This window comes from Nocardia noduli, assembly GCF_019038455.1.
Taxonomy (GTDB): Bacteria; Actinomycetota; Actinomycetes; order Mycobacteriales; family Mycobacteriaceae; genus Nocardia; species Nocardia noduli.
Map to the genome: position 1 here is coordinate 1 of NZ_JAFMPL010000065.1, position 44665 is coordinate 44665.

General features: G+C 68.1%; 44 protein-coding genes, 1 pseudogene and 1 riboswitch. Of the genes and pseudogenes, 16 read left to right on the forward strand and 29 right to left on the reverse strand.

What is annotated here, in order from left to right; all coding sequences use genetic code 11:
• The coding region (locus JZ792_RS27185) for a biotin/lipoyl-containing protein (RefSeq protein ID WP_308165480.1) at window positions 1-194 on the reverse strand (194 nt) is incomplete at its 3' end.
• Between JZ792_RS27185 and JZ792_RS27190 the strand changes: the two genes are divergently transcribed.
• A complete protein-coding gene (locus JZ792_RS27190) occupies window positions 168-632 on the forward strand; it encodes a thioredoxin family protein (RefSeq protein WP_216914742.1) in 465 nt (154 codons plus the stop codon). The two genes, JZ792_RS27185 and JZ792_RS27190, sit on opposite strands and share 27 nt — an antisense overlap.
• Window positions 633-648: 16 nt before the next feature.
• On the opposite strand, the gene JZ792_RS27195 is transcribed toward JZ792_RS27190, so the two are convergent.
• Window positions 649-1296, reverse strand: coding sequence for a hypothetical protein (locus JZ792_RS27195; protein WP_216914744.1), 648 nt, complete (start codon window positions 1294-1296; stop codon window positions 649-651).
• Between the two features lie 192 nt (window positions 1297-1488).
• Here JZ792_RS27195 and JZ792_RS27200 point away from each other — a divergent pair, with 192 nt between their 5' ends.
• The 3 genes from JZ792_RS27200 (at window position 1489) to JZ792_RS27210 (ending at window position 4175) form a co-directional block, all read left to right on the forward strand.
• A complete protein-coding gene (locus tag JZ792_RS27200; RefSeq protein ID WP_438804389.1) occupies window positions 1489-2541 on the forward strand; it encodes an NAD-dependent epimerase/dehydratase family protein in 1053 nt (350 codons plus the stop codon).
• A gap of 198 nt (window positions 2542-2739) precedes the next feature.
• Complete coding sequence (locus JZ792_RS27205) at window positions 2740-3147, forward strand: hypothetical protein (protein ID WP_216914746.1); 408 nt, start codon at window positions 2740-2742, stop codon at window positions 3145-3147.
• Between the two features lie 215 nt (window positions 3148-3362).
• On the forward strand, window positions 3363-4175 hold the full coding sequence (locus JZ792_RS27210; protein ID WP_308165481.1) for an ABC transporter ATP-binding protein: 813 nt from the start codon (window positions 3363-3365) through the stop codon (window positions 4173-4175).
• A 121-nt stretch (window positions 4176-4296) separates the two neighbouring features.
• On the opposite strand, the gene JZ792_RS27215 is transcribed toward JZ792_RS27210, so the two are convergent.
• Window positions 4297-4665, reverse strand: coding sequence for a hypothetical protein (locus JZ792_RS27215; RefSeq protein WP_216914749.1), 369 nt, complete (start codon window positions 4663-4665; stop codon window positions 4297-4299).
• 21 nt (window positions 4666-4686) lie between these two features.
• On the opposite strand from JZ792_RS27215, the gene JZ792_RS27220 reads away from it, so the two are divergent.
• Window positions 4687-5280 carry a TetR/AcrR family transcriptional regulator gene (locus JZ792_RS27220; RefSeq protein WP_216914751.1) on the forward strand — a complete coding sequence of 198 codons (594 nt, stop codon included), beginning with the start codon at window positions 4687-4689 and terminating at the stop codon, window positions 5278-5280.
• 7 nt (window positions 5281-5287) lie between these two features.
• On the opposite strand, the gene JZ792_RS27225 is transcribed toward JZ792_RS27220, so the two are convergent.
• Window positions 5288-5944 carry an HAD family hydrolase gene (locus tag JZ792_RS27225; RefSeq protein WP_216914753.1) on the reverse strand — a complete coding sequence of 219 codons (657 nt, stop codon included), beginning with the start codon at window positions 5942-5944 and terminating at the stop codon, window positions 5288-5290.
• A 267-nt stretch (window positions 5945-6211) separates the two neighbouring features.
• Here JZ792_RS27225 and JZ792_RS27230 point away from each other — a divergent pair, with 267 nt between their 5' ends.
• A complete protein-coding gene (locus tag JZ792_RS27230; protein WP_216914755.1) occupies window positions 6212-6877 on the forward strand; it encodes a PaaI family thioesterase in 666 nt (221 codons plus the stop codon).
• Window positions 6878-6928: 51 nt separating this feature from the next.
• On the opposite strand, the gene JZ792_RS27235 is transcribed toward JZ792_RS27230, so the two are convergent.
• From JZ792_RS27235 to JZ792_RS27245, 3 genes are read right to left on the reverse strand one after another with little or no spacing between them, the layout of a single operon-like run.
• Complete coding sequence (locus JZ792_RS27235; protein WP_216914757.1) at window positions 6929-8092, reverse strand: sulfotransferase family protein; 1164 nt, start codon at window positions 8090-8092, stop codon at window positions 6929-6931.
• Between the two features lie 14 nt (window positions 8093-8106).
• Window positions 8107-8883 carry an SDR family oxidoreductase gene (locus JZ792_RS27240; protein ID WP_216914759.1) on the reverse strand — a complete coding sequence of 259 codons (777 nt, stop codon included), beginning with the start codon at window positions 8881-8883 and terminating at the stop codon, window positions 8107-8109.
• Complete coding sequence (locus tag JZ792_RS27245) at window positions 8883-10046, reverse strand: hypothetical protein (protein WP_216914761.1); 1164 nt, start codon at window positions 10044-10046, stop codon at window positions 8883-8885. The genes JZ792_RS27240 and JZ792_RS27245 overlap by 1 nt, the downstream gene beginning before the upstream one ends.
• Window positions 10047-10130: 84 nt before the next feature.
• Between JZ792_RS27245 and JZ792_RS27250 the strand changes: the two genes are divergently transcribed.
• From JZ792_RS27250 to cysC, 3 genes are all read left to right on the forward strand, one after another.
• Window positions 10131-11048 (forward strand): helix-turn-helix domain-containing protein, encoded by a 918-nt coding sequence (locus tag JZ792_RS27250; RefSeq protein WP_216914763.1) that lies wholly within the window; start codon window positions 10131-10133, stop codon window positions 11046-11048.
• 71 nt (window positions 11049-11119) lie between these two features.
• Window positions 11120-12013, forward strand: a complete 894-nt coding sequence (gene cysD, locus JZ792_RS27255) for a sulfate adenylyltransferase subunit CysD (RefSeq protein ID WP_254190428.1) — start codon at window positions 11120-11122, stop codon at window positions 12011-12013.
• Window positions 12013-13848 (forward strand): adenylyl-sulfate kinase, encoded by a 1836-nt coding sequence (cysC, locus tag JZ792_RS27260; protein ID WP_216914767.1) that lies wholly within the window; start codon window positions 12013-12015, stop codon window positions 13846-13848. Before cysD ends, cysC begins: the two co-directional genes overlap by 1 nt.
• 68 nt (window positions 13849-13916) lie before the next feature.
• Here the strand turns inward: cysC and JZ792_RS27265 are convergent, their stop codons facing one another.
• A complete protein-coding gene (locus JZ792_RS27265; RefSeq protein ID WP_216914769.1) occupies window positions 13917-15065 on the reverse strand; it encodes an epoxide hydrolase family protein in 1149 nt (382 codons plus the stop codon).
• Between the two features lie 137 nt (window positions 15066-15202).
• Here JZ792_RS27265 and JZ792_RS27270 point away from each other — a divergent pair, with 137 nt between their 5' ends.
• Window positions 15203-18031 carry a helix-turn-helix transcriptional regulator gene (locus tag JZ792_RS27270; RefSeq protein ID WP_216914771.1) on the forward strand — a complete coding sequence of 943 codons (2829 nt, stop codon included), beginning with the start codon at window positions 15203-15205 and terminating at the stop codon, window positions 18029-18031.
• 10 nt (window positions 18032-18041) lie between these two features.
• Here JZ792_RS27270 and JZ792_RS27275 read toward each other — a convergent pair whose 3' ends face one another.
• Window positions 18042-18551, reverse strand: a complete 510-nt coding sequence (locus tag JZ792_RS27275; RefSeq protein WP_216914773.1) for a nucleotidyltransferase domain-containing protein — start codon at window positions 18549-18551, stop codon at window positions 18042-18044.
• Between the two features lie 165 nt (window positions 18552-18716).
• On the opposite strand from JZ792_RS27275, the gene JZ792_RS27280 reads away from it, so the two are divergent.
• Complete coding sequence (locus JZ792_RS27280; protein ID WP_216914775.1) at window positions 18717-19463, forward strand: SDR family NAD(P)-dependent oxidoreductase; 747 nt, start codon at window positions 18717-18719, stop codon at window positions 19461-19463.
• 80 nt (window positions 19464-19543) lie between these two features.
• On the opposite strand, the gene JZ792_RS27285 is transcribed toward JZ792_RS27280, so the two are convergent.
• From JZ792_RS27285 to JZ792_RS27365, 17 genes are all read right to left on the reverse strand, one after another.
• Window positions 19544-22231 carry a fumarate reductase/succinate dehydrogenase flavoprotein subunit gene (locus JZ792_RS27285; RefSeq protein WP_216914776.1) on the reverse strand — a complete coding sequence of 896 codons (2688 nt, stop codon included), beginning with the start codon at window positions 22229-22231 and terminating at the stop codon, window positions 19544-19546.
• The gene (locus JZ792_RS27290; RefSeq protein WP_216914778.1) at window positions 22228-22977 is read right to left on the reverse strand and encodes an ABC transporter ATP-binding protein; all 750 of its coding nucleotides are present in this window, start codon (window positions 22975-22977) and stop codon (window positions 22228-22230) included. Before JZ792_RS27290 ends, JZ792_RS27285 begins: the two co-directional genes overlap by 4 nt.
• Complete coding sequence (locus tag JZ792_RS27295; protein WP_109524231.1) at window positions 22974-23825, reverse strand: ABC transporter permease; 852 nt, start codon at window positions 23823-23825, stop codon at window positions 22974-22976. Before JZ792_RS27295 ends, JZ792_RS27290 begins: the two co-directional genes overlap by 4 nt.
• On the reverse strand, window positions 23822-25258 hold the full coding sequence (locus JZ792_RS27300) for an ABC transporter substrate-binding protein (protein WP_216914780.1): 1437 nt from the start codon (window positions 25256-25258) through the stop codon (window positions 23822-23824). The genes JZ792_RS27295 and JZ792_RS27300 overlap by 4 nt, the downstream gene beginning before the upstream one ends.
• A 17-nt stretch (window positions 25259-25275) precedes the next feature.
• Window positions 25276-25503 (reverse strand): 4Fe-4S dicluster domain-containing protein, encoded by a 228-nt coding sequence (locus tag JZ792_RS27305; RefSeq protein WP_216914782.1) that lies wholly within the window; start codon window positions 25501-25503, stop codon window positions 25276-25278.
• Window positions 25503-26258: a GntR family transcriptional regulator gene (locus JZ792_RS27310; RefSeq protein ID WP_254190425.1), complete on the reverse strand. Its 756-nt coding sequence runs from the start codon at window positions 26256-26258 to the stop codon at window positions 25503-25505. The genes JZ792_RS27305 and JZ792_RS27310 overlap by 1 nt, the downstream gene beginning before the upstream one ends.
• A gap of 230 nt (window positions 26259-26488) precedes the next feature.
• Window positions 26489-28285, reverse strand: coding sequence for an acyl-CoA dehydrogenase (locus JZ792_RS27315; protein WP_216914786.1), 1797 nt, complete (start codon window positions 28283-28285; stop codon window positions 26489-26491).
• Window positions 28286-28348: 63 nt separating this feature from the next.
• Entirely contained in the window at window positions 28349-29380 is a 1032-nt protein-coding gene (locus JZ792_RS27320) for a 1-aminocyclopropane-1-carboxylate deaminase/D-cysteine desulfhydrase (RefSeq protein ID WP_216914788.1), read from the reverse strand.
• A 17-nt stretch (window positions 29381-29397) separates the two neighbouring features.
• A complete protein-coding gene (locus JZ792_RS27325) occupies window positions 29398-29985 on the reverse strand; it encodes an NAD-dependent epimerase/dehydratase family protein (protein ID WP_216914790.1) in 588 nt (195 codons plus the stop codon).
• Between the two features lie 81 nt (window positions 29986-30066).
• The gene (locus JZ792_RS27330) at window positions 30067-30528 is read right to left on the reverse strand and encodes a hypothetical protein (protein ID WP_216914792.1); all 462 of its coding nucleotides are present in this window, start codon (window positions 30526-30528) and stop codon (window positions 30067-30069) included.
• A gap of 55 nt (window positions 30529-30583) precedes the next feature.
• Window positions 30584-31162: a MarR family winged helix-turn-helix transcriptional regulator gene (locus JZ792_RS27335; protein ID WP_109524226.1), complete on the reverse strand. Its 579-nt coding sequence runs from the start codon at window positions 31160-31162 to the stop codon at window positions 30584-30586.
• A gap of 58 nt (window positions 31163-31220) precedes the next feature.
• On the reverse strand, window positions 31221-33461 hold the full coding sequence (locus JZ792_RS27340) for an ABC transporter ATP-binding protein/permease (RefSeq protein ID WP_216914794.1): 2241 nt from the start codon (window positions 33459-33461) through the stop codon (window positions 31221-31223).
• A complete protein-coding gene (locus JZ792_RS27345) occupies window positions 33458-34432 on the reverse strand; it encodes an ABC transporter permease (protein WP_308165482.1) in 975 nt (324 codons plus the stop codon). The genes JZ792_RS27340 and JZ792_RS27345 overlap by 4 nt, the downstream gene beginning before the upstream one ends.
• A gap of 15 nt (window positions 34433-34447) precedes the next feature.
• Complete coding sequence (locus JZ792_RS27350) at window positions 34448-36037, reverse strand: ABC transporter substrate-binding protein (RefSeq protein ID WP_216914796.1); 1590 nt, start codon at window positions 36035-36037, stop codon at window positions 34448-34450.
• An 18-nt stretch (window positions 36038-36055) separates the two neighbouring features.
• Window positions 36056-36242, reverse strand: a riboswitch (cobalamin riboswitch).
• A 61-nt stretch (window positions 36243-36303) separates the two neighbouring features.
• A complete protein-coding gene (locus JZ792_RS27355) occupies window positions 36304-37179 on the reverse strand; it encodes a metal ABC transporter permease (RefSeq protein ID WP_216914798.1) in 876 nt (291 codons plus the stop codon).
• Between the two features lie 24 nt (window positions 37180-37203).
• Window positions 37204-37980: a metal ABC transporter ATP-binding protein gene (locus tag JZ792_RS27360; RefSeq protein WP_216914816.1), complete on the reverse strand. Its 777-nt coding sequence runs from the start codon at window positions 37978-37980 to the stop codon at window positions 37204-37206.
• Between the two features lie 37 nt (window positions 37981-38017).
• The gene (locus JZ792_RS27365; protein ID WP_216914800.1) at window positions 38018-38956 is read right to left on the reverse strand and encodes a metal ABC transporter substrate-binding protein; all 939 of its coding nucleotides are present in this window, start codon (window positions 38954-38956) and stop codon (window positions 38018-38020) included.
• A 263-nt stretch (window positions 38957-39219) separates the two neighbouring features.
• Here JZ792_RS27365 and JZ792_RS27370 point away from each other — a divergent pair, with 263 nt between their 5' ends.
• Window positions 39220-39417 (forward strand): hypothetical protein, encoded by a 198-nt coding sequence (locus tag JZ792_RS27370; RefSeq protein ID WP_157978363.1) that lies wholly within the window; start codon window positions 39220-39222, stop codon window positions 39415-39417.
• A gap of 69 nt (window positions 39418-39486) precedes the next feature.
• Here JZ792_RS27370 and JZ792_RS27375 read toward each other — a convergent pair whose 3' ends face one another.
• On the reverse strand, window positions 39487-39768 hold the full coding sequence (locus tag JZ792_RS27375) for a hypothetical protein (protein WP_109524220.1): 282 nt from the start codon (window positions 39766-39768) through the stop codon (window positions 39487-39489).
• Window positions 39769-40058: 290 nt separating this feature from the next.
• Between JZ792_RS27375 and JZ792_RS27380 the strand changes: the two genes are divergently transcribed.
• Window positions 40059-40208 (forward strand): hypothetical protein, encoded by a 150-nt coding sequence (locus JZ792_RS27380; protein WP_216914802.1) that lies wholly within the window; start codon window positions 40059-40061, stop codon window positions 40206-40208.
• A gap of 40 nt (window positions 40209-40248) precedes the next feature.
• Here JZ792_RS27380 and JZ792_RS27385 read toward each other — a convergent pair whose 3' ends face one another.
• Window positions 40249-40884, reverse strand: coding sequence for a TetR/AcrR family transcriptional regulator (locus JZ792_RS27385; RefSeq protein ID WP_216914804.1), 636 nt, complete (start codon window positions 40882-40884; stop codon window positions 40249-40251).
• Window positions 40885-41022: 138 nt separating this feature from the next.
• Here JZ792_RS27385 and JZ792_RS27390 point away from each other — a divergent pair, with 138 nt between their 5' ends.
• Together JZ792_RS27390 and JZ792_RS27395 are read left to right on the forward strand one after the other, a co-directional pair.
• Entirely contained in the window at window positions 41023-42039 is a 1017-nt protein-coding gene (locus JZ792_RS27390; protein ID WP_216914806.1) for a Rieske 2Fe-2S domain-containing protein, read from the forward strand.
• Window positions 42036-43133, forward strand: coding sequence for an NAD(P)H-dependent amine dehydrogenase family protein (locus JZ792_RS27395; RefSeq protein WP_216914808.1), 1098 nt, complete (start codon window positions 42036-42038; stop codon window positions 43131-43133). Before JZ792_RS27390 ends, JZ792_RS27395 begins: the two co-directional genes overlap by 4 nt.
• A 15-nt stretch (window positions 43134-43148) precedes the next feature.
• On the opposite strand, the gene curA is transcribed toward JZ792_RS27395, so the two are convergent.
• Window positions 43149-44165 carry an NADPH-dependent curcumin/dihydrocurcumin reductase gene (gene curA / locus JZ792_RS27400; protein ID WP_216914810.1) on the reverse strand — a complete coding sequence of 339 codons (1017 nt, stop codon included), beginning with the start codon at window positions 44163-44165 and terminating at the stop codon, window positions 43149-43151.
• Between the two features lie 275 nt (window positions 44166-44440).
• Here curA and JZ792_RS27405 point away from each other — a divergent pair.
• Window positions 44441-44665 (forward strand): annotated as a pseudogene (locus tag JZ792_RS27405) (hypothetical protein); the annotation flags it as partial.

Genomic DNA, 44665 nt, shown 5'->3' on the forward strand with positions numbered 1-44665 from the left:
TCGACGATCGCTTTGACGGTTTCGATTTCGAGCAAGGTCTGGTTGGTGTGCACCGGATCTCCCGGTGCGACCTTCCATTCGAGCACGACGGCATCGGCGATTCCCTCGCCGACATCGGCCAGTGCGAAAATCCGATGCGCGAATCGAATGCCAGGGAGGAAGACCCCGTGCCGACAGTGCCCCTGACTCAGCACAACTTCGAGGAGATCGTCACCGGCAACAGCATCGTGCTGGTCGACTGGTGGGCGGGCTGGTGCGGACCGTGCCGCCAGTTCGCGCCGGTGTTCGAGGCGTCGTCGAACGAACATCCGGAAATCGTGCACGGCAAAGTCGACACCGAGGCCGAAACCGAACTCACCGAGATGGCGCGGGTGGACCGTTTCCCCACGCTGATGGTGTTCCGCGAGGGCATGCTGGTCTTCTCCCAGCCGGGTTTCCTGGCCGCCGACGCGCTGGAGGAGGTCGTCCAGCAGGCACGGTGGCTGGATATGGACGCCTTGCGCGCCGAAGCGGCGTCGGCGGCGACTCCGGTTGTCCCGCACAGCCGTACCGAACAGCGCGCCGCCGTGCCCGCGCACGCGACGGCGGGCTTGGCCGCCGGTCCGGCGCGTTACGGCTGGCCCGGTATCTGAGCGTCGATCTCGGCGATCAGAGAGCGCCCGAATCGGTCTCGCCGAGGTCCGGCGGCGAGTACGGGCCGGGGTCGTCGAGGTCCATCGCGAGTAGTGCGTCGATCCGCGCGAACGGGTCGTCGGTATCGAACCCGTCGCCCGCGTCCAGCGGCACGGTCGCGGCGCCGATGTCCTCGCTGTCGAAGGACCGCGACGGATCGTCGGCACCGGCGAGCAGTTCGTCGGCGCGGGTGAGCGCGTCGTCCATGGCGCCGGTCAGAGCGTCGAGCGCGCCGAAACCGTCCAGCAGATCCGTCACTTCGGCGCGCACCGATTCCAGTTCCGCGATCACCGGATCGATACGCGACCACGCCACCCGGTCCGACCACCACGGATCGCGGTCGATCCAGGCGAACACGATGTCGCGCAGGAATATCGGGTCGCCGGTGTACAACTCGAATTCGTCGGTGGCCACGGCCGAGCGGTGGGCGATCCGATACATCCCGTCGGGCAACAGGTCGGCCCTGATCCGTTCGCCGCCCCGGGTGACCTCGAGGAACGGACGCTCGGTCTCGGCCGTGGCGTCCAGCAGCCCGGTCAGTACCGGATCGGTGAGCACGGGCAGCGTGGCACCGTCACCGGTCCGGATACGGATTCCGGATTCCTCGTCCGGGTCGTCGCTCATCGCGCCCAGTGTGCCCGATGCGGCCGGGCCGCGATGTGCGCACCGGCGAAATCGCGCACCGAACCGGCGGTGTGGCAAGCTCGGCGACGGGCGCCGTCGCGTCGCGCGGTGATCTTCGGCGTACCGCCGCCCGCTCCGCCGATCGGCATTACTGTATGTCTGACAGTAATGCCGGAGACCCAGGGAGTCGACGTGACATCGAACCAGACGGACGACAGCGAGCGCACCGTCCTCGTGATGGGTGCCAGCGGATTCCTCGGCTCGCACGTGACACGGCACCTCGTCGAGCGCGGCGACCGGGTGCGGGTACTGCTGCGACACAGCAGCCCCACCCGGCCGCTCGAGGGTCTGGACGTCGAGCGACACTACGGCGACATCTTCGACGAGCAGGCCGTGCGGACGGCGATGACCGGTTGCGACACCGTCTACTACTGCGTGGTCGACACCCGCGCCTGGCTGCGGGACCCGGCGCCGCTGTTCCGCACCAATGTCGACGGCCTGCGCCGGGTGCTCGACATCGCGATCGAACAGGACCTGCGCCGGTTCGTCTTCACCAGTACCATCGGCACGATCGCCGTCGGCGACGCGAGGTCTCCCGCCACCGAGGAAACGCCGTACAACTGGAACGGCCGGGGCGGTGCCTATATCGAATCCCGCTGCGCGGCAGAAGCGCTCGTACTCGACTACAGCCGCGAGCACGGATTGCCCGCGGTGGCGATGTGCGTCGCCAACACCTACGGACCCGACGACTGGCAACCGACACCGCACGGCTCGCTCGTGGCGATGGCCGCCCTGGGCAGAATGCCGGTGTATTTCCGCGGTATCGGTTCGGCCGTGGTCGACGTGGACGACGCCGCCGCCGCGATGCTGCTCGCCGCCGAACACGGGCGGGTCGGCGAACGCTACATCGTCTCGGAGAGTTTCCTGACCACCCGCGAGGTCTACACCGCAGCCGCGCAGGCGGTCGGAAGGAAGCCGCCCACTCTCGGGATCCCGCCGTTGTTCCTGGTCGCCGTGGGTCACGTGGGCGATATCGTGCGCAGGGTGCTGCGCCGCGACTCTCCGATCACCCCGACCTCGGTCCAACTGCTGCGGTGGACCTCGCCGCTCGATCACGGCAAGGCCGAGCGGGAACTGCACTGGCGACCACGCCCCACCGTCGACGCGATCCGGCGCGCGGCACAGTTCTATGTCGAACGCCGCACTCGGCGCATGGACCCATCGCTTGCGGGTACCGCCGAATAGAAGGCGGTTACGGTCGACCGTGATGCCACGAACGCCCTCCACCAGCGCGGACAGCAGCACGATGACGCCGCGGTCTGCGTGATTCGACCACGAGCGTGGCCGATGGGCTGGATCATGGGGTGTCGTTGCCGGATGAGGGCCGTACGCGCTTTCGTCGTGTCAGAGATCCGTCCCACCTCACAGGAGGAACGAAGATCCATGATGACCACTCGAAATCTCCGCACCCTCGCCCGCACTTCCGCCGCGTTCGTCGCCATCGGCGCGGCCTCGGTGGCACTCGCCGCTCCCGCGTCCGCCGCCAACGCCATCGATGTCATCAGCGCGAACACCGGCACCGTCGGCGTCGACTACAGCTGCGACGCCAACGCCGGCGTGACCAGCGTCAAGGCCATGGTCGGCGAACCGACCGCCGAACGCCCGGCGGCCCTCGGCGTCCAGAACGCCGTCGTCTGCGACGGCACACCCCAGACCGCCACCATCACCATCGTCCCCGCCGAGGGCGAAGCGCCCCTGGACACCGGCGGACTGATGCAGATACGCGCAGCCCTGGTCGACGCGAACAATATCGTCGTCTCGGGGCAGGCGAAGATCGTCGTCCTGCAATAGTCGCGGCGTTCGCGGGCCGTACCCGGATCGGCGGTCCGGCCCGCGCCGGTCGTGTCCGCGACGTGGAGCCCCGGGCCGACAGGTCGGCGGGCTCACCCCACGCGACGACGACTACCCTGGCACCGACCTTTCGCACACCCGACGACGTGCCGATGGTCGACCAGTCGCGCGGGCGTCCGCTCGCCGCGCGATCCGACGAGCCAGGAGCGCGACCCGTGACCGAGGACCGACCCGTGCTGAATCTGGCGGAGGTGACCTTCCGCCGCGACGGCAAACAGATCATCGACGGGATCTCGCTCACCGTGCGCGCGGGTGAACACTGGGCGCTGCTCGGACCGAACGGCGCGGGTAAGAGCACACTGCTGGGATTCTGTGCGGCCGTGACCTTTCCGACGACGGGCACCGTCGACATCCTCGGCCACCGGCTCGGCCGGGTCGATCTCGCCCAGTTGCGTCATTCCATCGGCCACGTGAATCCGCGCCACCCCCTGCGTTCTCCCCTCACGGTGCGCGAGGTCGTCCTGACCGGTATCACCGCCACCATCGACACCCCGATGCGATGGACCCCGACGGCGGATCAGTCCCGCCGCGCCGACGCGATGATCGAGACCGTCGGGCTGAAGGGGAAGTCCGAGGCCACCTGGACCACCCTGTCCCAGGGCGAACGCGGACGCAGCCTGATCGCGCGGGCGCTGATCTCCGAACCCCGTCTGCTGCTGTTCGACGAACCGACGACCGGTCTCGACGTCGCCGCCCGCGAACAACTCCTGGAGACCATCGACACCCTGGACGACACTCACCCGGAGGTGGCGTCGATCCTGGTCACCCACCATCTCGAAGAGCTGCCGAGCACCACCACCCACGCCCTGCTCATCGCCGACGGGCGCACGGTCGCGGCCGGTCCGGCACACGCGACGGTCACCACGGAGAACATCACCACCGCCTTCTCCCACCCGGTCGAGGTCGGACACGACCGGGGTCGATGGTCCGCGCGGGCCCGGGTGTCGCGGCTCGACGTCCCGCACTGAGCACGCGTCAGCCGGTCGTCGCTCGCGCTTCGCGTTCGGCGAACTCCTTCAGCGTCAGCAATTGCTTACGGCAGTGGAATCTCGCACTCGGCTCCGGTCGCGCCCCAGACCAGCCCCGGGATCATGCCGCGTCCGCGATTCGGCGCAACATCCGCCTGACCACCACGCGATGTCCGCCGGTGCCGATGACCAGCGCGCGGTAGATCCGGCCCGAGATCCCGGGGAATTCCGCCAGGGTCGTGGCCCGCAGCCGGGTGGTCGTCGGGCCTTCGTCGTCGAGTTCGAAGATCAGCGCGTACCGGGAGAACCAGTGTTCGCCGCTGAGCGCGAGTCTGCTCGGTTCCTCGGCCGAGTCGAGGACGAATCCGGTGGGCACCGTGCGCGGATCGCCCGGGTCATCGCAGACGACTTTCAGCAGCGCTTTCCAGGTCCGGTCGCGGTTCGCGTCGACGGTTCTGGCATGCTCATCGATATAGGACAATCGCTCCATATAGAAGGAACGTACTAGTACATGGCACCACCCCGCAAGCACTCCACCGATGTGATCCTCGACGCTGCCCGCACCCTGGTCCTGGACAGCGGGCCCCGGGCCGCGAGCGTCGCCGCCATCGCCGCGGCCAGCGGCGCGCCGGTGGGCACCCTCTATCACCGTTTCGGCAATCGCAACGGTGTGCTGACCGCCGCGTGGCTGCGGGCGCTCGAACGCTTCCAGTCGCGGGTTCTGGCCGCGTCCGAGGAACCGGACGCGGTCGAGGCCGGGGTCGCGATGGCACGCGCGAGTATCGAATTCGGTCGTGAACTACCCGACGACGCGCGACTGCTGCTGAACCTGCGGCCCAGCGACCTGCTCGACGGCGGACCCGACGACGAATTCCGGGCCCGCCTGACCGAGATGAACGCGCCGCTGATGGATCAGCTGCGCCGGATCGCCCACGACCTGTTCGGCCGGGCGACCGACCGCGAATTCGACGCCGTCAGCCGCGCGATCGTCGACCTGCCCTACGCCGCCCTGCGCAGGCACGCGCACGCCGACACCCTGCCCGACTGGCTCGACGCCGACCTCACCGCCGCCGCCCGCGCCCTGCTCGCGTCCTATCGGGCCTGAGACCGGCTCAGCTTCCCGAGGCCACCAGTGCGGGCGTCAGTTCGTCGAGTCCGTCGATGACGTGGGTGGCCAGCGCGCGGGCGTCGGGGTCGAGCGGATACTCGGGCCTCGGCGCGGCGATGACGCGCATGCCCGCGGCGTGCGCGGCCCGCAGGCCGTTACTCGAATCCTCCACCGCCGCACAGTCGGTCGACTTCTTGCGCAGGAATCCGGCCACCGCGACGTAGACGTCGGGCGCGGGTTTGCCCCGGTCGACCTCCTCGGTGGAGAAGGTGACGTCGAAGAACTCGATCAGCCCGGTACGCCCGAGCACCGTGTCGATCAAGGCGCGCGGCGAAGAACTCGCGACACCGAGCGGCCAGTTCTCGCTCAACCGCTGCACGGCCGCCACCGCGCCGGGCAGCAACGGCACCTTCCGGTCGTAATGCGCCGCCATCCGCTCGATGACATCCTCGGCGACGGTGGCGGGCTTGTCTCCGACACCGAGTTCGGTGCTGAGATATTCCGACCACTCCCCCGTGCTCATCCCCATCAGACGTTTCTGCGTATCGGGTAGCCAGCGCCCGCCCTTTTCGGCGACATATTCGCGGCGCACTCGTTCCCATACCGGTTCGGAATCGATGAGTACGCCGTCCATATCGAAGACGACCGCCGTAATACGCATCGGTACAACGCCTTTCGCCGGCCACGCGCCCGCATCGACCGACGCTCGAGCCGGACCGATTCGGGCATCGCGGGGGGTGTTCGCAAGTCCTGATGGATCAACGGGTACCCAGCGTAGGGCACGGCTTTCACCCGCGTGCGGGCCGCCTCGCCCCGATCCCGCCGAGGTCGGACCGGTGGAGCTGTCCTCGGCGGACGTACTCGACTGTGACGGGGTCGACGGGTGCCGAACGTGAGCATTCCACCGGCAACCGATAACTTGGTTCTCATGAGCGAACAGCAGGCCGGACCCGCCCTACCGAGCGCGGAACACCACGAAGGCGGTTTCCGGCCGATGATGGAGCTGATCGAGGAGCACTCCGCCGACATCACACGCGGCGGGCCGCACTTCGGCGCCCTGATCGAGCAGGTCCGCACGTTGATGGACCGCGCGCGGCTCGCCTGTCCCTCCGACGACGAGGCGTTGGAAGCCATCGCGATCCTGGAGAAGCTCAACGAGAAACTCGAGGCGTCGGTGACCGACGAATGGTCCTCGCCCACCTGGACCCGCCTCGATCTGCCCTCGCGCGGAAACATCACCCTGCCGCCGTTCACCATCGTCGAGGCGAGTCGCGACGGCGTCGACGCCCGCGTGACATTCCGCCCCTTCCACCTGGGCGGAAACGCCGCGGCACACGGCGGGCAGATCGCGATCGCATTGGACGAGCTGCTCGGTATGGCGGCGGCCGTGCATTCGGGCAACGTGACCAGGACCGGCTCGCTGACCATCGACTACCGCTCCATCACGCCGCTGGACACCGAGTTGCGGGTGCATACCTGGGCCGAGCGCATGGAGGGTCGCAAGGTCTACGTCCGCGGCACCGTCCACGCGGGTGAGCGGCTGTGCGCCGAGGCGAACGGATTGTTCATCGTGCTGAAACCCGGTCAGCAGTAGGCGGCGCCGCTCCGCGCGGATCCCGCCGGTCGACCGGCGGGATCCGATCTCTCACCGACCCGGGAAATGCGCTTCGCGGTACGCGCCGAAACGCGCGTCTACCTGTTCGGCCGTCAGTCCGAAATCATCGAGGGTGTACCGGTGCACCGGCCGGGCCGCCCCGGAGGTGCTCTCGGTGTGCAGCGCCGCCATCGCGGCCTCGGCCTCGGTGCCGAGAGCCAGCCCGAACTGTCCGTAGATCGATCCGACCGTGCCGATCGGGTCGGCGACGAAATCGTCGTAGTAGACATCGCAGAACTGCGCGGCGTCGTAGCGCCGACGATCCGCGAGGAACCGGTCCGCCCCGCGCGCCCACAGGTCCAGTTGCGTCGCCCCCACCGTCGCGCCGCGGAATTTGTCCGACCAGCCCGCCGAGGCCTGCTCGTTCAGGCTGCACACCGAGGCGATGATGGTGCTCGGATCCCGGTGCATCTGGATGATCAACGCGTCCGGGTACACCTCGAAGATCGCGTCGAGCGCGAACAGGTGGCTCGGATTCTTCAGCACCCAGCGCCGGTCCGCGTCGGGCAGGCCGATCAATTGCAGATTGCGCCGATGTCTGCGGTAGGCGTCGGTCCAGTCCTGTTCGCGCAGCCACTCCGAATAGCCGGGCAGGTAGCCGAGACATTCGTAGGACACCGACATGGCCGACTGGCGGAGCAACTGCCAGCACTCCTCGACCTGATCGGCCGAAATATGGTGCACGCCCATGAATTCCGGATGCTCCACGTGATGCTGCGCGAAGGCGGCCTCGATCCCCTGGTAGACCGGATCGTCGGCCCAGGTCTCACGCGGCGGCCTCGGCTGCGGCATCTCGGTCAGCCACATCTCCAGGCCCTGATGCGCCGGATCGGCGTTCAGCAGCCGATGCACCGCCGTCGTGCCCGAACGGGGCAGGCCGGTCACGAAGATCGGGCGATCGATCACCACCTCCGCGTGTTCGGGAAAGCGTTGCCACGCCGACTCGCTCAGCAATCGCGCGATGAGCGCGCCGCGCAGGAAAGCGCGATTGACCTTGTTGCCGAAGGGGGTCAGCTCGGCGTCCTTCGCGTAGGACTCGAGCAGCACCCGCAGTCCCTCGCGATAGCCCGGATCGCCGAAATCGTCCAGTCCGACCACCTTGGTGGCCGAGGCGTGCAGATCGTCGACGGTGCCGACATCGTCTCTGCCGATCATGTTCTGCCGTCTCCTCAGTGGTGGTATTCGCCGCAGTTGACATCGAGGCAGGCCCCGGTGATCGCGCGCGCCATCGAGGACGCGAAGAAGACCACCGCCTCGGCGATCTCGTCGGGTTCGGGCAGCCTGCGCAGGTCGATGGTCGACGCCGTCTCCGCGTAGACCTCCTCGGCGGTGATACCGCGTTGCTCGGCCAGGTAATTGAAGTACCACTTCAGATTGCCCGCCCAGATATAGCCGGGGGCAACGGTATTCACCCGGATACCGCGCGGTCCCAGTTCGGTCGCCAGACTCTGCGCGAGGGCGAGCAGACTCGATTTGGCCATCTTGTACGGACCGAAGGTCAGCCGCGAATGCCGGAGCACGGCGGAGTTGATCATCACCACCGACCCCTTCGATTCGGCCAGCGCGGGTACGAACGATCGGGTGAGCCGCAGTGCCGCCAGCACATTCGTCTCGAAACCGGCACGCACCTGCTCGAGATCGACATCGACCAGATCCGCGATCGGCGGGATGGCGAAGGCGTTGTTGACCACCGTGTCGACCCGGCCGAATGCGTCGCGCGCCGTCTCGACCAGATTCGCCACCGCCGCCTCGTCGTTGATATCGGTCGGCACGACCACCGCCCGCCTGCCGAGTTCGGTGACCTCCTTCGCCACCTCGGTCAGCCGCGATTCGGTGCGCGCGGCCAGCACCAGATCCGCGCCCGCCGACGCGCACTGTAGGGCGATCGACCGGCCGAGGCCGGGGCCGATTCCGGAGACGACGACGACCTTGTCCCGCAACAACATCAGCCGAGCATCCTCTCCGCGACGGCGACCTGGCGGGCCGCGATCCGCGCCTGCCATTCCTTGGGCGAGATCCGCGCCTGCTCGTAGAACGGGAGCCGTTGCGGCAGTTCGTCGACCGAGACCAGTTCGACGGTCGGGCCGTCCTCGGGGCCGAGGTCGCGGGAGAGCCGCTGCCAGCGGAATTGCAGGTATCCGCGCGCGTGGCCGGTGCGCTCGATCCAGTTCGCCACACCCGGATCGCGCTCGCTGACGACCAGGCGGATCAGCCCGTCCGGATCGACCTGGGCCTGATCGGCGGTGAGGCTGGTCTGGTGATTGATGTAGTCCAGCGAGATGTACCACATACTGCCGAGCTGGAAGCCCTGGTAGGGCGCGTCGGATTTCGGCACCGTGATGATCATCGCCTGCTCGTCGGTCAGGTCGTAGTGGCCGACCGAGGAGAACTGGGTGGCGAGCCCACCCGGGGTCGGACGCGGTTCGGTGAGCGTGTTCACCGGCAGGTTCAGGTAGAACCACTGCGGGAAGGCGAGAAAGGTGTTCAACCGCGAGGTCAGCATGCGCGCGGCGACCGCGTAACGCTTGCCCATCACCTCGAGGGTCGGGGCGGGCGGCGCGTCACCGATGCGGTCGACCCGCTGGATGCGGATCGTGCCCGCGGTCTCGCTGCTCCAGTCGCTGGAGACCTCGCGCACCACGAGCATGGCGGCGTCGGAGCCGAGTTGCACGTATCCGGGTTTGCTGGGGCCGGGTCCGAAGCGGATCTCGTAGGAGCCGTCCGCCGCGATCTGGAGATCGCGATCGTCGAACGCGGTGAGGCTGTCGGGCACGTCGACCGGCGAGTAGTTGCCGTTGAGCACCTGGAAGCTCAGGTCACGGGTGGTGCCGCGGGTGCCGGTGACGACATATTCCGCGTCGGGGCGCACGAACGAGTGGAAGTAGAGGGTGTCGGGATTGTCCAGGCCCATTTTCGTGTACGGGCCGGTGGACATCGCGAAGAAGGGAAAATCGCGATCGTAGGCCCACGCCAATTGCAGCGACGCGCGAATACTGCCCGCCAGATAGTCGTACCCCTCGATGAGATCCTGCTCGGTGTCGATGTGCGGGGCGGCTTTGATGATCTCTTCGGCGGCGGCGATCGACTCCGCGAACGGCTGGGTCAGCAAAAGACTTCTCCCGGTGTTCCATATATGTACCGCTCTGGTACATTCCGATACGAGAAAGATTAGAACGTGTTCTAGGAGTGGTCAATGACTTCCTCGGCTACCCCGGTCGCCCGGCGGTCCGCGCCGACGGCGCGCGTGGTGCAGATCCTGGATTTCCTGGTCGAACAGCGCGGGAATCGCTGCGGGTTGTCCGAAATGGCCCGCGCGCTCGATCTGGCCAAACCGACCTGCCTGGGCATACTCACCGAACTCACCGCGGGCGGCTACCTGGTGCGCGACCCGAAAACGCTGACCTACGGCCTCGGTCCGGCACTCATCGCCGCCGGACGGGTCGCGCAGCGGAGTTTCGCGATCTCGGCGGTGGCCCGCGCCGAACTGGAGAAACTGACCGCGCGCTACCGGACCACCTGCACCGCCTCGGCGGTGGTCGGCGAGCGCATCGCGGTACTGGAGGGCACCGGCCCCGGGATGGTCAAGGTGGGCGCCTCGTACGCGTTCGCCCCGCCCGTCGGGCTGATGTACGTGCTCTGGGATACCGACGCGGCGTTCGACGCGTGGCTGGCGACCCCGCCGACGGTGCCGGTGCGACAGGACGAGGCGCGCCTGCGCCGGGTCGTCGCCGAATGCCGCGAGCGCGGATATCTCATCGAGAGCCTGACCGCCCACGGCAGGCGTCTGTACGGCCTGCTCGCGGGCGTCGCCGCGCGCGATCTGCCCGACGAGCTGCGGGAACTGGTCGGCGAACTGGTGACGAGCCTCGGCGAGCGGGTCTATCTCGGCACCGATCTGCGGCCGAGGAAGGAACATCCGGTCAGCCTGCTCGCCGCGCCGACCTTCGACGCCGACGGCAGGCAGAACATGGTGCTGACGATGTACGTCGGCGCGTCGATCACCGGGGCCGAGATCGAACGTCGCGGCGGCGCCCTGGTCGAGGCGGCCCGCACCGTGACCGAGAATTCCGGCGGTCGCGCCCCGGACCGAATCATCGCGGCGACCCGTTGACCAAAGACCGAAACGTGTTCTAGTTTTGACACGTGAGCCAGTACGCGAAGTCGACGGTGAGCACCTACGAGATGCCGCACTTGGACGCGCTCGAGGCCGAGTCGGCACATATATTCCGAGAAGTGGCGGCGACATTCGAGCGGCCGGTGCTGTTGTTTTCCGGTGGCAAGGATTCGGTGGTGATGTTGCACCTCGCCGCCAAGGCCTTCTGGCCCGCGCCACTACCTTTCCCGGTGCTGCATATCGACACCGGACATAATTTCGACGAGGTGATCGACTATCGCGACGCGACCGTCGAGCGACTCGGTCTGCGATTGATGGTCGGCCGGGTACAGGAGGATATCGACGCGGGCCGCGTCGTCGAGGACACCGGACCGCGCGGCTCGCGCAACCGGCTCCAGACCACGACCCTGCTGCGCTCGATCCGCGAGGGCGGCTACGACGCCGTCTTCGGCGGCGCACGGCGCGACGAGGAGAAGGCACGCGCCAAGGAACGCGTCTTCAGCTTCCGCGACGAATACGGGCAGTGGGAGCCACGCAGCCAACGCCCCGAGCTGTGGAACATCTACAACGGCAAACACCGTCCCGGCGAACACATCCGGGTGTTCCCGCTGTCGAACTGGACCGAACTCGACATCTGGAGCTACATCGCCGCCGAGGGCATCGATCTGCCGCCGCTCTACTACGCGCATCGCCGACCGGTGGTGCAACGCGACGGAATGCTGCTGGCGCACACCCGATTCCTGCGACTGCTCGACGGTGAACAGCCCTACGAGGCGACCGTGCGCTTCCGCACCGTCGGCGACGCGACCTGCACCGGATGTGTGGAATCGAGCGCGTCGACCCCCGACGAGGTCGTCGTCGAGGTGGCCGCGGCCCGCGTGACCGAGCGCGGCGCGACCAGGGCCGACGACCGGATCTCGGAGGCGGGCATGGAAGATCGAAAACGAGAAGGGTACTTCTGATGGCCACCACCCTGCTGCGCCTCGCCACCGCGGGCAGCGTCGACGACGGCAAGTCGACGCTCATCGGCCGCCTGCTCTTCGACTCCAAGACGATCTTCACCGATCAACTCGCCGCGGTGGAACGCACCAGCCGCGATCGCGGCGACGAGTACACGAATCTGGCTCTGCTCACCGACGGACTGCGCGCCGAACGCGAACAGGGCATCACCATCGACGTCGCCCACCGCTATTTCGCCACGCCCCGACGCAAATTCATCATCGCCGACACCCCCGGCCACATCCAGTACACCCGCAATATGGTGACCGGGGCGTCCAACGCCGATGTCGCGCTGATCCTGGTCGACGCGCGCAAGGGCGTGGTCGAACAGACCCGGCGGCACGCGTTCCTCGCCGGGCTGCTCGGCATCCCGCACCTGGTGCTGTGCGTGAACAAGATGGACCTGGTCGACTGGTCGCAGGAGCGATTCGAGGAGATCCGCAGGGATTTCACCGGATTCGCCACCAAACTCGAGATCTCCGACCTCGCGTTCGTGCCGGTCTCCGCGCTACAGGGCGACAATATCGTGCACAGGGGCACGAGTATGCCCTGGTACGAGGGCACCCCGCTGCTGCACCACCTGGAGGAGGTGCATATCGCCTCCGATCGCAATCTGATCGACGCGCGCTTCCCGGTGCAGTACGTGACCCGCAGGCACGCGGCGGATTTCCGCGGTTACGCGGGCACGATCGCGGGCGGTGTCTTCAAACCGGGCGACGAGGTGACGGTGCTGCCGTCGGGGCTGACCAGTACCGTCTCCGCGATCTGGGGACCGGGCGGGGTGCCGATCGCCGAGGCGTTCCCGCCGCAGGCCGTCACCGTCCAACTCGCCGACGAACTCGATATCTCGCGCGGCGACATGATCTGCCGCCCGGCCAACCGCCCGCAGGTCGGCCGCGATATCGACGCGATGGTCTGCTGGTTCGCCGACGAGACCCAACTCACCCCCGGCGCCACCTACACCCTGCGCCACACCACCCGCACCGCCACCGCCGAGATCCGCAGCCTGGACTACCGACTCGACGTCAACACGCTGCATCGCGACGAAGCGGCAGAGAGCCTGTCGCTCAACGAGATCGGGCGCGTGCAGCTGCGGACCCGCACCCCGTTGCTCTTCGATCCCTATCGCCGCAATCGGCAAACCGGCAGTTTCATCCTGGTCGACGACACCACCAACAACACCGTCGCGGCGGGCATGATCACCGGCCCGACCCTGCCGTCGGCACGGGTGGTGTGGCATTCGACCGCCGTCGGCCGCGACGAACGCGCCACCCGTGGACTGACGGTGTGGCTCACCGGACTGTCGGGTTCCGGAAAGTCCTCCGTCGCCGTGGAATTGGAGCGTCGACTGGTCGCGAGCGGGCGTCCCGCGTTCCTGCTCGACGGCGACAATCTGCGGCACGGACTCAATTCCGACCTCGGATTCTCCGCCGAGGACCGGACCGAGAACATCAGGCGGGTCGGTGAGGTCGCCCGCCTGTTCGCCGAAGCCGGTGTGGTGGCGGTGGTTTCGCTGATCAGTCCGTACCGGGCCGATCGCGCGACGGTCCGCGCCGCCCATCTCGCCGCGGGTATCCCGTTCGTCGAGGTCTTCGTCGACACGCCGCTGGAGATCTGCGAAGCCCGCGATCCGAAGGGGATGTACGCGAAGGCCCGCGCGGGCGAGATCACGGGTTTCACCGGCATCGACGCCCCCTACGAGATTCCCGCCGAGCCGGATCTGATCCTGCGGCCCGAACACGGAGATCCGGTGTCGATGGCCGCGACGATATTGGGCAGGTTGGCCGACCTGACCTGATCGACATCTGCTCGGTGACCACCGACCGGCCGCGCGGGACACGACTCGCGCGGCCGGTCGGTCACCGCTCAGAGCGAGCCGAAGAATGCCCGGATGTCGTCGAGCAGCAGATCGGGGACTTCCAGTGCGGGGAAATGGCCGCCGGAGTAGAACTCCGACCAGTGCGTCACCGTGTGCGTGCGCTCGGCGAAGCGGCGGATCGCGTAATCGCCGTCCCGGAAAACCGCGACTCCGGTCGGCACCGTCGATTTCGGCCGCGGCGCGAACATCTCGGCGTCGTGGAATCGCTCGTAGTAGAAGTTGGCGACGCTGCGGGCCGTGGCGGTGAACCAGTGGATGCTCACCGTGGTGAGTATGCGGTCCAGGTCGATCGCCGATTCGGGAAGCTCATGGGAGCGATCCGTCCATTCCGCGTATTTCTCCACGATCCAGGCCAGCTGGCCCGCGGGTGAATCGGCCAGCGATTGCGCGATGGTGTTCGGCCGCGATCCTTGCAGGGCCATATACGCCGAGCCGTCGTCCTGGAATCTCTTCATGGCCTCGAGTCGTTGCCGCTCGGCGGCGGTCAGCGCCGCCATATCGGCGGGATCACCGGACGGAAAGGTGACCAACGCGTTGACGTGCACGCCGATCACCCGGTCCGGAGCGAGACGACCGAGTCGCGGGGCGATGAAGGCGCCGTGATCGCCGCCGTGCACCCCGTACCGGTCGTAGCCGAGCCGCGTCATCAGTTCGTCCAGCGCGCCGGCGACGCGGCCGTCGTTCCAGCCCGGTTCGGTGAGCGGGCCGGAGAACCCGTGTCCCGGCAATGAGGGAATGACCAGGTGGAACGCCTGCGCGTCCGCGTCGGGTTCGGTGAGCGGGCCGATGAGATCGAGGAAATCCGCCACCGAGCCGGGCCAGCCGTGCAGGAGCAGCAGCGGGGTCGCCGTCGGCGCCGAGGACCGCACGTGCAGGAAATGCAGGTACTGACCGTCGACGACGGTGCTGAACTGCGGGTGGGCTGCGATGGCGGACTCCTGGGCGCGCCAATCGAATTTCTCACCCCAGTACACCGCGATCTCCTTCAGGTAGGACGCGGGAACACCGCGTTCCCAGCCGGTGCCGGGGAGGTCGTCGATCCACCGGGTGCGCGACAAGCGCGCTTTCAGATCGGCGATATCGCTGTCGGGGATGTCGATGCGGTAGGGCTGGACGCTGTGCGCGCTCACTGTCATGGTTTCGATACTCCAGGTAAAGAGGGGGTCGGCGAATCACGAGAATTCGTTATTTCGACGGCCGCCGACGGAGTCACGCAGAGGACGCCGGGGCCCCGGGATGCGGCACCGGTATCGCGCGCGGGCATGATCGCCGGGTGGGAAATGTACCGGTCAGCAGCGCGCTCATCGGACGCGGCGGCGAATTGGCCGCGCTGCTCGAGGCCGCGGCGGCGCCGTCGGTCCGAGCCGTGCTGGTGACGGGCGAAGCGGGAATAGGCAAATCCCGGCTGATCGAGGAATTCACCGCCCGCCTCGCGCCCGCGATTCCCGTGCTGATCGGACGATGCCCGGAATTCGGCAGTGACGGTGTGCCTTTCGCGCCGTTCATCGCGATACTGCGCCGGTTGGTCCGCGTGCGCGGTGCCGAGGAACTGGCCGCGCTCCTGCCCGGCCCCACCCCGGCCATCGCCCGCTGGCTCCCGGAACTGCGCACGGACGCCACCCCTCCCGACACCGAGGACGATCACCTGCGCCTGTTCGGCGAATTGCTGATACTGCTCGAACATCTCGGATCGCGCGGCCCCGCGGTGCTGATCCTGGAGGATCTGCACTGGGCCGACGAATCCAGCCGCACCCTGCTCGCGTTCCTCGTCGCCAACCTGGCCGAACCGAATGTCCTGCTGGTGGCGACCTTTCGGCCGAACGGCCCGCCCGGACTGCGCGGACTCGTCGCCGAATTGCGGCGCCTGCGATCGGTCCTGTTCCTCGCACCGCCACCCCTGACCCGCTACGAGGTCGGCAGGCAGTTGGCCGCGCTGCTCGAACGGGAACCGGAGCCGGAGGCGATCGGGCGGGTGTTCACCCACAGCGGCGGCAATCCACTGTTCGTCGAGGCGTTGAGCCGATCATCCGGCCGGACTCCCGCCGAGTTGTCCGAACTGCTGCTGTCGGCGCACGCCGGACTCGACGCCGACGCGCTGACGGTGCTGCGGGTGACCGCCGTCGCCGGATCACCGACCGAACACGACCTGCTGGAAGCCGCGGCCGGACTGCCCGCACCTCGGCTCCGCGTCGCGTTGCGCGAACTCGTCGATCGGCATCTGCTCGTCGCGGCCGAGACCGGCTACGCGTTCCGGCACGTGCTGATCCGGGAGGCCGTCTACGACGATCTGCTGCCGATCGAACGAACCCGCCTGCACGCCGAACTGGCCCGCTTGCTGCGCGACTGCCCGGACCTGGTGCCGAGGGAACGCCTGTACGCGGATCTGGCGCATCACGCGTTCGCCGCCGGAGACGTCGCGGTGGCGCTGACGGCCTCGCTCGCCGCCGCGCGGATCGCGTGCCGAGCCGACGCCCAACCCGAACGGCTACGGCATCTGGAACGCGTCGTCGCGCTGTGGGATGCACCGGCATCGGGCGGAGCGGCCGTCGACCGGGTCGCGGTACTCGAGGAGATGGTCGACGCCTGTTTTCGCAGTGCCGACGTGCGCCGCGGCATCGAGGCGGCCGATCGAGCGCTCGCGGCCATCGACGAGTCACAGCCCGAGCGGGTCGCGCGCCTGCGCTATCAGCGGGCCCACCTGAGAAATCAGGGCGGCACCGGCGGATACGACGATCTCGTCCAGGCCCTCGCCCTGCTGCCCGAGTCGTCGCCCACGGCGTTGCGCGGCGAGGTACTCACCGAACTCGCCGCGGTCATGTCCTTCTCGGGTGACCCCGTGTCGGCCCGTCACCACGCCGAGCAGGCTCTCGCCGTCGCCGACCGGCTCGGGGCGACCACCGTGGCCGCCGAGGCGCATTCCTATCTCGCGCTCACCGCACCCGATTCCGCTACTACGCGAAAGCATTTCGCTCGCGCGCACGAGCTGGCGGCCACGGCGGGCGAGCCGGGGACCCTACTCACCGTGATCACCTGGGAGGTCGCCGCGCAGGTGGCCGACGGCGACTACCACGCCGCGATCGACACGATCCAGGACGGTCTGCGAATCGCGCATGACACCTTCCGATTCGCCGAACGCGGACCGATCCTGTTGGTGAAATGGGCGCAGGTGCTCACCGCGCTCGGGCGGTGGCCGGAGGCGACGCAACTGATCCGCGAAACCCTCGCGGAACCCCTGCCGCCGCTGAGCACGGCCGCGCTGCACCTGTGTCAGGCTCGAATCGCCGTCGCCCGAGGAGATTACGCGGAAGCGGCGCTCGACGCGGAACGTGCCCGGACCCACCTCGGACCGGGTACCCGGGTGGGGCAGTATCGCGTCGAACTCGGCGCGGTACTGGCGGGTTCGGCGCTGGCACAGCATGATCCGGTGATCGCGGCGGTCCACGTGCGGCAAGCCCTCGCCGAGGGCGCACCGGACCGGCACCCGAACGAAACCTGGCCGCTCCTCGTCCTCGCCGCCCGAATATCGGACCACCTACCGGATCTCGCGGAATCGGCGAAGACATTGCCGTGCACGTCTCCGATATCGTCGGCGCACCGTGCGGTCTACACCGCGACCATGTCCGCCGAGGTAGGCGATTGGCGTGCCGCGGTCGACGCGTGGCGAGTCATCCCCCAGCCCTACGAGCAAGCACACACGCTATTCGGTTGCGCCGCGGCGGAATTGCGGTCGGGCGATCGCGCGGCGGCCCGATCGGCACTGCGCTCGGCCGCCCAACTCACCGCCGAACTCGGCGCCACACCGCTGGCCGAGCGGATCCGCGACACCGCCGACCGCGCCGGTCTGGCCCTCGACACCCCACCTGACCGATCCGGCGTCACACCGAAATCGGATACCTACGGTCTCACCCCCCGTGAGCTCGAGGTGCTCCGACTGGTGGCCGATGGTTCGAGCAACCGCCAACTCGCCGCGCGACTCTTCATCAGCACCAACACCGTCGGGGTGCACGTCTCCCGCATCCTGGCCAAACTCGGTGTGGCGACCCGCACCGAAGCCGCGGCCTTCGCCCGTCGGCATCATCTGATCACCGACCCGGGCCGATGACTCGGGACGCTCAGCCCTTTTCACCGTCGCTCGGGCGGTAGTCGGCCGGTGGGTCGAATCCGAACCGTGCACTCAACGCCCGGACATCGAGCAGATCCTTCGCCGCGGGCGGGTAGGCGGTCTTTAACTGGAACATCCGCTCCGGGGTCATGCAGTGCACCCGTTCGCCCTCGATCGCACCCACGCCGGTGAACGAGTCGCTCGGGTAGGCGATCCCGTACACGTGATCACCGTCCTGGTCGAACTCGAAGACGTGGATATCGACCGACGCGCCGGAATCCCGCTTCATCACGAAATTCCACTCCGTCGAGCCCTCGCCGTCCTCGGTCGCGTAACCGAGCGCGGCGAGAACCCTGCACAGTCGACCGACGTCCGCGCGGCCGACCGCGATATCGAGATCGCCGTGCTCCCTGGTCTGCCGCCCCAGCAGCGCGTCGACACACCATCCACCGTCGATCCAGACCTCGACCCCCACGGCCCGAAGCTCCCGCCAGATCTCCAGCACGTCCGCCGCTTCCACCACGCCAACCTAGTTCACCGCCGCCTGAGAGGAGCCGAATATCGCCGCGCGTCCCCGGAGTCGACCGAGGACCCGATTCGGGGAGTGTCGGGCCGGTCGCCGCTTTCCGTCTGCCGTGGGTCGCAGACCTCGACCGGTGATCCGCGGTGGTCGTACCATGACCCGATGTCTTCGAGTGGAAAGGTCGCGCTGGTCACCGGGGCGACCAGCGGAATCGGTCACGCCACTGCGATATTGCTGGCCGAGCGGGGCGCACACGTGCTGGTGACCGGGCGCGACGGCGAGCGGGGGAACGCGGTCGTGGAGCGGATCCGCGCGGCGGGCGGCACCGCCGATTTCCTGCGCGCCGAACTCGGCGACGCGGACAGTGCGCGCGCACTGGTCGACGGAGCGCTCGGGGTCGCGGGCCGTATCGACATCCTCGTCAACAACGCCGCCATCGCGGTGTTCGGGCCCACCGCCGCGATCGCCGAATCCGATTTCGACGCCTGCTACGCGGTCAATGTGAAGGTGCCGTTCTTCCTGGTCGGCGCGATCGCCCCGGCGATGGCAGAGCGCGGATACGGCGTGATCGTCAATGTCAGCACCATGGTCGCCGGATTCGGCAGCCGGGGCTCGGCGGTCTACGCGTCCAGCAAGGCCGCGCTCGAACTGCTCACCAAATCCTGGGCGGCGGAATTCGGCCCGCACGGCGTGCGGGTCAACGCCGTCGCCCCCGGCCCGACCCTCACCGAGGGAACCACGGCGCAATACGGCAGCGAACGACTCGAAGCGCTGGCCGCGCAGGCACCCGCGCGTCGGGTCGCCCACCCGACCGAAATCGCCGAGACCATAGGCTTTCTGGTGAGCGACGCCGCCGGTTTCATCCACGGTGCGATACTGCCCGCCGATGGTGGCCGCACCGCTGTCTAGCAACCGGTGCGGTGCCCTGTCACGCCCCGCGTGGGCATCCCCTCATGCCATGCCCACGCGCACCGCACCCGCTTGCCCGACTACACCGCCGCGTGACTGAGCGCTCGGCGCGCGTAGGCACGCACGTCGGCGTCGCCGTCGTCGACCGCCGTCCTCAGGGCGTCCATGGCCGCGTTGTCGTCGCCATAGGTGGCCAGGGCGAGGACGGCGGCCTTGCGTACGTCCAGGTGCGGGTCCAGCAGTGCCGTCGTCAGCGGGGGGACGGCCGCGTCGACGGCGGCGCCGGACAGGCCCTTGGCCGCGCCGACGCGGACCTGCCAGGCCGAACTGCCGAGGGCCACACCGAGTTCCGAGACGTCCTCGGTGGTGGCGCCGAGTTGGGCGAAGGCCGCGTAGGCGGCGGCCCGCACCAAGGGGTCGGCGTCGGCGGCCAGGACGCGCACGGCGTCGACCCCGCCCGCGCCGATGGCGGCCAGACCGTGCGCGACGGCGATGCGCACCTCACGGTTCTCGTCGCCGACGGCGGACGCGACGCCGCGCCAGTCATCCAGTGAGACCGAGGCCCGCACGGCCTCGATGCGAACCCGGTGATCGGGATCGGTCAGACCCGCGGTGAACTGGGCGGCCGAACCCGCGTGCAATGCCCGCAGCAGGTCGATGACGGTCGCGCGGACCAGCGGATCCGGTGACCGCAGCCGCTGCGCCAATCCGTCGGCCGAGGGCAGAACCTCGACCAGTTCGCGCAGGCTCTCGGTCGCGGCGCGGCGCACCGAGGACGCCTCGTCGTCGAGCGCGCGCACCAGTTCGTCGGTGAACCGCTCCGGGGTGTGTTCGGTGAGGACCGAGAGCGCGGCCACGCGAACCACCGGATCGGGATCGCTCAGATAACTCGAAAGGTCTTCCACCGTCGGGGAATCCAGGGCGAGCAGGGTGACGATGCGCGGTGACGGCGGAGCGGGCGACACCCGCTCGGGCACCGCGGCGGCGACGTCCTGGGGCGCGCGTCCACCGACCAGTTCCGGCTGGGCGACGATCACCACGGATTCGTCCGCCGACGGCAGATCGTCCAGTCCGGGCACCGCGACGATGTAGGGCGCGACCGGACGTTTGAGGAATTCCATCTCACCGGAGCCGGTCTTGCGCAGATTCAGGTGATAGCGCCATGCCACGTCGTCGCGTTCGGGCAGGTCGGCCCGTTCGTGGTAGAGCCCCCAACGGGATTCGGTGCGGGTGAGCGAACTGCGCGAGGCCATTTCGGCGCAGTCGCGGATGAACGACACCTCCACCGCGCGCATCAGCTCGTGCGGGGTGCGCGCGCCCATGTCCGCGATATCGCCGCGCATCCGCTCGAAGGTCTCCACCGCGATCGACAGTTTGGCGGCGGTCTTGGGCGGGGCGACGTAGTCGTTGACGAAACGGCGCAATTTGTATTCGACCTGTGGCTGCGGCGGACCGTCCGGGTTGCGCAGCGGGTGGTAGACGAGTTCGTGCGCCGCCGCGAGCTGGTCTTCGGGGAGTTCGGTCGGAGCGTCGACCTCGGCGAGGGTGCCCGCGGCGTGTGCGCCGGCCAGATCGCCGTAGACGAACGCGCCGATCATGTAGTTGTGCGGCACGCAGGCGAGATCACCGGCGGCGTAGAGACCGGGTACGGTGGTGCGCGCGTTTTCGTCCACCCACACACCGGAGGCGGAATGTCCACTGCACAAACCGATCTCGGAGATGTGCATCTCGATGTCGTGGGTGCGATAGTCGTGGCCGCGGTTGCTGTGGAAGGTGCCGCGAGTGGGACGCTCGGTGGTGTGCAGGATGCCCTCGAGCGTGCTGAGCGTCTCGTCGGGCAGGTGCGACACCTTGAGGTAGATGGGGCCCCGCGCGGATTCGATCTCCTCCTTGACCTCGGCCATCATCTGGCCGGACCAGTAGTCGGAATCGACGAAACGTTCACCGTGCGCGTTGACCTGGTAACCCCCGAAGGGATTGGCGACGTACGCGCAGGCGGGCCCGTTGTAATCCTTGATGAGCGGGTTGATCTGGAAGCATTCGATACCGCTGAGCTCGGCGCCTGCGTGATAGGCCATCGAATAGCCGTCACCGGCATTGGTGGGGTTCTCGTAGGTGCCGTACAGGTAGCCCGACGCGGGCAGTCCCAGTCTCCCGCACGGACCGGTCGCCAGGATCACCGCTTTCGCGCCGACAGCGACGAATTCGCCGGTGCGCGTGTTCAATGCCGCCGCGCCGACCGCGCGCCCGCCGTCGGTGAGCACCCGCACCGGCATCAGCCGGTTCTCGATCTGGATCTTCTCGCGCATCTTGCGTTGCCGCAGCACGCGATACAGCGCCTTCTTCACATCCTTGCCCTCGGGCATGGGCAGGACGTAGGAACCGGAGCGGTGCACACGCCGCACCGCGTACTCGCCGTATTCGTCCTTCTCGAATTTCACCCCGTACTTCTCCAGCCGCTGCACCATGGCGAAGCCACGGGTGGCGGTCTGATACACGGTGCGCTGGTTGACGATTCCGTCGTTGGCCCGGGTGATCTCGGCGACGTAGTCCTCGGGTTCGGCCTTGCCCGGGATGACAGCGTTGTTGACACCGTCCATCCCCATCGCCAGCGCGCCGGAATGGCGGACGTGCGCCTTCTCCAGCAGCAGCACGTTCGCGCCCTGTTCGGCGGCGGTCAGCGCCGCCATGGTGCCCGCGGTGCCGCCGCCGATGACCAGCACGTCGCAATCGAGCCGGGTCCGGTCGTCGAGTTCCGGAATGTTCACAACTTCTCCAGTAGTTCGGCCTTCACCGACCGGCGATCCAGCGGGGTACGCGGTTCGGGGACGTCGACGAGGGCGCGCAGCGCGCCGCCGCCGAGTACCGCGATCCGGTCGCCCAACAGCAGGGCCTCGTCGAGATCGTGGGTGACGAAGACGATCGTGGTGGGGTGGGCGCGCCAGGTGTCGATCAGCAGGCGCTGCATGGTGGCTCTGGTCTGGGTGTCGAGGGCGCCGAACGGTTCGTCCATCAGCACCGCGCGCGGTGAGCCCGCGAGACTGCGCGCCAACTGGACACGCTGACGCATCCCGCCGGACAGGTCGCGCGGCAGGTAGTCGGCGTAATCGGTGAGACCGATCTCCTCCACCCAGTGCCGGGCGGTCTGTCTGCGCACCGACCGGGCGACACCGCGCAATTGCAGTGCCAGCTCGATGTTCTGGCGGGCCGTGCGCCACGGGAGCAACGCGTCGTCCTGGAAGACCAACGCCCGGTCGGCGGAGGGTCCGGTGACCGTCGCGCCGTCGGCCCCGATCCGCCCGGCCTGGGTCGGACGCAGACCGGCGATGGCGCGCAGCAGCGTGGATTTGCCGCAGCCGGATTTGCCGACGAGGACGAGGATCTCGCCCGGGGCGATGGTCAGGTTCAGACCGTCGATCACCGGCTCGCCACCGTAGGAGATGCGAATATCGTCGAGGCTCAGGCTCATTCCGGTATGCACCGGGGCCGAGGTCTGTGCGGTGGTCGTTGTCATCGCGATACCTCTCCCGGCAGCCAGCGGGTCACGCGGCGGCCGGTGTATTCGACCAGGGCCGAGGTTCCGAACCCGAGGATGCCGATGGTGATCATGCCGACGAAGACCGCCGGGTAGTCGACGATCGTGTACGCCTGCCAGGTGCGGTAGCCGACGCCGAGTCGTCCCGAGATCATCTCCGCGGAGATGAGGCAGATCCAGCCGACGCCGATGCCGACCGAGAGCCCGCTGAAGATGCCGGGCAGGATCCCCGGGAACACCACGCGCACGAGCACATCGGTGCGCGAGGCGCCGAGTGTGCGCAACGCGTCCTCCCAGATCGTCGGCAGCGCGCGCACCGCGTGCCTGGTGCTCACCAGCACCGGGAACAGCGAGGCGGTGAAGGTGATGAAGACGATGCCGGACTCATCGCTGGGGAACAGCAGGATCGCGACCGGCACCAGCGCGATGGCCGGAATCGGGCGGACCAGTTCGGTGAGCGGTCCGAACACCGCGGCGAGCAGATCCGAACGTCCGAGACCGATACCGGCGAGCACGCCGACCACCGCCGCCAGACCGAATCCGGTCAGGATGCGGATCAGCGACTGACCGATATCGAGGTAGTACTCGTCGCGGCCGAACTGCTCACCGAATTCGGCGACGATCTCGGTGACGGTGGGCAGTGTGTCGAAGCGCAGCCACGCTCGCACATTGTTCGCGGTCAGCAGCTGCCACAGCCCGACCGCCGTCGCCACCGACAGGATCTGGATCACCCTGGTACGCCAGCCGGAGACGCGGCGACCACGGGAACCCTTGACGGTTTCGCCGGTCCGATCGGCCGTAGGGCCCGCCACAGCCGCGGTGCTCATCCACGGACTTCCGTCACGGCCTGGTCGTAGGACACGACCACGGCGGCGGGATGGGCCTGGCGGTAGCGCTGGGCGGCGGCGGGTGTGGTGAAGGGCAGGTAGGTCTGCCCCTCGCGCAGCCAGCTCGCCTTGTCCGCGAACCAGCGGGTGCCGAGTTCGGCGTCGGGGATGTAGGCGGCGCGGATGACGGTGCCCTTCGCCTTCGCGGCGGCGACGGCGCGCAGCAGGCAGGTGGCGTCGGCCGCGGGCTCGGGCCGGTCGGCGCCTTCGAGCCACAGTTCGCCCGCGGTGGGCGCGCCGTCGACGGCGCGGCCGCAGACGCGGTCGGTGCCGGTCACCCGGCTCGGATTGACGGTGGAGGCCTTGGCCTGGTCGTAGTCGCCGTACCCCTGTGCGCCGTAGACGGTGCGCAGCGCCGTCTCGTCGACGAATCCGTCGATGTTCAGGTCGGCGAAGTCACCGATCGACTTCAGGTACGGCACATCACCTTCGAGCGCGTCGATCAGACTCGGTTTCACCGTGACGTCGAAGGAGGTGCCGCCCGGCCCGTTGTACAGGTAGACGACCTCCTGGGGCAGGCCCGATCCGTCGGCGACGATCTTCGCGGCCTCGAAAGGTTTGTCGTTGAGGAATTTCGTGGCGTCGAGCTGTGCGGCGAGGAACGCCTCCAGCACCTCGGGATGCTCGGCGGTGTAGGCGCGGCGGGCGACCACGCCGTGGAAGGTCGGCACATTCAGTTCCGCGCCGTCGTAGAGCAGTTTCGCCTTGTTCTGGAATACCAGCAGACCCGGCCACGCCACGAATTGCGACAGCGCGCCGACCTGGTGCGATTCCAGTGCCGTCGCGCCGACCTGCGGCTGCTGGTTGAGCACTTCCACGCCCTTGGCCGGATCGATGCCCGCCCGCGACAGCGCCTGCACCAGGGTGCCGTGACCGGCCGAGCCGACACTGGCCGAGACCTTCTGGCCGGATAATTCGTTCAGGCTGGTGGCCGCCGAATCCGTCGGCACCACAACCATATTCAGCGCGCCCTTGGGGTTGTATCCGGTCACCGAGACCAGGGCCGTCTTCGAGCGTTCGTTGGCCTGGGTCCTGGAGCCGTTGATCAGCAGCGGGTAATCGCCCATCGAGCCGATATCGATCTTCTCCGCCACCATCTGCGCGGTGATGGGCGCTCCGGTGTCGTAGTCCTGCCACTCCACCTGATATTTCGCGCCGCCGCGTTCGGTGATCTTCTGTAGCCGCTGCTCCAGATAACCCTGCGCGCGCAGCAGGGTTCCCGCGGTGACGGTGTTGATGGTCTTCGATTGGTAGCCGACCACGACTTCGACGGTGCCGGCCGGGGTGTCACCGGAACTGTCCAGCGAACAACCGGTCGCGGCGAGCGCGGCGGTGAGGACTGCTGCGAGAGCAAGGGGCGCAAGGCGTTTCATCGATTTTCCAGAATCTTTCAACGGAGCAGATAGGGCATATTGACGGTGACCGCGCCCGTGGGACAGCGAGCGGCGCACGGACCGCAGTACCAGCACTCGTCCACGTGCATGAAGGCCTTGCCGTTGTCGGGGTTGATCGCCAGGGAGTCGAGTGGGCAGATCTCGACACACAGCGTGCATCCCTGGATGCACAGCGATTCGTCGATGGTGACGGGGATATCGCCGCGCTGATTCGCCAGTGCCATCAGATGACCTTCCATTCCGGTGTGCTGCGGGTGAGACTGCCGCGCATGGTGATTCGGTCGCCGCGCATGCGGATGTACTCCAGATCGACGGGCCTGCCGTCGTCGAGTCGGGTGAGTCGCTCGAGCATGAGCAGTGGTGCGCTGTCGGGGATCTCCAGCGTCGAGGCGGTGTGCGGGTCGGCGGAGACGGCCTCGAGCGCCAGATCGGCCGAACCGAGCGACTGCCCGCTGATCTGTTCGAGGAGCACGAAGATGTCGGTGGTCTCCAGATCGTGGCCGAGCACCTCGGTGCCGATATCGGGCACGAGGTAGGTCAGGTCCAGACTCAGCGGGAGATCGGCGAGGTAGCGCAGTCGTTCCAAGTAGACGACCCGCTCCCCCGGCGCGACGCCGAGTCGCCGCGCCACGGCGGGCGGTGCGGTGACGTGCATGGCGGCGCGGACCTCGTTGCGCACGGTGCCGTGCCCCTTGAGGGTCTCCTGTAGACCGAGCAGCGCGTCGAGGCCGTGATCGTATTTGCGCTGCGCGACCCTGGTGCCGACCTTGGGCACCCGGTCGATGAGACCTTCGTCCTTGAGCAGGGCCAGCGCCTCGCGCACGGTGTTGCGCGAGGCCGAGTACTCGGCGGCGAGTTCCTGTTCGCCGGGCAGCACCTCGTCGAAGGCGCCCGCGTGGATCTGATGACGCAGAACGTCGGCGACACGGCGCGCCTGATCGGCGCGCAAGTGCCGTACGGGCGCTGGTTCCGCCGCCATCTCATCCCCTTGTCGGTCGCTGACCTGCATGGATAGCGACGATAGCGGGACGGGACGACCCCGCTGGGCCACGGCGGACCCCTGCCGATTCAGGGGATGTTATTGCGCCGGTAGGTGGCGGGCTCTACCTGCGGGAATGAATGGGTGAACGGCATTAACGCCACCCCCGTCACCGGCGGCGACTTAGGATCACGTCGATTCCAATTCGCCGCCGATGCGCGGGGACGCGGTCAGAACCAGCTGTCGCGCATCTCCAGGGTGGTGCGATCCAGCGATTCGAGCAGGTCGAGCTGCGGTGCCGTCCTCGGCAGTTCGTAGCGGTAGAAATACCTGGTCGCGGCACGCTTGCCGTCGTAGAAATCGCCGTCTCCGCTCTGCGCGGCGAGCGACTGCTCGAGCCAGATCCAGGCGAGCACGATATGCCCGAACGCCTCGAGGTACACACTCGAATTGGCCATCGCGGCGGCCGGATCGCCCGCGCCGAACATCGCGCCGGTCACGGCCACCAGCCGCTGCCAGACGGCGGCGAGTTCCGCGCCGAATTCGGCCGCGTCGCCGCCCTGCCCGGTCGCCGCGACCACGGTGTCGGCGATCCGGGCCGAGAGCACCCCGAGACTCGCGCCGTCGTACTGGACGACCTTGCGTCCGAGCAGATCCATGCCCTGGACGCCGTGGGTGCCCTCGTGGATCGGATTGAGGCGATTGTCGCGATAGTGCTGTTCGACATCGTATTCGCGGGTGTAGCCGTAGCCGCCGTGCACCTGGATGGCCAGATTGTTGGCCTCCAGACACCACTGCGACGGCCAGCTCTTGGCGACACCGGTGAGGATCTCGAGCAACAGCGTGTGTTCGCGCGCCACCTCGGCGTCGGTCTCGGTGCGCCGCAGATCGACGAGCCGGTTGCAGTACAGCAGCAGGCCGAGCGCGCCCTCGACATAGGATTTCTGGGCCAGCAGCATGCACCGCACGTCGGCGTGCTCGATGATCGGGATCTGTTGCGTCGCAGGATCTTTAGCGTTGGCCGCACGGCCCTGACGACGTTCGCGCGCGTAGTCGAGCGATTTCAGGTAGCCGGTGTAGCCGAGCGCCGTCGCGCCGAGCCCGACGCCGAGGCGCGCCTCGTTCATCATGTGGAACATGTAGGAAAGGCCGCGATGCGGTTCGCCGACCAGATAGCCGACCGCCCCCGCCGCGCCGTCCGGCGTGAAGGCGCCCTCACCGAAGTTCAGGACCGTATTGGTGGTCCCGCGATACCCCATCTTGTGGTTCAGCCCCGCCAGCACCACATCGTTGCGCGCCCCGAGGGAACCGTCCGCGTCGACGAGGAATTTGGGAACGACGAACAGCGAGATGCCCTTGACCCCGGCGGGCCCGCCGGGGATCTTGGCCAGCACCAGGTGCACGATGTTCTCGGTCAACTCGTGGTCGCCGCCCGATATCCACATCTTGGAGCCGGTCAGCCGATATGTGCCGTCGGACTGCGGCTCGGCGCGGGTGACGATGTCGGCGAGCGAGGAACCCGCCTGTGGTTCGGACAGGCACATGGTCCCGGTGAAACGCCCCTCGACCATCGGCCGGACGAACCGGTCGATCTGTTCGGCGGTGCCGTGCTCGGCGAGGAGATTGGCATTGCCGACGGTCAGGAACAGGTACGCGGCCGTGCCGACGTTCGCGGCCTGGAACCAGCTGAAACCGGCGGCCTCGACGGCCGAGGGCAATTGCAGCCCGCCGATCTCCTCGTCCATTCCCGCGCCGAGCAGATTCGCCTTGGTGAACGCCTCGATCGCGGCTTTCACCTCGGGGATGATGGTGACCCGCTCGCCGTCGAAGGTCGGCTCGTTGCTGTCGTTGCGTTTGTTGTGCGGGGCGAAATGGCGCGTCGCCAGATCCTCGCAGAGATCCAGGAAGCCGTCGAAGGTCTCCCGGGAATGCTCCTCGAACCGCGGCAGGGAGGTCAGTTCCTCGACCCGCAGCCATTCGTAGAGCAGAAAGTCCAGATCCCGTCGGGAGATCAACGTCGAGCGCACGGGGTACATCCTCTCGCGATAGTCCGATTCCGGACGAGAGCCCGGGAACTATTTGATACGTTACTATCCCTGTGTCGCGAATGGATCGGTGCCCGGCGGGTCCGCACGGGGGCCGTAGGTGTTGAGGAACAGCACCGGGCCGTCACCGAGCGCACCGCGCGCGATCAACTCCGGCACGGCGGCGAACGCCTTCGCCGTGTACACCGTTTCCAACCGCAATCCGACCGAGGCCGCGCGCTCGGCGGCGCGCACCGCCTGCGGTGTCGGGTGACCGTAGCCGGGACCGAGCCAGTCGCGCAGCATCGTCACCTCGTCGGCCCGCACGACCGGGGGCGCGACGCGCAGACCACGGGAGACCAGCACGGCCCCGGCCCGCTCGGCCAGCCCGACGATCCGTCGCGCGTCCAGCGGCAGGCTGTCGTTGACCACGACGCCGAGCACGCGGGTGCGCAGACCGGCCCACTTCAGCCCGAGCGCGAGCCCGGCCGCGGTTCCGCCCGACCCGACCGGTACCACCAGGTGGGCGGGCTCGGGCAACTCGCCCGCCGCGACCTGCTCGGCGAGTTCGAACGCCGCCTCCACGTAGCCGAGCGCGCCGATCGGCGAGGAACCGCCGACGGGCAGGTAGTACGGCAGTTTCGCGCCGCGCGCATGGCGCAGCATCAACCACGGCGCGGCCACCATCGTGCGCGCCTTGGTGCGCGTGAAACGCAGGACGGCGCCGGAGTTCTCCAGCCGGGCCAACTGTGCCCGGACATGGTCGTCGATCGGCTGATCCACCAGCGCCAGGACGGTGTCGATCCCGTATTCGCGACCGTATCGCGCCACCGCGAGACCCCAGTTGGTTCCGGTGCCGCCGACCGTCAGGATGGTGTGCGCGCCGCGCCGCAGCGCTTCGGGCAGCAGCCATTCCAATTTCCTGATCTTGTTCCCGCCCCAGCCGCCCGCCCCGTAGCCGCTCTCGTCCTTGCACCACACGGGCAGGCCCGCGTCCAGCGCCAACTCCCGCACCGGCGTCGGCCCCTCCCCCAGACTCAGATACGGCAGGTGGGCGGCGAGTTCGGGGAAACGCCGATGCAGGTGCGGATCGGTCACCGGATGCTCCGTCGCGGCTATCGGGGCTCGTCCACCACCACGACCACCCCGCTCGGCGCCTCCAGCAGCGCGACGGTGGCCGTGGCGGCGTGATCGATGTGCACGCGGGGCGGCGGGGGCGGAGTGGATTCGTAATACGTTCCCGGACCGTAGAACTGGCCGTATTTCAGCACGACGCCGCCCGCCTCCAGCACCGCCGACTCGTGCGTCGCGATCTCCGCGCCACGACCGGCGGGCGGTTCCCAGGCGATGCTCTGGGCCAGAAACCGTTTCGCGTCCGCGGCCGCTGCGGCGTCGAGCAGATTGCGGGTGCCCTCGGTGCGGATCCGGCTGTTGGCCGCACCGCTTTCCGGAAGCCGCGCGAGATCGTCGGGCAGATCGGTGAGCTGGTGCATGACCAGATCCGGCCGGAACTCGACGACCGCCGCGGTGAGCGCGGCCGGGTCGTACACGTCGCAGACCACGGGCGTCGCCCCGGCCGCGGATATCTCGTCCGCTTTCCGCGCGGACCTGGTCATTCCCGCCACCTCGTGTCCGGCCTCGATCAGCAGCGGCACCAGACGGACTCCGATCACGCCGGTCGCCCCGGCCAGAAAGATGCGCACCGAACCAACACTAGCGATCACCACCGGGCGGCGCCGGTACCGTCGCAACACGCGGCCCGTCGTCGCGTGACCGGCGCCGGGTCAATTCCACGGCAGGGCGCGGTACCCCGCCGAGAGCGCCGTGGACAGTTCGCCGTAGGCGATCTCCAGTTCCGCCAGGCGGGTCCATGCGGCGTGCATCTCGTCGCTGCCGGGGTCGATCGTCATCAGCAGGTGGAAGGCGAGATCCGAGGCCGCCGCCATCCGGTCGATCGTCACGCCGAGCGGTTCGGCGACGGTGCGCACACCGGGACGTGGGTCGGGCAGGGCCAGCCGCGCCCATTCGTCGATCTCGTCGATGAGTTCCCCGCGGTAGTAATCGATCTCGGCGGCCCGCTCCGGATGACCGCGGCGCTGCCTGTGCAATTCGGCGAGACCGAACGCCTGCGCGCACAGCGGTCCGAGCAGATAGTGCCCTCGCAGGGCCGCGAGCAGCTGATCCTTGGACGGCAACACTTCGCGCACCGCACCGCGATTGTCGCCCATCAGCGAAAGCCCTCCCATCGTCGGCGCCTGGTGTCTGTCACCGGGTTACCACCAGCGGCACGGGCTAACGCATCTATTTCGGACCAACGGCTGTGTTCGATCCCACGTCCGCCGTCTCCGCGGCGCTTCGCGCGCCGACGACGGCGTCCAGTCGCGCGCCGAGACCGTTCACCTGATCGCGCAACGCGATCACGGTTTCCAGTGGCCAGGCCACTTCGGTGAGTACCGATTCGATCATCTGCCGCGCCCGATCCTGTAGTGCGCGACCGGCATCGGTGGCCCGCAGCTGCACCGCGCGCCGATCATGCGGGCTGCGCACACTTTCCACCAGACCGTGTGCCTGGAGCCGCTGGATCAGCGGTGAGACCGTGCCGTAGTCCAGATGTAGTCGTTCTCCGAGTTCCCGCATGGTCATCCCCGGTTGTTCCCAGAGTGCCAGCAAGGCGAGGTACTGCGGATATGTCACCTCCATCGCGTCGAGGAAGGGCCGGTAGGCGGCGGTCATGGCACGTGAGGTCGAGTACAGGGCGAAGCACAGTTGGGCGGCGAGCGAGAGCAGGTCGGTGTCGGTTCCCCCCGCGATCGCGGTAGCACCGCCGGAGGTTTCGGCCGCTTCGACACGCACCACGGGTGTGGGATGCGTTTCGGGCATATCTGCACTGTACGCACCGACACGGGTTTCCCCCTGTCGACGTGGGGATACCCACTGTTCACCTCCGCGCCGAAACCGCCCGGACGGCACCGTCGACGGCGAGGGTCGCGTCCGCCAGCCGCTCGATCACCCGGGACTGGTGGCTGATCAGAACCAGTGCCAGACCCTGTTCGCGCAGTTCGTCGAGCAGATCGAGCACGACTGCGCGCGTACGCGCGTCGAGCGAGGCTGTGATCTCGTCGCAGATCAGCACGCGCGGGCCCGCCGCCAGTGCCCTGGCGATCGCCACCCGCTGCTGCTGACCGCCCGAGAGCGACCCGGGACGGCGCTGTGCCAGAACCGGATCCAGCCGCACCGCCTCGAGCAGACGTTCGGTCTCGCGCGCGGCGTCCCGTTCGTCCATACCGCGCAGCAGCCGCGCCGGTCTGGCGATCTGCGCGCCGACGCGATACGCCGGATTCAGCGAGGTCGCCGGATTCTGGAAGATCAGCTGTATCGCGCGACGCTGGTCGACGGTGCGCCGATCGACGTCGCGGGCCAGCCGGTGCCCGTCGAGTTCCACCTCGCCGCCCTCGGCCGGATGCAATCCGGCCAGTGCCCGTGCCACCGTGGTCTTGCCCGCGCCCGAAGGTCCGGTGAGGGCGAGACATTCCCCCGGCCGCACACCGAAGGCCAGTCCGTCGGCGACCGCGCCGAACCGGCTGCCGTGCCGATATCCGACCCGCAGCGCCGTCACGCGCAGCACCGGCGCGGCGTCCACGGCGATATACCGCGTGGTCGATGTGGTTGCCGCCATGAGCTTTTCGGCGCGGTAGGGCGCGAGCGAGACCACCGCACCCCGTTCGAGTTCGAGAACGTCGTCGATCAGCGGGGCCACGGTGGACAGGTCGTGGGTGATGACGAGCAGGGTGATCGCGGTGTCGCGGCGGATCTCGCGGACCGTGTCGACGAGTTCGGTCCTGGTCCCGGCGTCCAGGCCGGTGGTGGGTTCGTCGAGTACCAGCACCGCCGGTTCGCCGACCAGGGCCATCGCGAGCAGCACGCGCTGCTGCTGTCCGCCGGACAGTTGGTGCGGGAACCTGCGCCGGAACGCGCGATCCTCGGCCAGACCCACCCGCCGCAGCGCCCGGGCCACGGCGGCCCGACGGTCCGAACCGCCGTGCAGGCGGGCGATCTCGCCGATCGCGGTCCCGACGCGCAGGGCCGGATTGAGGCCCGACGCCGGATCCTGCGGCACGTACCCGACCGTCCTGCGGCCGCTCGCTCCCGCACCGACCGAAACGGTCCCCGATGCCGACAGTCCGGGCGACAGCGCACCGAGCACCGCCGACGCCAAGGTGGACTTGCCCGCGCCGGACGGGCCGATCACCGCGAGTCCGCGGCCGGGCCGCACCCGCACCGACACGTCGTCGAGTAGGGGGTCGCCGCCCGGCCCGAGCACGGTCAGCGCCTCGATCTCCAGCCCGATATCGTCGGCGCGCGTGCGCACCGGAGCCCATCGCGTCGGTGGCCGGTCGAGGCCGAGCGCCCGGTCGGTGACCATATTGACCGAGACCACCAGCGCCATGATCAGCACGGCCGGTGCGAGCACCGCCGACGGCTGGAGGGCGAATCCCGGACGGTTCTCGGTGATCATCAACGCCCAGTCGGCCGAGGGCGGGCGCAGGCCGAGTCCGAGGAATCCGCTCACCGCGACCATCGAGATCGTCATCGACACGCGCACTCCGGCGTCGGCGAGCACCACCGAGCGCACCGACGGCAGCACCTCCACCAGCGCCAGCCGCCACAACGGTTCGCCGCGCGCCCGCGCCGACTCGACGTACCCGGTGGGCACGACCTCGAGCACGGCCGTGCGCACGATCCGGATGATCCACGGCACCGAGGCGAGCGCGCAGGTCAGCACGATGGCGGCGGGCCCGGCCCCGATCGCGGTCGCGATGACGGCGAGCATCAGAAACCACGGCATCACCACGATCGCGTCGACCGGTCGCATGATCCAACGGTCGGCCGGGCGACGCAATCCGGCGAACAGCCCGAATGTCACACCGAGCGAATAGGCCACGGCCAGCGCGAGACTCGCGATCGAGAGCAGCGGCAGCCCGCCGTGCATGATCCTGGACAGCACATCGCGCCCGACCACGTCGGTGCCGAGCAGGTGGCGCGCGCTCGGCGCCTGGAAGGGCGGACCACCCGGCGCGGTCGGCGAATGCGGGGCGAGCGCCGGACCGAGCAGCGCCAGCAGCAGGACGCCCGCCGTGATCGCGGCCCATCCGGTCCGGAACCACCTGTGCCCCTTCACGACCGCCCCGCCACGATCAGATGCCTGGCGCGCGGTCCGACCAGCAACGCGAGCAGATCCGCGAGCAGGTAGATCCCGATCCCGAACGCGGCCATCAGCACGGCGGCGGACTGCACGAACGGGAAGTCGCGAGCCGAGATCGCGGCCAGGATCTCCTGGGAGAGCCCGGGATACACGAAAAGCGTTTCCACCACCGCGATTCCACCGAGCAGACCGACCACCGAACCGGCGAGCGGGTGGATCGAGGCCGATACCGCGTTGGGAGCGGCGTGGCGCAGGATCAGCCGCCATTGCCCGATCCCGTTGGCTCGCGCGGTCCTGATGTAGGCCGAGGCCATGACCTCGGCCGTCTGCGCCCGCACCATGCGGATCGGATGCGGGGCCAGCCCGGTCAGCAGGCATATCACCGGCATGACGAGGATCTCGGGTCGGGCGGTCACCGCGGTACCCGTCGGAACCAGTGACACGGCCGGGAGGACGTGCAGCGTCAACGACAGCACGGCCACCAGCAGCACACCGGAGACGAAGGGCGGCACCGACTCCGCGGTCAGCGCGCTCACGCTGACCGCCCGGTCGGCGCGCGAACCCGCACGCGCGCCTGCGGTCAGCCCGAGCCCGAGTGCCAGCGGGATCAACAGCGCGGCGGTGATCACCGCGAGCACCGCGCTGTTGCCCGATCGGCTCAGCAGCACCTCGCGGACCGGTCGACCGGAGATCAGCGAATCACCGAAATCGCCGCGCGCGAATCCCTTCGCCCATTCGGCGAACCGGACCGGCGCGGGCCGGTCCAGTCCCAGTTCGGCGCGCAGCGCGGCCACCTGCTCCGGGGCGGGGTCGGCCCCGCCGACACGCGACAGGATCACCGTCGCCGCATCCGAATCCAGCGACTCGAACAGGCAGAACACCGCGAGCGCGACCAGCGACAGCACCACGATGGCGCCGCCGACGCGCCCGATCACGTAGCGAATCACGACCGTCGGCGTTCGCTACCGCGCCAACCAGGTGGTCGTGTAGTTGGCCCAGTCGTCGGTACCGGGCACCCCGGCCCGCACACCGCCGACATCGTTTCGCGCCGCGTCGGGCCGTTTGGCGAAACTGTGCAGGATGTATCCGCCTTCGTTCCAGAGTTGTTCCTGGAGTTCGTGATACAGCACCCGGCGGCGGTCCTGGTCGAGTGTCGCCCTGACCTCGGTGAATTTCGTGTCCCAGGCCGCGTTCCGCCATCCGGTGCCGTTGCTCGGCGAACCGGTGGTCATGGTCTGGCCGTAGAAGTAGTCGAGACTGTAGTTCCACCAACCGACGTGGGTCAGCGGCTGTTTGCCCGCGACCTGGGTGAAATAGGTGTCGGCGGGCACGGATTCGAGTTTCACGGTGATTCCGGCCGCCTTGGCGTGCTCGACCAACAGCGTCGCCGATTCGATCATGCCCGGCATGCCGTCGGCCGTCTGCAAGGTGACCGTGAGATTCTCCTTGCCCGCCTGACGCAGCAGTTCGCGCGCCCGCGCCGGATCGTAGGCGCGCTGCGGCAGCGAATCGTCGTAGAACGGCGCGCCCTTGCCGTAGATGTCGTTGCCCACCTCGGCATAGCCGTAGTACACGGTGTCGACCATGGCCTGCCGATCGACGGCCAGGCGCATGGCCTGGCGCACCCGCACATCGTCGAAGGGCGGGAGGTCGACGCGCATCTGGAAGGAGTCCATGAGTCCGAACGGATGCAGCACGACGGTGATATCCGGATCGTTCTCCAGCGTGCGCGCCTGAAGATAGGACATCTCGTGCACGATATCGGCTTCCCCGGACAGGAAGGCGTTCACGCGGGCCTCGGTCTCGGCGATCTGGATGATCTCGACCTCGTCGAGCAGCACCTGCCCGTCCCAGTACCGATCGTTGCGGCGCAACAGTGTTCGATCGCCGGGCGACCAGTTCGCCAGTGCGAAGGGGCCCGTGCCCACCGGCAGCGTCCGCGCGTCGAAGGTGGTCGTCCCGTCCTTGATGACGTAGCAGTACCAGCCCGCGAGCACCGAACCGAAATCGGCGAGTGGGGATTTCATCCCCACGATGACGCCCAGTTCACCGTCGGCCCTGGTGCGCGACATGTCGACCATCGAGAGATCGCCCGAGGAATGTTTGGCCGGGTCGAGCATCCGCTCGAAACTCCAGAGCACATCGCGGGAGGTCAGCGGTGTGCCGTCGCTGAAGACGACGCCGGGACGCAACGCGATCCGCCATCGGCTGCCGTCCGCGTCGGGCGTCAGCGATTCCGCGAGCCGGTAGCGCAGCGTCAGATCGTTGTTGTAGGCGACGAGTTTGTCCCAGACATTCTTGGAGACCGCGCCGCCCGCCGAACTGCCCGCCTGATACGGATCGAGTACGTCGACGCTCGCCGACCTGCCCGCGATCACCGAACGCAGTCGCCCGCCGGGACGCGGCGGCCCCTGCGGTCCCCGGGGGGCCACGTCGTCGGCGGCGCAGCCGATCAGCGATCCGCCCGCCGACGCGGCCAGAGCCGCAGCTCCGGCGCCGAGCAGGAATGTCCGGCGCCGCAATGCGGGCACGGTCGATCTGGAGTTGTCCATAGCCATCCTCGTGGTGCGATCCCTCTACCGTGGACGCAGGTGTCCTGGCTCCCGGATCGACGCGCACCGCCTGCCTTCCAACCCGGGTAGGTCGTGGCAACGAGATCGGCGGATTACTCCTCGGTGACAGTTGCGGGACAGCCCCGGATTCGCACCGGTGTTCCCTTCGTCCGGATCAGACGTTACAAGCCGCGAGCCCCGAGCACACATCCACGCTCGTCGGCCGGGGAACCCGATGCGGCCGAATCACGCGGATGCACCGGCGGTCACACCGCGCTCGCGGTGGCGCGACGACGACGCGCGGCCGCGATCCGGCGACCGATGACACCCTGTCGCGGTGCGAACAGGTACACCGCCGTGAAGGTCAGCCCCTGGACGACGACGACCATCGCCCCGGAGGCGGTGTCCAGGTGATAGCTCAGATACAGGCCCGTCACCGCCGCCGCGACCGAGACCGCGGGGGCGATGACGAGCATGCGCTGGAATCGGTCGGTGAGCAGGTACGCGGTCGCGCCGGGAATGATGAGCATCGCGACCACGAGCACCACGCCCACCGCCTGCAACGCCACCACCGAGGTCAGCGCGAGCAGTCCGAGCAGGGCGATACCGAGCCAACGGGTGTTCAGGCCGATCGCGTGGGCGTGCACGGGGTCGAACGCGTACAGGGTGAAATCACGTCGCTTGAGGACGAGCGCCGTCAGCGTCAGCGCCGCCAGGACGACGATCTGGACGAGCTCGGATCGGCTGACCCCGAGCAGATTCCCGAACACGATGTGATTGAGATCGGTCTGACTCGGCGTCACCGAGACCAGTACCAACCCGAACGCGAACAGCGTCGTGAACACGATGCCGATCGCGGCGTCCTCCTTGATGCGGCTGGTCGACCGCACCACCCCGATCAGTGCCACCGCCAGGAATCCGAAGACGATCGCGCCGACCGCGAAGGGCAGGCCGACGATATAGGCCAGCACCACCCCTGGCAGTACCGCGTGGGAGACCGCGTCGCCCATCAACGACCAGCCGATCAGCACCAGCCAGCACGAGAGCACCGCGCAGACCACCGCCGCCGTCACGGTGGTGGCCAGCGCCCGCACCATGAATTCGTAGCGCAGCGGGTCGATGAAGATTTCCTCGAAACTCATTGCGTCCGTCTCACCTTCGGCCGTTCACACACGGTTGAGCACATCGAGGCCGAAGGCCGCCGCAAGATTCTCCGGGCGCAGCACCGTCTCCGGATCCCCCTGCGCCAGCACCGTTCTCATCAGCAGCACGGCCTCGTCGGCGAGGCCGGGCAGTGCGTGCAGGTCATGGGTGGACACCAGGACCGCGGCGCCCGCCGCCGCGAGTTCGCGCAGCAGCGCGGTGATGGCGGCCTCGGACCGCTTGTCGACACCGGCGAAGGGCTCGTCCAGCAACAGCACCGTCGCCCCCTGGGCGAGGGCACGACCGACGAAGGCCCGCTTCTTCTGCCCACCCGACAACCGCCCGATCTGCCGGTCGCCGAGGTCGGTCAATTCGACCCGCTCCAGCGCCTCGGCCACCGCTTCCCGGTCCGCGCGCCGGGGGCGGCGGGTGAACCCCATCCGGCCGTAGCGCCCGGTCATCACCACATCGCGTACCGACAGCGGGAAACTCCAGTCGACGTCCTCGCTCTGCGGCACGTAGCCGAGAACGCCGCCGCGCCGCGCGGCCTTCGGGGCGACGCCGTCGACCAGCACCGTCCCGTGATCGGGTTCGATCGACCCCATGATGGTCTTGAACAGCGTCGACTTCCCGGAACCGTTCATCCCCACCAGACCGCAGACCCGCCCGTGCTCGAGTCGCAGCGCGACGTCGTCGAGGGCGAGCACTTCGCCGTAGCGCACGGTGACGCCGTCGACCCGGATCGCGCTCACCGCTGCTCGCGCCTCGCCCGCTTCCCGCACCCCGTCCGCTTCCCGCATTTCACTTGCTTCCCGCATATCACTTGCTTCCCGCATATCACTGCCGCCCGGTGAGCGCGGCGCCGATGGTCTGCGCGGCGTGGCGGATCAGCGCCAGGTAGGTCGGTACCGGACCGTCGGCCTCCGACAGCGAATCCACGTACAGCACACCGCCGTACGAACTTCCCGAAGCCTCGACGACCCGGCGCATCGGCGCGTCGGACACCGTGGATTCACAGAACACCGCGGGCACCCGGGCGGATTTCACCATATCGATGACCGAGGCGATCTGCTGCGGTGTCGCCTGCTGTTCGGCGTTGACCGGCCAGATGTACTTCTCGGTCAGACCGGCGTCACGGGCCAGGTAGGAGAACGCGCCCTCACAGGTCACCAGGGCACGCTGTCCGGCGGGCAACGTACTCAGCGTCCGCACCAATTCCTCGTGGACTCCGCGTAATTCGGCTTTGTAGCGTTCGCCGTTCGCGCGGAAATCCGCGCGGTGTCCCGGATCGAGATCGGTGAAAGCGCGCACCATGTTGTCGACGTAGACGAGCACGTTCAACGGTGACATCCACGCGTGCGGATTCGGCTTGCCCCGGTAGGCGTCCTCACCGATCTCGATCGGCGCGACGCCCTCGCTGACCACCACGTGCGGCACCTTCACCTCGGAGACGAACCGGGCGAACCAGGCTTCCAGGTTCATCCCGTTGTCGACGATGAGATCCGCGCGCGTGGCCTTCCTGATATCCCCCGGTGTCGGTTCGTAGCCGTGGATCTCGGCCCCGGCCTTGGTGATCGACTCGACCTCGAGGTGCGGACCCGCGACATTGCTCGCGATATCGGCGAGCACCGTGAACGTGGTCAGGACCACCGGCCGATCGCCGTCGGCGGCGCCGCTGCCGCACGCGCTCGCGCCCATCGCCGACAAACCGAACGCGATCGCCGCGAGCAACCGGCCCGTGGCCGCGAGCCGCCGACGGCGGTGCCGAATCTTCATACGGCGAAATCCTAATGTTCGGGTCGACTAACTTTCAAGTTCGAACATGTGAAACCGGAATCGTCCGTATGGACGCGCCGGATCGGCCACGCCGGAGACCGACCGGATCAGCGCAGGTCCAGCCCTCGTGGAGCCCGGATTCCGGAACGTGAGAATTCCTCGCGCGATCGACCGATCCGTGGGCGACCGCCCCGCGAATTCCTTGTCCCGGCGAGCGGACATCGCCCCCGCTGATCACTCCGAAGTCCGACCAGGAGCTCACGATGAACACAGCATTCCCGCTTCGCACCGTCGTCATGGACTGCCGTATCGAACCAGGACCGATGACCGTGGCCCGAGCGCATCGCGAGATGCAACGGCACCTCGACTGCTCGGTGGACACCTGCCGCGTCCGCCGCCGGGCCCGTGCCGTGCTGGTTCGCGCGGGCGCCATGACCCTCGACGACCGCGCCCTGCCCTGACCCCGAAACGCCGAACGTCGCCCGCGGAGTCCACGGGCGACGTTCGGTCGTGCTCACTGTCGAATGCGGTCAGATCACCGAGTTCATGATCGTGCCCGCGCTGGTCGCGACGGCGCCGCCGGCCATCGCACCCGCCACCATCTTCGGCGACTGGAGGCTGCCGCCGTTCCATTTCTCCCACGCGAAGCGACCGCCGCCGTAGGTGATGGCGGTGATGCCGGACAACTGAACGAGCCAGGTGAAATACCGGCCGATCTGCAACAGCTTGTCCGCCAGCGGTGGAGCCTCCGGGGTCGGATTGCCGACCTGCGCGAGGACCGTCTCATGTAGCGCGCAGAGGATCGTGCTCACTGTCATGCTCCTTCGGATGACGAGGTGATGCTCGAAAGGGGATTGACGAGAACAGGCGCACGCAGAAACTCGTTGACCTCACCAATTGAACAGCATCGGGTCGGTGCGATTGAACCGACACTCCGGTCCGTACATGACTCGGCTCACAGTCGTGTCCCGTGCGCAGAGAGGCGTAGCGTTCTAGGATTCGGAGTGCAGTCGGTTCATCCGGGTTCACACCCGATTCGGCGCGATGTTGCGCCAAACCCCTTGTAGACGCCATAGAGCACCCTATTTCCGGGGAGGCCACCATGGATCACTTCGTCGCACTGCTCCTACTCTCGATCGCCGCGATCGCGGCGGTGATCGTCGCCAGCTACGCCACCGTCACGGCGACCTACTGGTTCGAATCGCGCCACTACGACGGGGGCGAATCACCCGAGGTCTCGGCGGCGCGCTGACAGCGTCGATCGTCGCCTCGCGGACTCACCCCGTGCGCGGCTATCGCGCCGGCTCGGCGTCGGGGCGCAGATAGGCCACGATGGCATTGGTGAGTCCGCGTCGCGCGAGATCGAGGTCGGTGTAGGTACCGAGCTGGCGTTCCGAGACGATCCCCCGCATGGCGCCGGGGATGAACGCGGCGACTTCGGCCACCCGATCCGGATCGACATCGAGTCCGGCGAACCCTCGACGGCAGGTCTCCAACCACGCCCGGCCCCACGACGCGAATTCGGCGGCGGTGCGGGGATAGAGGCGTTCGAACTCCTCCCGATCGCGCGGTAGCGCGGCGCGCAGATTCTCGATGGCGCGCGAATCCCCCGTGGTCAGCCCGTCGTACATGGTGTCGACGATCGCCGCCACCCGTTCGCGCAGCGACGCGGACGACGGCGCGCCGACCGGCATATCGCCCCGGCGTTCGGCGATGTAGCCCAGCACCGCCGCCCACAATCCGTCGATATCGCCGAACTGGTACTTGACGGTCCCCCAGGTGGCGCCGATCTCCTTGGCGATCCGGTTACCGGATACCGCCGCCGGATCACCTGTCGCCAGACACCGCAGCGCGGTGTCGAGCATCGACTCCCTGGTGGCGAGTCCGCGCCTGTTGCTGCGCCTGCCGAGCACCCCGGGATCCGTCATCCACCCGATCCTAGTGGCAGTTCCACCGCGTCCGGATCCCGCGCGAACCAGTTTCACAGAGACCTCTGTTATTTTTTCACAGAGCCCACTACGATTCTGCGGACAGGCGTCCTCCGACCGAATGGGAAGGCAGCGGAGATGGCCAAACCGCCGTTATCGATGAAGCCGACCGGATGGTTCCAGGTCGCGTGGTCCGCGGAGATCGGCCTCGGCGAAGTCCACCGAATGAAGTACTTCGACACGGAGATGGTCGCGTGGCGCTCGACCGACGGCCGGGTCGCGGTGATGGACGCGTACTGCGAACATCTCGGCGCGCACCTCGGCCACGGCGGTCGCGTCGACGGTGATCGCATCGTCTGCCCGTTCCACGGCTGGGAGTGGGACAGCACGGGCCGCAATGTCCGCATCCCGTACGAGAAACGCCCCAACAGGGGTCGTCGAATTGGCAGCTATCCCGTCGCCGAGCTCAACGAATCGATTTTCATCTGGCACGATATCGACGGTGGCGCACCGTATTTCGATGTGCCCGATGTGCTGGCCGGATTCGACGACGATCGCGGGGCCGCCGACTACTATCCCGCCGCCACGCTGTTCCGGCCGGGCCTGGAACTGCATCCGCAGTACGTGATGGAGAACGGCGTCGATTTCGCGCACTTCACGTTCGTCCACAAAGTGCCGTTCATGCCCGACATCACCCGGCACGATTTCACACGGCCCACGTCCTACGTGGATTTCACCATCGCCTTCGAGAACGGTATCCGCGCGGAGGACGTCTCGAGCGGCGTCGAGGCAGTCAACGCCGGACTCGGCGTCGCCGCGACGAAGAGTTGGGGCATGGTCGACAATCGCACGCTCACCGCCGTCACGCCGGTCGACGACGCCACCTCCGACGTCCGGTTCAGCGTCTGGATAGGCAGGCGACCCGGCGACGAATCGTCCGAACTGCCCACGGGGGCGAAATTCCTGGCCGACGCCGTCATCGAACAGTTCACGGCCGATATCCGGATCTGGGCGCATCAGCGCTACAGCGACCCTCCGTCGCTGACCCACGGCGAATACGACGGCTTCACCCAGCTGCGGCAATGGGCGAAACAGTTCTACCCCGCCGCGCCGACCGCACCCACCCCCGTCACCTCGGAGAGGACACAGAGATGACCACGAGAACAGGCGCCGAGCGGATACGCGTTTTCCAGGTCGCGACCGGCAATGTCGGATCCGAGATGATCAAGCGGATCGGCGAGCATCCCGACCTCGAATTGATCGGCCTGCACTGCTACTCGCCCGAGAAGATCGGACGCGACGCCGGAGAGATCGCGGGGATCGGCGCGGTCGGCGTCCTCGCCACCGGCACCGTCGAGGAGATCATCGCCGCGCGGCCCGATGTGCTCACCTTCCACGGGGTGTTTCCCGACGAGGCGCTCTACGAGCGGGTTCTCGAAGCCGGGATCGATATCGTCACCACCGCCGACTGGATCACCGGCCATCATCGCGACCGCAACCATCCGCATCCGTCGGGACGTCCGGTCAGCGAGGTTCTGCGAGCGGCGTGCCTGCGTGGCGGATCGACGTTCTACGGCACCGGGATGAATCCCGGTCTGTGCCAGATCCTGGGCGTCGTCCACAGCGCCGACGTCTCCGAGATCGAGAATGTCACCGTGATCGAGTCGGTGGATGTCTCCTGCCATCACTCGGTGGAGACGTGGAAGGAGGTCGGCTACGGCAAACCGGTCGACGATCCCGGCATCCCGGCGTCACTGGAGAAATACACCCGCGTCTTCTCCGACAGCGTGTACATGATGGCCGACTGTTTCGATCTCGAACTCGACGAGGTGACGTTCAGCTACGAACTCGGCGCGTGCACCAAGGATATCGACCTCGGTTGGTATCAACTGCCGAAGGGCTCGCTCGGCTCCAATTACATCAAATACCAGGGCATGGTGGACGGGATCGCGCGGGTCGAATCACACCTGGAATGGCAGATGACGCCGTACACCGACCCCGCCTGGGATATCAAGGGCTGCTACATCACCCAGATCACCGGCGACCCGAACATCTACAGCAAACATATGATCTTCCCCAAAGCCGGTGCGCGGTTGGACAATCCGGAGGACTTCGCGTCGATCGGCATGACCGTCACCGGATTACCGGCGCTCAACGCGATCCGCGGCGTGGTCGCGGCCGCGCCGGGAATCCTCACGAGCGCCGATCTGCCCCTGCGCGGATTCGGCGGGCGTTTCAAACTCTCGTAGCGGTCGGGAAAGGCCCTACCCGACCCGCACCAGAAGTTTGCCGAAATTGCGTCCCTCGAGCAGTCCCATGAACGCCTCCGGAGCCTGCTCGAGGCCGTCGACGACATCCTCGCGGTACTTGACGCGCCCCTCGGCGATCCACCCCGACATATCCGTCAGGAAATCGTCGTACATCTCGTCGACGAATTCGGTCTGGATGAATCCGCGAACCGTCAGACTCCTGGTGAGAATACGAGAGTAGAAGGCGGGCAGTCGATTCGGTTCCTCCGGCGCGTTCCCGGTGTTGTAGTCGGCGATGAGACCGCAGACCGGAACCCTGGCGTAGGTGTTGAGCAGCGGGTACACGGCCTCGGCGACCGCGCCGCCGACATTCTCGAAGTAGATGTCGATGCCGTCGGGCACCGCTTCCCGAAGCCGCGCCGCGAAATCGGGGTCGCGGTGGTCGATCGCGGCATCGAAACCGAGTTCGTCGCGCAGGTAGGCCACCTTCTTCGGGCCGCCCGCGACCCCCACCGCGCGCACGCCCTCGATACGCGCGATCTGCCCGACGGCGGAGCCCACCGGGCCGCTCGCCGCGGCCACCACCAGCGTTTCACCACGCGCGGGACGACCGATCCGCAGCAGACCCGAGTAGGCGGTGAAACCCGGCATGCCGAGCACGCCGAGCGCCGTCGACACCGGCGCCCGATCCGGATCGAGGACCCGCAGTCCTTTCCCCCGCGTTACCTGATGTGTCTGCCAGCCCGAATGGGACTGCACCACATCACCTTTCGAAAGTCCGGGCGCGCGCGACTCCAGCACCTCGGACACGGTGCCGCCGACCATGACGGCGCCGACCTCGACCGGGGCGGCATACGATTTCGCCGCGCTCATGCGGCCGCGCATATACGGATCGAGCGACAGGTACAGCGTGCGCAACAGCACCTGACCGTCGCCGGGCGGCGGCAGTTCGGCCGACTCGGTGCGGAAGTTCGCCGCGGTGGGAACCCCCTCCGGACGGGAGGCGAGCACGATCTGCGTCGATGCGACCATGCCTCCACCCTAACCCGACGGCCGGACGAGCCCCCGACCTCACCGGCCGTCCGCGACGACCGTGCGTTAACCCCCACTGCCACAACAATTCCCGGGAATCGAGCGGGACGGACCGCCACCGAGGTCACGGTCGGATACGGCGAGCGGACAGCAATGGCAGGGCAATGTCGTGGAAATGATCACGCAACGGGCGAGTGGTGTCATCGACGCACCATCCAGGCCCGGCCGCACCACCCGGCCGAGGGCGTCCACGATCACTCCACCGGAGAGGTACCGTGTTCGAAACCTGTTACAGCCCACACGATGTCGCCCATCTGCTGCGCCACCGATACGGATTACCGGTCGAACTCTCCGAATCGCGGCCCACCGTGGTCTGCGGCGCGCGACTCGACGCCGTCGACATGCCCGCGCTCCTGGGCTCACGGGTACTGGAGATTCTCCGGGACAGCGACATCGGGCCGGTCGTCGCCAACCCACGCGACACGACCTGGACCTTCCTC

Bases quoted from the DNA above. Each gene is read 5' to 3' on its own strand.
- JZ792_RS27195 (WP_216914744.1), bottom strand. From the start codon at position 1,296: ATGAGCGACGACCCGGACGAGGAATCCGGAATCCGTATCCGGACCGGT.
- JZ792_RS27205 (WP_216914746.1), top strand. From the start codon at position 2,740: ATGATGACCACTCGAAATCTCCGCACCCTCGCCCGCACTTCCGCCGCG.
- JZ792_RS27215 (WP_216914749.1), bottom strand. From the start codon at position 4,665: ATGGAGCGATTGTCCTATATCGATGAGCATGCCAGAACCGTCGACGCG.
- JZ792_RS27220 (WP_216914751.1), top strand. From the start codon at position 4,687: ATGGCACCACCCCGCAAGCACTCCACCGATGTGATCCTCGACGCTGCC.
- JZ792_RS27225 (WP_216914753.1), bottom strand. From the start codon at position 5,944: ATGCGTATTACGGCGGTCGTCTTCGATATGGACGGCGTACTCATCGAT.
- JZ792_RS27230 (WP_216914755.1), top strand. From the start codon at position 6,212: ATGAGCGAACAGCAGGCCGGACCCGCCCTACCGAGCGCGGAACACCAC.
- JZ792_RS27235 (WP_216914757.1), bottom strand. From the start codon at position 8,092: ATGATCGGCAGAGACGATGTCGGCACCGTCGACGATCTGCACGCCTCG.
- JZ792_RS27240 (WP_216914759.1), bottom strand. From the start codon at position 8,883: ATGTTGTTGCGGGACAAGGTCGTCGTCGTCTCCGGAATCGGCCCCGGC.
- JZ792_RS27250 (WP_216914763.1), top strand. From the start codon at position 10,131: ATGACTTCCTCGGCTACCCCGGTCGCCCGGCGGTCCGCGCCGACGGCG.
- cysD (WP_254190428.1), top strand. From the start codon at position 11,120: ATGCCGCACTTGGACGCGCTCGAGGCCGAGTCGGCACATATATTCCGA.
- cysC (WP_216914767.1), top strand. From the start codon at position 12,013: ATGGCCACCACCCTGCTGCGCCTCGCCACCGCGGGCAGCGTCGACGAC.
- JZ792_RS27265 (WP_216914769.1), bottom strand. From the start codon at position 15,065: ATGACAGTGAGCGCGCACAGCGTCCAGCCCTACCGCATCGACATCCCC.
- JZ792_RS27280 (WP_216914775.1), top strand. From the start codon at position 18,717: ATGTCTTCGAGTGGAAAGGTCGCGCTGGTCACCGGGGCGACCAGCGGA.
- JZ792_RS27290 (WP_216914778.1), bottom strand. From the start codon at position 22,977: ATGACAACGACCACCGCACAGACCTCGGCCCCGGTGCATACCGGAATG.
- JZ792_RS27295 (WP_109524231.1), bottom strand. From the start codon at position 23,825: ATGAGCACCGCGGCTGTGGCGGGCCCTACGGCCGATCGGACCGGCGAA.
- JZ792_RS27300 (WP_216914780.1), bottom strand. From the start codon at position 25,258: ATGAAACGCCTTGCGCCCCTTGCTCTCGCAGCAGTCCTCACCGCCGCG.
- JZ792_RS27305 (WP_216914782.1), bottom strand. From the start codon at position 25,503: ATGGCACTGGCGAATCAGCGCGGCGATATCCCCGTCACCATCGACGAA.
- JZ792_RS27310 (WP_254190425.1), bottom strand. From the start codon at position 26,258: ATGGCGGCGGAACCAGCGCCCGTACGGCACTTGCGCGCCGATCAGGCG.
- JZ792_RS27330 (WP_216914792.1), bottom strand. From the start codon at position 30,528: ATGGGAGGGCTTTCGCTGATGGGCGACAATCGCGGTGCGGTGCGCGAA.
- JZ792_RS27335 (WP_109524226.1), bottom strand. From the start codon at position 31,162: ATGCCCGAAACGCATCCCACACCCGTGGTGCGTGTCGAAGCGGCCGAA.
- JZ792_RS27350 (WP_216914796.1), bottom strand. From the start codon at position 36,037: ATGGACAACTCCAGATCGACCGTGCCCGCATTGCGGCGCCGGACATTC.
- JZ792_RS27355 (WP_216914798.1), bottom strand. From the start codon at position 37,179: ATGAGTTTCGAGGAAATCTTCATCGACCCGCTGCGCTACGAATTCATG.
- JZ792_RS27360 (WP_216914816.1), bottom strand. From the start codon at position 37,980: ATGCGGGAAGCGGACGGGGTGCGGGAAGCGGGCGAGGCGCGAGCAGCG.
- JZ792_RS27365 (WP_216914800.1), bottom strand. From the start codon at position 38,956: ATGAAGATTCGGCACCGCCGTCGGCGGCTCGCGGCCACGGGCCGGTTG.
- JZ792_RS27370 (WP_157978363.1), top strand. From the start codon at position 39,220: ATGAACACAGCATTCCCGCTTCGCACCGTCGTCATGGACTGCCGTATC.
- JZ792_RS27380 (WP_216914802.1), top strand. From the start codon at position 40,059: ATGGATCACTTCGTCGCACTGCTCCTACTCTCGATCGCCGCGATCGCG.
- JZ792_RS27385 (WP_216914804.1), bottom strand. From the start codon at position 40,884: ATGACGGATCCCGGGGTGCTCGGCAGGCGCAGCAACAGGCGCGGACTC.
- JZ792_RS27390 (WP_216914806.1), top strand. From the start codon at position 41,023: ATGGCCAAACCGCCGTTATCGATGAAGCCGACCGGATGGTTCCAGGTC.
- JZ792_RS27395 (WP_216914808.1), top strand. From the start codon at position 42,036: ATGACCACGAGAACAGGCGCCGAGCGGATACGCGTTTTCCAGGTCGCG.
- curA (WP_216914810.1), bottom strand. From the start codon at position 44,165: ATGGTCGCATCGACGCAGATCGTGCTCGCCTCCCGTCCGGAGGGGGTT.